Source organism: Petrotoga sp. DB-2, from assembly GCF_054051725.1.
The window spans coordinates 1-57,671 of the sequence record NZ_JBSVZD010000002.1 but is presented as its reverse complement, the minus strand read 5'-3'; the positions used below and the strand labels follow the sequence as shown (position 1 = coordinate 57,671).

The following is a 57,671-nucleotide window of genomic DNA, read 5'->3' as shown; positions in this document are numbered from 1 at the left end:
TTCAGGGGGAGTAGCCAGAAGATTAACCTCAAATGTTGGAGAAATCTCCGACCTTACTTTTTCTGAAGATGGAAAATGGATAGCCTTTACAGGAAGAGATGAAGGTGTACCAGATGTATATATAATTCCATCTACAGGTGGTGTACCAATTAGGTTAACTTACTTAGGTGCAAACAGCAAAGTACTTTGTTGGCATGACGGAAAGATAATTTTTTCATCAAATTATACCCAACCTTTTAAAAGAATTACATCCCTATGGGAAGTCGACGTTGAAGATAAAAGGAAGTTAAAGCAATTAGATTTTGGAATAGCCACTGAAATCTCATTTGGAAAAGAAAAAGGCATCGTTTTGGGAAGAAAAACTGGAGATCCAGCTCGATGGAAAAAGTACAGAGGTGGAACAGCTGGAGAATTACTGATGGATGTAGAAGGGAACTACAACTTCAGAAAATTGATCGACTTAAAATCCAACTTTGCCAATCCAATATGGATTCAAGACCGAATTTACTTCGTCTCAGACCATGAGGATGTCGCTAACATATATTCTTGTACAGTAGAAGGAAAAGATCTAAAAAAACATACGTATCATAACGATTTTTATGTCAGAAACCCAAAATCTCATGGAAACAATATTGTATACCATGCCGGTTCGGATATTTACATTTTGAATTTATCAACTAACGTATCAGAAAAGGTAGATATAAAATACTATAGTACCTTACCACAAAGAAACAGAAAATTTGTTGAATCCACACAGTATTTTGAAGATTTCTCTATTTCTAAAGATGCTGAGAATTTAATAAGCACTCACAGAGGCAAAAGCTTTTATTACAACAACTGGTACGGTCCCGTTAAACAACTTGGGAAAGAAAGCGGTGTCAGATATAGACTTACCACCTACCTAAATCTGGAAGATGAAGAAAAGGCTGTAACAATAAGCGATGAAAATAATAATGAACATATCGAGGTGTACGATTTAAAAAGTGGCAATTTAATCGATAAAGTCGAGGAATATGATTTAGGAAGGGTTATGAATATCGTTGCCTCTCCTAAAGATGAAGAAATCTTGTTAACTAATCAAAGAAACGAACTTATCTTGATCGATTTGAGAAACCATAAGAAGATTGATGTGGATAAAAGTACCATTGGTCCCATTAATGGATATTCGTTTTCTCCAGATGGTAGATGGATTGCTTATTCAAAATTTATAAACAGCAAACAAGCCGCTATTATGATATTTGATAAAGTAAAAGGAGAGATGCACCAAGTTACAGAACCAATTCTGCTTGATGTAGACCCTGTCTTTGATCCAGACGGAAAATACCTTTATTTTATATCTTATAGAATATTCAATCCAATTGAAGATAGGCTTCAAATGAATGCAGCCTTCGCAAAAGGTACTAAACCTTATCTTATAACACTCAAAAAAGATATCTTTTCACCTTTTCAGGAAATAATTAAAGAAGAAGAAAAAGGGAAAGACAAAGAAGAAGAAATAAAAGTTGATATTGATTTTGATAACATCGCTGATAGAATTATACCCTTCCCAGTTAGTGAAGAAAGATATGTAAACATACAAGCTGCAAAAGATAAAGTTTTTTATACTATTTCTACTGTAAGTGGTGTACTGGAAGATGAAGAAGATATGCTCAGCGAGAAACATGAAAAATTAACCCTCAAATACTATGATCTTATTGAAAAAGAAGAAAAAACTTATCTTGAGGGCATCTCAGAATTTCAAATTTCCGAGGACAAAGAGAAAATCGCAATTCTGATAGACGATGGATTAAGAATTCTTAAAATTTCTAATCCTCCCTCCCCAGAACAAGAAAAAGAATGCGAAAATAAGTATACGAGAAAGTGCGGCTGGATAGATTTTCACAGAGTCAATGTGGAAGTTCAACCACTGTTAGAATGGAGACAAATGCTTTGTGAAGCTTGGCGTCTACAAAAATTTTATTTTTGGAACAAAGACAAACTAGACGAAATCGAATGGGACAAAATATTAGAAAAGTATTATCCTTTAGTTGAAAGAATAGCAACAAGAACAGAATTTTCTGATTTAATATGGGAAATGCAAGGAGAGTTAAAATCATCACATGCCTACGAGATGGGGGGAGAATACAAACCTAAACCAGTTTACAAAATAGGGTATTTAGGGGCAGATTTGATACTGGATGAAGATAGAAATCTATACAAAATAAGTCACATTGTCAAGGGAGACATATGGGATGAAAAAAATAAACCACCATTACTTGGGCCAGGAGTCGAAGTAAAAGAAGGAGATTATCTATTATCGATAAACGGTATAGAAATAAAGGATAAAATACCTAATGAAATTTTGGTGAATTACAGTGGCAAAGATGTTGAAATAGTAGTATCAAACGGCGATAATATTGAACATAAAAGAAAGTATGTTGTCAAAACATTAAAAGATGAAACGTCTCTAAGATACAGAGAATGGGTAGAACAAAACAAGAAATATGTTCATGAAAAAACTGATTCACGGATTGGATACATTCACATCCCAGATATGGGATATACTGGATACGCAGAATTTCACAGAAACTTCTTAAGCGAAGTCAAATATGACGGACTCATAATCGATGTAAGGGTCAACAGTGGTGGCTTTGTATCTTCAATGATTTTGGATAAATTGAATAGAAAGTTTATCGGATATGATCTTTCACCATATAGAGAGGCCGAAGCCTATCAATATGATAGTGTTAGAGGTCCAATGGTTGCTATAACGAATGAGTTTGCTGGTTCAGATGGGGATATTTTTAGTCATTCCTTCAAACTGTTAAAACTAGGGAAACTTATAGGTAAGAGGACGTGGGGAGGAGTGATTGGAATTTGGCCTAGAAACCCGCTTGTCGATCACACTATAACAACCCAACCAGAAATGGCCTTTTGGTTTAAAGATGTTGGATGGGACGTTGAAAATTATGGAACCGATCCGGATATTGAAATAGATATTACCCCAAAAGACTATAAAGAAAAGAAAGATCCACAACTCGATATGGCTATAGAAATAGTACTAAAAGACCTGAACGAAAATCCACCAATAGGCCCAAAAGATATCAAAAAACCTTAAATCATTAAACAAATGCCGAGCGCACTGCTCGGCTTTTTGTTTGGGGTGTGCTCTGATCACTAACTTTATGCTTGAGATCTTATAACAGGTTTTTATTCTATAACTTATCTATCTTCAATTGGAAAAGATACGTATTTAGGAATACCATTTTCGTAAGATGGATAACTTTCTCCTTGAATTAAAGGTTTGGCATAATCAATAAAATCATCATTTACACCGTAACCGTCATGAGAAATATATTCTTCAGGTAAATATTTGGTGTTATTTGCCACCTCAAATAATGGGACCTTTCCAAATTCTATTTTGTAAGGGTCATTTGAGAGACGGTTAATTGTTACCATAAATCCTGAGATACCATCCCGAGCATATTCTAAGGCTTTTTCCCCTATCATAACCGCTTCAGCTTGATCAGTTTTACTAACGATGTGTCCTGCACTTCTCTGGAGGTAATCTGGAATGGACACATGTACCTTCAAGCCTAACCTTGTTAAAATAATGTTGGCTACAACCCTTCCAACATCTCCCAACTGTCTGTTTCCAAAACTATCGGTGTATCCCATATCAGAAACAAATGCGCCGCTTTTATACCTAATACCTTCCGAAACAGCTATCGTACAGTAACCATTCTTACTTACCTCTTTTTGAACCTTATCTATAAAATTATCTTCTTCAAAAATCCTTTCTGGTAACAAAATAACATGAGGTCCAAAATCCCCATTTAATTTAGCTAACGAAGTAGCTGCTGTAAGCCAACCCGCATGTCTGCCCATTGTCTCCATTATGAAAATTTTTGTAGAGTCTTTTGCCATACTACGCGTGTCTATACTTGCTTCCAACATTGAAATTGCCAAATACTTTGCTGCAGAACCATAACCTGGAGAGTGATCAGTGCCGTACAGATCATTATCTATTGTTTTTGGAATCCCTATGACTTTTAAATCATAACCTATCTTTTTTGAATACTCGTCGATTTTATGGGCCGTGTCCATAGAATCGTTACCACCGTTATAAAAGAAATAACTAATATTGTAATCTTCGAACGTTTTAAAAAGTTTTTGAAAACCTTCTTCATCACCTTCTTTTAATCTATGTCTGCAAGTACCAAAGGCACTTGCTGGTGTAGCTTTCAAATTATTTATTTTATCAACAGATTCTTTTGTTAAATCAAATAATTTACCTTCAAGAACCCCTGTAATACCATTTATTCCCACATATATCTTATCAATTTGTGGATCCTTTAAAGCCTTGCTTATCAGTCCATATGCAGAAGCATTTATGACACTAGTAACTCCTCCTGATTGTGCATATATGATATTTTTTTTATTCAATAATCACACCCCCGAACTTTTAATTTAAATTACAACGTACCTATATTTCAGCCTTCTTCTGCAAGTTCCAGAAAACTTTTTTCTCTTATAGAATCCTTTTCTACAGGAAGGATCATTCCAAAACCTTGTGCATTTTTAGCTCCCAATCCCGAATTAAACGCTAATTTCAACAATTGAGTATCACCCTTTAAAATGAAATATCCAGTCCATCCTTTTATAATAATATCTTTGTAAAAAAGTAATTTTTCATTTTTTTCCGTTATACCATAAGGCTCAATATAAAAATTGTTATTTTTTGTTTCAATTTCCAATGCCAAAGCTTTTCTCCTGAGGTTTTCTTCTATCAGTTTTTTAAAATCTGATGAGTAAGGAGAAAAGTAATGAGTATAACGATTCCCGTTTGGTAGAACGATAGTTGAATATGCTGTAATGGGAGACAAAGTTTTAACAAGCATTTCTTCATCAACTTCATTATGGATAACTTCATACTTCATCAAAGTAAAATAATTTTTTTCGATTCTCACAACCTTTTGTTCATTTAAAGAATTCAAAACTGCTTCTACTAATTTATCAATTGGTGAAGCGAAATAAATATTGAATAAACCTTTAAAAATCATTCTTCTTTTCTCAACTTTAAAAGAGTTATGGGGATAAATTCTTGAAAAAGTGAAAAGCTTCAACTTCTTATCTTCAGATCTTGTTCCTAAATCGTGGTACTTAGGCACAGCATTAGACATTAAATAGTAAAACAATCCTTGCAAAGGTCTGTTGTAATGAACAGGAAGATCAATTTTATCACCTTCTAAAGCTCCGAATACCAACTTAATGACCAATAGAATCCCCCCAGTTTATATTATTATTAAATTTTTAGATAAAACCCTTTGTGACAATCGCACAAAGGGTATGAATTCATAAAAATTAAAATATAGCTTGTTCTGTTTCCTTATCGAAAGCATGTATCATTTTTAAATCGATTGCAACTTCAAAATTCTGTCCAGATTCTGCTCGTGTTTGAGGGCTTACCTTTGCGGTCATAGATTGACCATTGATAGTTAAATGAAGTAAAGTCTCACTACCCAAAGGCTCAACAACATCAACCATAGTGTTTAAAATATTAGATTCATCAGCACCTTCAAAAAAGTTTTTATCATAAATATCTTCTGGTCTTACACCAAAGATAATATCTTTATCTATATAATTTTCAAGTAAAGATACTTTATCCTCGGGTACTTTTATAGAGATTCCCTCTGCTTTGAACCAAATACCATTATCTCTTGTTACTTTTACATTTAAGAAATTCATTGGAGGCGTCCCAATAAATCCGGCGACAAAAATGTTGGCCGGATTATTGTATACATCAAAAGCTCCTCCAACCTGTTGAATTACTCCTTCGTTCATAATAACAATTTTATCAGCCATAGTCATAGCCTCAACTTGGTCATGTGTAACATAAGCGACTGTAGCTTCCAACCTTTTTTGTAGTTTCTTAAGCTCAGCTCTCATCTGAACCCTTAATTTTGCATCTAAGTTTGAAAGAGGCTCATCAAATAAGAACACTTTAGGATCCCTTACGATAGCTCTACCCAGTGCAACTCTCTGTCTTTGCCCTCCTGATAATTGTTTCGGTTTTCTATCCAATAAATGGTCAATCCCAAGAATTTTTGCAGCGTTTCTTACTCTCTTTTCTATTTCGTCTTTAGGTGTTTTCCTCAATTTCAATCCAAAAGCCATGTTGTCGTAAACCGTCATATGTGGATAAAGGGCATAATTTTGGAAAACCATCGCTATATCTCTATCCTTCGGTTCCACATCATTTACAACTTTTTGGTCAATTTTTATTGTTCCTTCTGTAATGTCTTCTAACCCTGCAATCATCCTCAAAGTAGTAGTTTTTCCACATCCTGAAGGACCGAGTAGTACAAGAAACTCCTTATCTTCTATTACAAAATCTGCATCCTTTACTGCATGAAATCCATTTGGGTAAACTTTGTTAACCTTGTCTAATATAACTTGAGCCATTAAAAAGCACCTCCATCTTTTAATTTTTTCTGTCTTTAAAAAGTCTAAAACTTGTTTTAGCACCCCTTCGCTCCGCTACCCATCCATAAGGGAAAAAAGGTCTAAACCATTTACCCCATAGTCAACTCAAAAAGAATGATGAACTCAGTAATCAAAATCCTTAAAAAAATCCTTAATTCTCTGATATTCTTCAACGTTTTCTATCTCAAAAAGGGAAATATCTCTAACTTCATCAACAAAATCCATGAGTTTTACGAATTTATCATAGTCTAACAAAACAACCTTTGGCAGACCATTTTTGGTGATAACAACGTCTTTTTTTTCAACTTCATCAACAACTTGAGAGAATTTTGCTTTAGCTTCAGCTAAACTATAAAATGTAAAATCTTTTAAATACATATTTCACACCCCTTGACTATAATTATAGTCAATTTATTCTTATTTGTCAATCTAAAGAATTCAAAGATTTTCTAGCGTAATCAATTTTAATAGCCTCTAATGCCTAATAATCTCTTCTAATCGCTATATTTGACTTCAGTATATTTCTTAACTTCTTCAAGATCACTAATGGAAAGACCAAAATGCGACCAATAAGGAATAATAGTGTTGTTAAGAAGCAAAGGATCCGTGTTTGAAGATATAGCATTTTTTTTGACAAGTTCTTCGTATTCAACGGTACCAGGAATTGGGGTAAATTCGTTTAAATTCACCTTTATTCCGAGCGAATGGCAGAAATCTACAGCTTGTTTTACATCATCTTTATTTTGAGATGGTAGATTCACCAACACGTAGGCATAAATATCATTCGTATCAAAACCAGCATTTTTTAGAGATGTAACGGCTTTAACAAGATCACTATTAGTTACCTTAAACCCCGTTCCTTTTTGAATATTAAAATCATAGCTTTCGTACCCGAGTTTTATAGTTTTAAAATTTGCTTTTTTTAATAACAAAGCTATTTCATCATCAACACGTCGGGCATGTACACCATTGGGCAAATGATATTGAACGTCAAATTTAGATAAAGATTCCAACAATTCTTTAATATCTTTTCTTAATAAGAACGCATCGTCAAAAAAAACGAAATCTTTTACATAAGGTCTTTTTTTAAGAATATACTCTATATTATTGATTATTTTGTTTATACTCCTGTATTGGAATTTCCACATCTTTGGAGTTACACAATACGTACAATGAAAAGGACAACCTACGGAAGAAACCAAAACAACATAAGTGAGATAGGAATCATAAAAATCATAGGTCAGATCAATATCTTCAAACCAGTTGAAGTTATTTAATTCTGTAAGATTCTCGTTTAGTATTTCCAAAACTTTCTTTAAAGGAAATATGCCTGTTCCTTGGCAAATATCAACTTTAAATTTGGAAAAAACATCTTTTGCATGTTCAGTATACAAGGTGGAATAAATACCACCTAAAAAAATAGGAGTTTTTGGAAAGAAGCTTCTCAAAATTTCGATAGTTTTTTCCCCACCGTAGTACCAGTATGTTAAAGTGATTCCCACCAAGATTGCATCAACTTTGTTCTGTTTTTTTATTGCTTCTAATTTACTTTCAAACAATTTTAAAGGTAATCCATACCTTTTAAATTTTCTAGGTATATTCTTTAATATAGTTGGCTTTTCGACTCTTTCATTATAAAATTTACCAGTTCCGTACTTTTTATCTTTTGGAGGATATTTTACAATTAAATCGTTATCATGGCGATTTAGCAGATCTATAAACGTTACATTGTGACCTAAATAAGTTAGTACTTCACTTATGTATAACAACCCTAATGGCTTAAGCCAAAAATCATATGCGGCAAAATCGTAGATCCAAGGATTAACAACCAAGAAGTTCAAATCGTTGCCTCCTATCGCAATTTTTTAATTTCTCTAGAATAATATAATATCCCCTTTAGGGTTAAATATGGATCGTAATGTTTGAAAATAGATACTTTACTTGAGAGGAAACTCATGTCTCCTCCCGTTGCTACAACGACAAAATCTTTGTTCCTTTCTCGTTTTATTTCGTGAATAAGCCTTTCTATCCCATATAATGTTGTTTTTATTACCCCTATTTGAATATTGTCGACTGTATTTTTTCCCAAATGGTATTGAGGCACCTTTATCTCCACCTTAGGAAGCTGGGCAGTTCTAGAAAACAAAGCGCTTATAGCCGTCTTAAATCCTGGAATTATCGCCCCTCCTACAAAATTACCCCCTTCCAAAACATCAACGGTTATAGCTGTTCCAAAATCTAGAGCAATTACGTGATCGCCATACTCTTCTTTACATGCAATAACGTTGCATATTCTATCTGCACCTATTTCATTAGGATAGTCAACCAAATATGCTATATTATTAATTTTATTCTTAGTAGTAACAAAAATAGTTTCAACATTAAAATATTTCTTTAACATCTGTTCTAAAATAAAGTTAACATTGGGAACCACGGACGAGATACCTGCCAAAGTTATCCTTTTTAAATCAACATTTGCCCGATTTAATAAATTTGAAATGAAAACAAATAACCCATCCTCTGATTCAAAACTACTCGGCCCAATTCTCCAAGTCAAAAACTTACCGTCTTCGTGTATCCCTGCCATCGTATAAGAGTTACCAACATCAAATAAAAGTTCCAATTTTCCCCCTTCCTTTCTTTACCTTGAATCCCCTTTGGGGCCGTTTTCTTTGACCCCGTTCGGGGTGTATCTTTATACTATCTTGTATGATGCCTTTCTTAGACGGTTCATAACCGCTATACCTATACCTTTGTCTTCTATACCTTCAATAATCATAGCATCAATTTTTTCATCGTATTTTCTAAGCATTTCAAAAAGTTTCACTGCAAATTCATAATAATTTGCTTCACTACCTATAGTGTCAAAATTAATATTATGATCCTTATAATAGCCAACATGTTCTTTAAGACATAGAACTATTGGATTGTTGTAATTTTTTACTTCTTCTAAAACCTTTTTCACCATAGTATCCACATCATCATGTTCAACTAAAATAACGGGGGTGTTAGGAGCGTAATGTCGATACTTCATACCCGGAGATTTTATATAATCAGGTTCTATTTTCCCATATGCAAAATCAGGAATGATAATATCACCAAAAATCTCTTTTAATTTTTCAGGTGGAATAGGACCTGGACGTAATATTATTGGTATCTTTCCTTGAGTTAAATCAATTATCGTTGATTCTACTCCAAACTCTACCTTACCTCCAACAATTATATAATCAACTTTTCCAAACATATCTTTTAAAACATGTTCCGCCATTGTTGGACTAGGCTTACCCGAAACATTAGCACTCGGTGCGGCAATTGGCACTTCAGCGTATTCTATCAATTTTAAGGCAACAGGATGAGCCGGCATTCTTAAAGCTATAGTATCTTTTCCTGCTGTTACAATATTTGGAACAATCTCCCTTTTCTTTAATACAAAAGTAATTGGACCTGGCAATAATCTTTCTATTTTTTCCAAAAGAGTATAAGAAATATAAGTGTACTCCAAAAAAGATCTAACGTTAGCCACATGAAGAATTAAAGGGTTGTCATAAGGCCTGCCTTTTGCCTTAAAAATCTTTCTCACGGCATTTTCTGAAAGGCCATTGGCTCCCAAACCGTAAACCGTTTCAGTAGGAAAGACTACTGTTTTATCTTCTTTGATTGCCTGAGCTGCTTCTTTAATTTTCTCCTCTTCAATATTTAATGGATCCACTTCAATAACTTTGGTTTCCATAATGAATTCTCCTTTTCCATTTGGCAAATAAAAAAATCTCCAACTTATATTATACAAGAAAACATCAAAAAAGTGAAATAATCGATTATAATGAGCTCTAATCTCTGTTAAATGTCTCTAAATACAAATATTCGCCATTTTGCTATGTAAAGTGAGTAAATATGGTATAATTCAAAAAGGACACTCTGGGTGGGGATCGGGACAAAGGAGCAAAGCCCTGTTTGCCGCAGTGTGCAAACGATGTTTTTAAATGATTTTGACCTCGAATTTGGGGTTTTTAAGAGGGAACCCTTAACGTTCGGGCGAAGGGGTGCTAAAACAAGTTTTAGAGTATCTAAAGATAGTAAATTCAATAAAAGAAAGAGAAAAGGTGGGTTTTAAATGAATACTCCAAATATACCAATAGAAGAAATAATAAGTAAAATAAACAAAACGGAAGAAATTTTAGACGGCTCGCTAAAGAACGATGATTTTGAAACTTTTTCTAAAACGTTAGAAGAAAGATTTGAATTATTGAAACAATTAGAACCATTTAGAACTGAAATCACCGTAAAAAACATTATAGAAAACATCCTAAAAAAAGATTCTGAACGCTCAAAAAGCATAGAAGAGAAGATGAGAAAAATCAAAGACGACCAATTTAACGTACAAGTTAGTAAAAAAGCTATGAAAAAGGGATATCTTAAGATTGAAGAATCCATGAGCCGCCATAAAATTAACAAAAGTGGTTAAACTTTCACTAGAGATCTTTTCTATAATACTTTGATTTAAAATGTACTTTTTCTGCTTCATCATAAACAATATTTCGTACCTCTTCTAATGTATCTGCCTTATTTACTAGCGATAATACCCTACCACCATCGGTAAGTAAATTTTCACCATCTTTTTTAACGCCAGAATAAAAGATTTTCGAAGTTATTCCAGGTTTTATTGTGATCCTTTCACCTTTTGTATAGGAAAAAGGATAGCCTTTGCTACTAAGTACGAGGCAAAAAGAAAATCCGTGATAAAACTCGATATTGGCAGTGTTAACTCTCTCTTCTCTTATGTCGTTTATAATATCAACAAAATCAGATTTTAATAAATAAAGCATTGATTGGGCTTCAGGGTCTCCTAAACGAACGTTGTATTCCAATACATAGGGTTCATCATTTTCTATTATTAAGCCTATATACAAAAATCCTTTATATAATAAACCCTCTTCTTTTAAACCGTTGATAGTTGGATTAATGATTTTTTGAAATATTACCTTCATTAATTTTTCATCTACATCAGGATGAGGTGTAATTGCTCCCATACCTCCAGTGTTTGGGCCTTGATCATTTTCCAACAGTTTCTTATGATCCTTCGAAACGTTGAAAAATTTGTAATTTCGACCATCCAACAGCAAAAAAATAGAAGCTTCAAAACCTTTCAAAAATTCCTCAACAACAATTTTTTTACCAGATTCACCAAATTTTTCTTCTTTCATAAGTTCATTAAGAGCTTGGGTAGAATCTTCATAAGAATTACATATAAAAACACCTTTACCTGCTGCTAAACCATCGGCTTTTATCACCAATGGATAAGAAGCCTTCTTGGAATATTCAAGGGCATCTTTCAACTCAACAAAAGTGTTAAAAGAAGCTGTTTGAACGTTGTGCCTTTTCATGAAACTCTTTGCGAATATCTTACTACTTTCTAATTGGGCAGCTTTTTGATTGGGGCCAATTATTTTTAAACCTGATTCTTCAAACTTATCAACTATTCCTTTTGCTAAATACTCTTCTGAACCAACTATTGTCATATCTACATTATTATTCTTAACAAAATTTATAATATCTTCGATAGATTCTATTTTTAAACTTTCACATTTATTTTCAATTGATATACCATCATTCCCAGGGGTTACAAACACTTTTTCTATATCTTCACTTTGAGACAACTTCCAAGCTATTGTGTGTTCTCTACCACCTTTGCCTATTACTAGTACTCGCATTATTTTTATCCTCCTGTTAGAAAAAACTATTTTTTAAAAACTTTAAAATTTTGTATATAGCGCCCCTTAGCTCCGCTGCCCACCCTCGTCTTATTTCTAAAATGTCTAGCAAAAGAAAGATCCACTACACCATCAAATTGCCTTTACCTTTTTTTGATAAATACATTATCACGCAAAAAAATATTAGATATGTTTGAAATGTCTCATTCCCGTAAATACCATAGCTATTCCATATTTGTTACACGCCTGAATAGACTCATCATCCCTGATTGACCCTCCGGGTTGAATTATTGCTTTTATTCCGTATTCCGCTGCCTTTTTTACCACATCACTAAAAGGAAAAAATGCATCTGAAGCTAAAACGTCTCCTCCTTTCCCTTTACTTCTTTCTAAAGCTTGAGTAGCAGCCCAGATTCTGTTGGGTTGGCCAGGCCCTATGCCTGTGGTAGCCTTGTTTTTTGATACGACTATTGCATTTGATTTTACGTGTTTTACCGCTTTCCACGCGAACAAAAGTTCTTCTTTGATTTTTTCTGGAACTTTAGTATCTGTTACAACCTTAAATTCATTTATAACCCCTTTATCAACTTCTTGAACAAGGATTCCCCCATCAACAGACACATATTCATACATATCAATTGGTTTAGAGTTCATTTTCAATATTCTTAAATTCTTTTTCTTTTTTAAAATATCCAAAGCCTCTTCATCATACTCTGGAGCCATTATTATTTCAAGAAATATTTTTTTTAGCTCAAGTGCGGTTTCAACATCAATTTTCCTGTTAAAAGCAACTATCCCACCGAATATTGAAACAGGATCGCATGAATAAGCCTTTTTGTATGCTTCTAAAACACTATCTCCTAAAGCAATACCACAAGGAGAACTGTGTTTTAAACAGCAACATGCTATATCTTCAAACTCATTCACAGCTTTCCAGGCAGAATCTGCGTCTCTCAAATTGTTAAAGGACAACTCTTTCCCATTTAATTGATCAAATGAAGTCATAGCTCCTGCACTTAAAGTATTTTTGTAAAAAGTGGCACTTTGATGGGGATTTTCACCATATCTCATTTCATAGCTTTTTTCAAATGGAACGGTTAAAAATTCTTGAAAATCATCATTATCTTTCAATTGAGCATTTAGATAATTACTTATACAGCTATCGTAAAAGGCAGTCAAATTAAAGGCTTTTGAAGCTAAGTACAATCTATATTTCTCATCAAACTCTTCTCTATTTTTTAATTTAGCTGATATCTGTTCCAAATCAGATTCATCTACTACAACTATAACGTCTTTGTAATTTTTGGCTGCAGATCTTATCATGGTTGGTCCACCTATATCTATAAATTCAATCAACTCATTCAGATCAACATCAGGTTTGTTAGCTACTTCTACAAACGGATAAAGATTAACATAAACAAGATCTATCGGTTTTATCTTTAAATTTTGCAAAGTTTCCATATCTTGAATATTCTCTCTTCTTGCAAGAATACCTCCATGTATAAAAGGATTCAAAGTTTTAACCCTTCCATTTAATATTTCGGGAAAATTGGTGATTTCTTCAACGGGCGTAACTATGATACCATTCTCCTGAAGTTTCTTAGCGGTTCCACCCGTTGAAATAATTTCAATTCCAAGTTCTTGAAGAGTTTGCGCGAAATCAACTACTTTATCTTTTTTATAAGTACTTAACAATGCTCTTTTTATCACTCTAATGCCCCCTATGTCATTTTATTTTATTAAATTCTTTTTAAAAACTCTAAACTTACTTTAAAACTTACTTTAGCGCCCCTTCGCCCCGCAGCCCACCCATAAGGAAAAGTAGAAGACTTTGCTCTTTCACCTTGTCCCCCACCCATATAAGAAAAGGAATCAGTGCTTTTCCCCTCAGTCCGTCTATAAGGATAAAAAAAGGTTTTACCCTTTCATTTGACAGCCATCTATCATTCTCTAGCTATATTCATCAGAATTGCTCAAAAGATTCTCAATTACTTGAGGATAATATTGATGCTCTAACTTATGAATTTCTTCCTCCAACTTTTCAAGATCCCAATTTTTGTCTACTTTTAACTTTTTTTGTAATATGATTTTCCCAGTATCAACTTCCTCTTCTACGTAATGAATTGTTATTCCTATATATTCTTCTTTATTATTATACGCCCTTTCTATTGAACGTAAACCAGGGTATTTCGGCAAAAGAGAAGGATGAATGTTTATTATTTTATCGGCATAATATCTAACTATGTAGCCTGGTAATATTCTCATATATCCTGCTAGTACCATTAGATCAAAATCTAGATCTTTCAAACGATCAAAAAGATAATCGTTATACTCCTTTTTTGATTTGAAAGAGGAATAGTCTATTATTTCATAATCTATTCCCAATCCTTTTGCTCTTTCTATTACGTAAGCTTTCTTGTTATCCGTTATCAATTTAATTATACTAGTTTTGGAAGACTTCAAAAAATATTTACATATAGCTTCAAAATTTGTCCCGTTACCTGAGGCTAAAATTACTATCTTTTTCACAGTATATCGCTCCTAATAAATTTGTTCACTTAATGATTTTAACCTTTTGGTTTGAATCGTTTACCGATTTCACTTCTCCAATAATGAAAAAGTCTTCCCTCAAAACAGATTCGAATATTTTTGTAATTTCAGAAAGATTTCTTTCTGGAACAACATATATCATACCGATACCCATGTTGAAGGTTTTGAACATTTCTTCATCAGAGACACCTGATTGTTTGATACTTTCAAAGATAGAAGGAGTCTCCCAATTAACCTTTATCTCTGCGCAAAAACCAGCAGGGATTATTCTGGGCAAGTTATCGATTATTCCCCCACCCGTTATGTGGGCAGCACCTTTTATATAATTAAGCAATGTTAAAGTTTGTTTAACATATATTCTTGTAGGGTTTAAAAGTTCTTCTGTGAAGGGAATTTTTCTTTCATCCAGTAATTTTCTAACCAAAGAATAGCCATTTGAATGTATCCCGGATGAAGAAAGACCAATAAGCTTATCACCTGACACTATCTTTGAATAGTCGAATATGTGATCTTTTTCAACTATTCCAACAGCGAAACCAGCGATATCTTCACTCTCGTTTCTAAAAACACCTGGCAATTCGGCAGTTTCTCCGCCTAAAAGAACACACTCATATTCATCTAAAATATTTTTTAAATGTCGAATGAAAGTGACAAAATGATTCTTGTTTAAGTTTGATGTAGAGAAATAATCTAAGAAAAATAAAGGCTTTGCCCCCACGCAAACCAAATCGTTTAAATTCATGGCCACTAAATCTTGGGCGGCTATATCCCATCTTTCATACTTTCTTAACAATTGAAGCTTTGTACCTATTCCATCAGAAGTAGCTACTAAAAAAGGGTTTTTATAATTGGATATTTCATCTTTAAGAGGAAATACCCCCGCATATGCACCTATATTGGAACCTATAAACGATCGGATTTCTTTAATTGATTCGTTAGCTTTGTCTATATCTACACCAGAGTTTTTATAAAACATAAATTGCCTCCCAATTTTGGTTATAGTGTCTTCTATGAAATTTGCTCCCCTTCGCCCGGCTGCCCACCCTTTTTGGGAAAGGACCTGCGGTCCCTTAGACCCTGGTGGGTGGAGGGCTCCGCCCTGTGACCCTTTTAAAACTAAATATTTAGTGAATTAATTGTTTGCATGGTTTTCTTGTAAGCCTTGTCTAGTCTTAGTTAGCGCCCCTTCGCCCCGCAGCCCACCCAAAAAGATAAAAGGGGATTTTGCCCCTTGATCCCGCTCCCCACCCATTTTAAAAACTTTAATCTTTTATAAAACAGTGAAAACAATAATTCTTTCCCTTTTCACCTAAAGAAGCAAGCAAATTCTCCAAAGTAATAAAATTAAGAGAGTCTGCATTAAGAATTTCTCTAATTTCTTCAACCGTTTTAGTTGCGCAGATTAATTCTTCTTTCGTAGGAATATCAACCCCCCAATGACACGTATTAACTACCATCGGAGAGGCTATTCCTATATGAACTTGTTTGGCGCCATTCTCCCTTAGCATCTTCACTATATGTTTCATCGTTGTTCCTCTGACGATAGAATCATCAATTAAAATAACTCTTTTGTTATCTATTACTTCTTTAACCGGTAAGAGTTTACGTCTGACTCCCAACTTTCTTTCTTGCAAATCGGGGTCGATAAAAGTTCTTCCAACATACTTGTTTCTCATTAGGCCCATTTCTAACGGAATACCAGATGCTTTTGAATATCCTAGAGCAGCAGAAAAGCCACTATCCATTACTGGAATGACTATATCAGCATCGATAGGATTTTCTTTTGCACACAACTCTCCTAATTTTTCACGCATTAAGTGCACATTATCACCAAATATATTTGAATCGGGCCTTGCGAAGTAAACATGTTCAAAAAAGCAAAACTTATTAGGACTATTCGAAGATATTACATGACTTTTAATCTTTCCCTCCTTTATTTCAATTAATTCACCGGGCTTTATTTCTCTAATTTTAGCGTTTCTAAGTGGGAAAAATTTGAAAGCGCTGTCTTCTGAAGCTACATAAATTCCATTTTCTGTTTCACAAATACTTAAGGGCCTGTATCCAAAAGGATCTCTAAAAGCGATAATTTTATCTTTGAAAAGGAAAAGTAGAGAGTAAGAAGGAGATATATTTTCAGCAATTAACTTACCCATTTCTTCACTTTTCCAACTTGAAGGAGATCCTTTTAGTTTATTAACTAAAAGATGGGGGAAAAGTTCAGTATCTGAAGTTGTCATAAATATGGAGCCTTGCTCTTCGTATTTCTCTTTCAATTCAGGGCCATTTTCTATTTGACCGTTGTGTGCTATGGAAAAAAATTCATTTTTATATTTTATAGTAAGCGGTTGAGCATTTGTGAAATTAGAGAGACCTTTCGTTGAATATCTTACGTGCCCAATCCCAAAATAACCGTTAATTTTTTTTGATACACCGCCCCCGAAAACTCTATTGACTACGCCTTTACCCTTATAAGTTGTAATCTTAGTGCCATCTGATACAGAGATCCCTGCAGATTCTTGGCCTCTATGTTGAAGTGCCAAAAGACCTTCAACAATTCTGCCACTTACGTTGTACTTTTCACTCTTTGAATATGCGGCAAACAAACCACAATTTTCCATCAGCATTTAATTATTCCTCCACACTTTTTGAAATACTACCAAAATAAATGTTTTTCAGCTCTCTTAAATCAAAACAAACGCTGCCGATATCAATTCCTTCATCACTGGATTTTATCTCTCCCAATTTTTTAACGTTGATGTTAGATGATTTAGCAATATCTTCAAAAGTATAGGAATCTTTTCTACTAACAGATACAATGAATCTACCCTGATTCTCTCCGAAAAGTTCTTCTATGGAAGTATCTAAAATACCTTTAAAACCACGATTACTCAATATACAGGACACCGCCAAAGCAGTGAGCAAACCTCCTTTTGATACATCATGCACACTTTTTAAAATACCTTTTTCTATTAGATCCAATATAAAGTTTTGCAAATATCTTTCATACATTGGATTTACAAAGTCGATTTCTCCACCTACAAAAGCTTCAAGAACTTTTAAATAAAGACTTCCACCTATCTTATCAATATTGATATCTGTTTTTCCAATTAAATATACTAAATCACCACAATCCTTGAATTTTAAATTAACTATTTTTTTTATATCTTTAATTTCCCCAATCATACCGATCACAGGCGTAGGAAAAATTGATGTTTCATAATACGAATTGTAAAAACTAACGTTACCACTAACCACTGGGGTAGAAAGTTCTTTTGAAGCTTCAATTAAACCTTCAATACTTTTTTCAAATTGCCAGGATACTTCGGGATCATCAGGATCACCAAAATTAAGGTTGTCCGTGATAGCTAAAGGTTTTGCACCCACGGAGATCAGATTTCTAGCGGCTTCGTATACAACGTTCTTGGTACCCTCAAATGGATCTAAATAGGTGTAAAGTTCGTTGCTATCAATCGTTACAGCCATTGCCTTATGAGTGTTTTTTAACCATAGTACCGCACTATCGGCTTGTTCTGGTATCAATATTGTATTTGTCCCAACTTTAAAATCATACTGTTGATATATCCATTTTTTACTAGATATATTGTGGCTTGATAACAATATTTTTAATATTTTATCTATATCTTTTATCTTTGTTCTTGGGTATTTTTTTGCTTTGTTCAATATATAAGTTGAAGGAATGGTATTGTTTCTATAATATTCAGGGGCGTTAACTAAGATCTCTATTGGAAGATCAGCAAGAACCTTGCCTTCACTATTTTCTCTCACAACGTAATGAGGGGTAGAAATTGTCCTTCCGATAATTGCAAAATCGATTAAGTATTTATTACAGACGTCTTCTACTTTTTTCTCTGTACCAGGATTAACCAAAAAAAGCATCCTCTCTTGAGATTCAGAAAGCATTATTTCCCAAGGTTCTATATCCTCTTGCCTTTTCGGTATATTATCTAAATAAAGTTCACAACCAACTCCACCCTTATAAGCCATTTCAGAAGTAGAGCTAAGAACACCGGCAGCTCCCATATCTTGACAAGCCCTTACCCCTTTTATTTTCAGTATCTCAAGTGTCGCTTCGATTAGGTTCTTTTCTGTAAAGGGATCTCCAACTTGGACTGAAGGTCTGTCATCTTTTCCACTCAATTTTTTTGATGCAAAAGAGGCCCCATGGATTCCATCACGTCCAGTTTTAGATCCTACATATACAAGAAGTTTATCAGGTCCATCAGCGTGGGAAGATGCCAAATGATTTTTGTTAGCGACACCGATACACATCACGTTTACCAAAGGGTTTGTTGAATATATTTCATTGAATGAAGTCTCTCCACCTACCGTTGGGACACCAATAGAATTTCCATAGTCACTTATACCTGAAACAACACCTTCGAAAATGTTCTTCACCTTTGGATCAGAAATATTACCAAATTTCAGCGAATCTAAAAGTGCTATGGGCCTTGCTCCCATAGCCAATATGTCTCTAACTATCCCACCAATACCAGTGGCTGCCCCTTGATAAGGTTCTACAGCAGAGGGATGGTTGTGACTTTCGACCTTAAAAACAACAGATTTTCCTCCAATTTGAACGTATCCCGCATTTTCGCTTTCATAAGATTCATTAATTTTTTTTAGATAATGTTTAGAATGTTTGTAACCACAATGTTCAGACCATTGGGCAGAAAAAAGGTATGTTTCAAATTCGTTGGGTAATCTCCCCAACTTTTCTTCGATAAGATCAAATTCTTCACCTGAAATACCTAATTCCAACGCTATCTCTTTAATTGTTAATTGATTCTGCACTAGTCAAATACCTCCTGATAGATTGAAAAATGTAATTGCCATCCTCATTACCTAATACGCTATGACAAGCTCTTTCTGGGTGAGGCATTAAACCAAAGACATTGTATTCTTCATTTATTATGCCTGCTACATCATCAAATGAACCGTTGGGATTCTCTTTATACTTTAATACAATATTTTTAGGATTAAGTTTGTTATCTTTAATAATATAACGGCCTTCCTTGTGGGCTATAGGTAAAGTTAAAATCTTTTTTTGGACGTTATTAATAAACGGCGTATCATAATTTATGACCTCAACTTCAACATCCTTACATATGAATCTATGAGACGTGTTGACAGTTAATACCCCAGGTAATATCCCTGCTTCTGTTAATATCTGAAAACCATTACAAACTCCTAAAACCAATCCTCTTTTGTTTAATATATACTTCTCAACAGATTTCATTACTGGAGAAAATCTTGCTAATGCCCCCACTCTTAAATAATCTCCATAGGAAAATCCTCCTGGAATAAAAACTAAATCGAAATCCAATAATTGATTAAAATCATGCCATATATATTTCGTATCAAAACCGTTAATCGTCAAAGCAAAATTTGCATCTCTATCACAATTTGAACCAGGGAAAACTATAATTCCAGCCTTTAACGAATTCTCATTCCTCACACTGTTCACTTCCTATTCAAATCGATGATTTCAAAATCCTCTAAAACAGGATTGGTTAAAATTTTATACGCTATTTCTTTAGCTTTATCTTTGGCTGTTTCATAGCTATCTTCTTTTATGTCTAATTCTATACTTTTTCCAAATCTTACACTTTCAACGTTGTAATTCAACCTTCTTAAAACCTTGAAAGTAGCAGCTCCCTGAGGGTCTAAAATTCCTTCTCTTAACTTTACTTTTACTTCAAATCGGAAAGTTTTCTGCTCCTCCTTAATCATATATCCAACCTCCCAAGCAATACTTCGTAGGCGTTTAGTAGATCTCCCTTTTCTTCCCTATACACATCTTTGTCAAGGGATTCCATAGTATTTGCGTCCCAAAAACGGCATGTATCAGGTGAAATCTCATCTATCAACGTAACTTTATTATCGTTTTTACTGATTCCGAACTCTAATTTAAAATCCACCAAAATAATTCCTTTAGATTTTAAATAATCACTCAAAATATCGTTGACTTTTTTAGAAATGGAAATAATTTGATCTAAGACGTCTTCTGTGGTAATTTTCAAAAGAAGGACAGCATCTTTTGTGATCATGGGATCTCCTAACTCGTCATTTTTCAAAGAAAATTCAACTAAAGGATAATCAAGTATCAATCCTTTTTTCACACCATATCTTTTACAAAAACTGCCCGCGGTGTAATTTCTAATTATAACTTCAAGGGGAATTAAATCCGTCCATTTTGCAACGAAAGAGGTTTCATCATAATCGTTTATGTAATGGGTATTTATACCTTGATTATTCAGCATTTCAAAAAAGAACTTGGAAATCTTTTTGTTAATTTTACCTTTGTTAAGGATTTGATCTTTTTTTAATCCGTTGAACGCTGTGACATCGTCTTTGAATCTTATCAACAATTTCTTCTCATCGAACTTGTATACTTTTTTGGCTTTCCCTTCGTATAAAAGCTCAAAATTTTTCTTATCTTCCATCTTTTTCACCTTCTATCAACCTTTTTGCAAAGTATGCTGCATTTTTCATTCCACTACTTCCAATTCCCATGGTTGCAACAGGCACCCCACTAGGCATCTGTACCATAGAAAGTAATGCATCTATTCCATTTAAAGGACCTACATCTCTGGGAACACCAATAACGGGGAGGTTGGTTAATGAAGCGATTACACCAGGTAAGGCAGCAGAAAGACCGGCGACAGCTATTATGACACTATACTCGTTAGTGGGAAGTTCTTCAATAAATTTGGTTAACTCTTTTAAATTCCTGTGAGCACTAAACACTTTGTAATCGTAACTCATTTTCCATTCTTCAAAGAGGTCAATGGCAGTCTTTACAAAAATCTCATCTGATTGACTTCCAGATATCAAAAGGACTTTCTTACTCAAAGTTATCTCTCCTTTTTTTTAATATCAAAATAAAAAATCCTACCTCTTGTACAGCAGAGAGGTAGGATGTTGATATAAAAATCTCTAACCCCTCTTACTGTAGTCAAACAGTTTACGGCTGTTCGGTAGAAACTGCCGAACCATATTATCGGCATTATACAGAAAGAGGTTTCTTCTTTATTAATTTTTTTATGAATTCATTATAACAAACAAACTTTAGCTGAAGGTTAATTCTGTGAAAAATAAAGTAAATATAATAAAGTATTTACACTCGAAAATTATCTTTTATATTGGAGTATTTATCAGTATTTTCCACGAAATCGATTACCTTTTTTTCTATTTGATCTCTTACTTTTCGAAATACTTCTAATTGTTCTTCTTCAGAACCTTGGACAGCAGCTGGATCATCAAAAGGCCAATATAATCTTATACTAACGCCAGGGAAAAAAGGACATTCTTTTTCTGCTTTGGAGCAGACAGTTATTAAAAAACCAAATCTATCGTTCAAGTATATATCCAAACTTTTTGAGTATTGTTCAGACATAGATATCCCTTTTTCTTCCATGACTTTTATAGTCAAAGGATGAATTTCACTTGCTTCTAATCCAGCGCTAAAAGCCTCGAACTTATCATCTCCGTATTTCTTCAAAAATGCCTGTGCCATCTGACTTCTTGCAGAATTTCTCGAACACAAGAACAAAACTTTGATTTTATTCATAATTCTCCTCCCCTGGATGATGGTTTAATCTAGCAATTTCATCTAATTCTTTTATATCGGCTCTCTTTTCCTGAATTTTAAAATCGTCAAATCTTTTATCTTTAAGTTTTTGAAGAATATCTTTTTCGTTTTTGGCCTTTAAATAATTCTGCCTTGCAATTTCTTCTTCTTCTAACTTCTCTTGTAGTACAGAGTGTAGAAGTGATAATTGTTCATTTAAATAATTTTTATACTCTATCATATTTGAAAGTTTAGTAATTGAGATAGTATCTTTTACCTCTTTTATAAATTCTGTTGAAAAGGTATCGATCTTATTACTGATCTGATTAATTTCGTCTTCAACTAACTGCCTTTGTTTGCTTTTTTTACCCAATTCTATTCTTGCATTATCTTCTAAAATTTTTTTTAGATCTTTCAATCGCTCTAGCCGAAATTCAAATTTCAATATTCATCCCCCTGTTCACATTAAAACTTTACTTGATACCGTATCTATCCAGCTTATAATAAAGGTTCCTAACGGTTAAGCCTAATTTTCGGGCAACTTCTGTTTTATTACCGTGGCTTGCTTCCAGTACTTCCATAATTACCTTCTTCTCAAAATCTTCAGTCATCTCTTTAAGCGTTCCTGTAACTTCTTCTACCTTTTCTACCAAATCGGGAATGTGTGTGGAAGTAACTAAGGAATCACTGTTATCCATTGCCAACATGGCCCGGTCGATTACATTCTCCAATTCTCTTATGTTCCCTGGCCACGAATAATTCATCAATTTATTCAAGGCATCTTCAGTAAATCCATAAACTATTCTTCCATACTTTCTATTTAAACTATGTAGTAACTGCAGAGCCAGCTCAGGTATGTCTTCCTTTCTTTCTCTTAATGGTGGAACTTCGATATTTACTACTGAAATTTTGTATAAAAGCTCTTTAGAAAATTTCCCCAAACTAGAAAGAACCTTTAAATCTTCGGTTGTAGAAAAGATGAACCTAACATCGGGAATAAAATCGTAATAATTCGTATCGAAAACATTGTCTTTAAGAAAGGCTAAAAGTTTTCTCTGCATTTCAATATCCATCAGATCTATATTTTCTAAAAAAAGGGTCCCTTTATTCGCCTGTACCAGATAACTATTTTCCCCAAAAAGGTACTCTTCTTGTCTTTCTCTTGGGATCAAAGAAAAGTTTAATTTGAGATACGGTCCCTCTTTCCTCGCACTTGCGTTATGAATAGCTTGTGCTAGTACCTCTTTCCCTACTCCGAATTCACCTATTAATAAAAGGTTCACGTCTACTGACGCTATTTTACTTGCTTGAGCTACTACATCTTTCATAATTTCAGATTTAACCACCAAATCATCAAAGGTGTGTGTAGCACTCTCTTTTTTTAACATCCTTTTTGTCGCTTCAAGTTCGTTTATCAATCTTTGAATCTCGGAAATATCGTGAATAACGGCGACACTTCCCTTGAATTCATTCTTAACAAAAAGTGGGGTGACGCTTGCTACTACTTCTTTTTTGTTCGTAGCTAACCTTTTTTTTACATTGTATATAGGCTTTTTCTCTTTTGCACATTGAATATGTAAACTTTCACCTTCTGCCAAATCTATAGTAGCAGGTTTACCAATAACCTCTCTCGGTGTTAGTCCAGTGATTTTTGTATAAGCTCTGTTGACCATAGTCACACGACCTTCTTGATCAGCTACAGAAATGGCATCGGAAGTAGAATCAATTATGGAACTTAAGAGGGCTTCCATTTCTCTTAAATTAGTGATCTCTTCGGCTAACTTTTGTAATGTAGTAATATCTCTAAAAACAGCCGCAACTGCGATAGTTTCATTGTTATCATTTTTTATAGGGATACGGGAAGTTAAAATTACTTTATCTCCTAAACTTTGCAATTTGTCGTATTCTGGTTCCCCAGTTCTCAAAACAATATGCAATCTTGTATTTGGGACATTTTCAACTATATTTTGCTCAATTATTTTTTCTTTATCAACCCCTAAAATTCTACAGGCCGAGTCATTTATGTAAAGAATCCTTTCCCTTTCATCTATTATCATCACTCCGTCTTGTGACTGATCAAGAACGTACCTCATCAGTTCCATTTCTTTCATAAAATCACCCCTCTGCTAGGTGCAAATGTTTATTTCAAACTTGAGTAAACTTCATTATCTTCTTTTAACTTGTGAGTCTGAATCCAACCATTCTCAAACCCTAATTCATACAAATAGTCGACTACTTCCTGATATTCCGATTTGTATAAATATCTTGATAACTTTTCATAATTTTTAGCCTTATAAACTGGGACGTACTGGTCCATTAAACTGACATGTATCTTTTTGGAAATTTCATACTTTAAGAATTTTAAGGCTTCTTTCGCCTGGTTTATTAAATTTGGTAAAACGAGAATACGAATTATTATTCCTCTTTTCAAAATATTAGACTTTTCATCTAATAGAAAAGTTTCACCAACTTGACGATACATCTCTTTAATAGCTATTTGGGCATTACTCCAGTAATCCTTTACTCCCGAATACCGTTTACCAACGATATTACTAGTATACCTTATATCAGCCAAATATATATCAACGACATTTTCCATTAACTTTAAAGTTTCTATACTTTCATAAGAAGAAGTATTCCACACTATGGGTAATCGAAATCCTCGTTCTATTGCATATATTAAAGCATCAAAAATAAAAGGTAAGTATGGAGTTGCAGTTACCAAATCTAAATTAGCGGCCTTCATTTCATTCTGCAATTTTAAGAAAATTTCTCCTAACTCTTCAGTAGAAATCTTCTTTCCGAAACCCAATTGACTGAAATTGAAATTCTGACAGTACACACATCTCATCGTGCAATTGCTGAAGAAAACACCACCTGCACCATTTTCTCCTTTCAATACGGGCTCTTCTCCCGGATAAAGAACATATTCGGAAATTTTTATTTCATTCCCTACCCTACAAGATCCCATATTTTTTAGCCTATTTACTTTACACTTTCGAGGGCACAGATCACATTCTTCTAAGCGTTTGATCAAATAATCACGTCTTTTATGAAGTTCACCTGATTCATATAACTTCATGTACGAAGGTAGAATTTCCATTTTATAATATACCTCCACTCATCATACAGCCTTTTAGAAACTCTAAAACTTTATATAGCGCCCCTCCGACCCGCTCCCCACCTCACAGTTTGAAGAGAACGCACAACATTCGTAACTATAGCTAATCTGGAAATTTTCTCTTTCGGCTTTTTCTATAACTTTGCCGATAGGTTGAACAATTTTATTTACAATACCCAAAAGCTTGGTTTGTAGCTCTTCTCTATATTTCCCTTTAGGATGCATACAACCTAGAGTTAACTTTTTATAAGAAAAATCCTTTCTTACTTTTGAAAGAAAAGAAACAACGTCAGTGACTTTTGGAGGTTGATAAGAATAGAATTCAGTTCCAACGGTGGGTATAAAAACTAAAAATATTATTTCATCTATTTGATCTGCAAATTTCTTTAATTTTTCAATTGCTTTTTGTTCATGAGAGAATTCTCCTTTATTCAAGCCTATGGTAATATGTGGTTTAACGACAAAATCATTATTTACGAGTAATTCGAAAGAAGCCCACATCTTATCATAATCAAATTTCCCATAAACCTCTCTAACAGTTTGCTGATCTCCAACTAGGTCAAAAGATACGGTATCCGCGATCTCTTTTAAAACATGGATATCTTTTTCATCCACGTAGCCTGTATGTACGTTGTATTTCAAATTGTATTTGGTTTTTAGAGTATATAGTGTATCCGCAAAAATAGTAAGTGGAACCTTTCTATCAGCCAATAATCCACCACTAATTAAAAAAGAAGTGAACCCTTTTTTTACTAAATTTTCCATATCCTTTACTCGGGCCATATTATTTAGATAATGGCCACCACAATGTTTACAGTTCAGATAACAATAATTTCCCGTTAATGATACTGAAGAGGTGTTCTTTAATATAACAAATTCAATGTCTTTAATCAACTCTATCATTCCCGCCAGTAGAGTTCAAAAACTTCTCACAGGCGATTTTTGCTGCTAATTGTTCGGCAAATTTTTTTGAAAAGCCTTCACCTATTCCAAGTATCTCATCATCTAATTTAACTGCCACCTTGTATCTTTTCATATGTGATGGTCCAGAAGCACTTAATAACACATATTCAGGCAATTTTTTTGTTTTTTCTTGAGTTAGTTCTTGTAACTTCGTTTTATAATCGAGAAAAATATTCCCTTCAACAGCGTTCTCAATGTATTCTTTCATGTTTTTTATAATATACTTTTTCACCTTTTCATAACCACAGCTAATATATATACCGGCAAATAGTGCTTCCATAGCGTCAGATAAAATTGACTTTTTTCTTCGCCCACCTTGTTTGTCTTCACCTTTACTTAAAAAAATAAAATCATCTAATCCCAACTTCAAAGCAACTTCTGCTAAAATAACTTCGCTTCCTATAATAGCCCTCGCCTTTGACATTTCTCCTTCGGAAAGGTAATAATTATTGTAAAGAAACTCGGAGATAACTAACTCCAAAACAGCATCTCCGAGAAATTCTAATCTTTCATTAGAATCAAGTTTTCTTTGAATATTTTCGCTATCGAAAACGTATGATTTATGACACAACGCTTCAAACAATAAGCTTTCTTTCACACATGGTGGCAGTAGGAGCTCCTTTTTTGCTTTTTTTACTGTTTGTTCCTCTTGCAAAGTCAATTTTAAATTACCCTCATACTTCATTTGTTTTCAATTAATCCTTTCATCTTTTTTACCAATGAGTCTACGTCAAATCCAAGAACTTTTAGCAAATCTTTAATCGTTCCAGACGGAGCATATTCTTTTAATCCCATAGGTTCAAAATAAGAAGGTTTCAAAGAATTTCTGATCATAGCTTTTGACAGTTCATTTGACAAACCATTTTCTACGTTGTGATCTTCTAAAGTTAATACAATATTATTGTCTACGTATTCTTTAACATCAGTAAGATCGAAATCTAAAGGAGTTGGTACACCAATAACTGTAATATGAATATCTTCTTCTTTCAACTTATCAGCTGCTTCCACCGCCAAATGAGCAAAACTTCCGTACGTGAATACTGTTAGATCTTTACCTTTTCTAAAAACATCCAACTTCCCATACTCAAAGTTATAATCGTTATCGTAATAAACGTTACCCACTTCATCTAACAAGATTGGCAAGCTAGATCTTCCCATAGCAATTACAAAGTTACCAGGAACTTTTGCAGCATATCTAATCGTTTTATCAGTTTGATTGGCATCACAAGGTACGATCAGTTTAGTATGGTATAAACTTCTGACTATCCCAATATAATTGACTTCATGATGGGTCTTACCATCTTCTCCAACATCGATACCACAGTGGGTGACAACGGTTTTCAAATTAGTGTGATTAATATCGTTTAATCTTTGTTGATTAAATGTCTCGTCTAAACCAAAAACCCCAAAATCAGAAAAAAAAGTCAAGACTCCATTAACAGATAACGCACCCCCAATGGTAGCAGCGTTATGTTCCTCAATACCAATTTGAATGTAACCCTCAGGATTGACTTTTTCAAATTTTTCCAATTTAACGGATGGTTTCAAATCACAATCGATCGCAACTACTGGAAAGTTAGCCATATTCAGTTTTGCGAGATCAGCAATAGCATTCCCAAAGGCGTTACGATTAGCCACCTTTTCTCCCTTCTCATACACTATGGGTTGTCCGGTTTCAACCTTCAATTCAATATTTGGATAATTTATTTTTTCCCTAGATAAAGCCATATTTTTTCTTTTTTCAATGTACTTTTCCACATCGTTTTCTAAACCTAATTCTTCTAAAGCCTTATTTAACTGTTCTTTAGTGAGTGCTTTACCGTGATAGGTTGGGGTGTTTTCCATAAAAGAAACCCCTTTTCCTATAATCGTTTTTGCTACAATCACAGTTGGCCTTAGCGGCTCATTTTCAGCTACTTCTAATGCCTTATTGATCTGCTCGAAATTGTGACCATCAATTTCTATTACATTCCAACCAGCTGCTTCATATTCTCCAACTATATTTACGGATAATATATCTCTAGCTCTTCCAGATATTTGAATATCGTTGTAATCAAGTAATACAATTAGGTTATTTAGGCCTTCTTTTATCGCAGTTCTTCTAGCTTCAGCAATTTGACCTTTTGAACTTTCTCCATCACTACTAAAAACGTAAACTCTATAGTCTTTTTTCCTCTTCTTTGCTGCCAAAGCCATTCCTATCCCAGCTGATAAACCTTGACCTAAATTCCCTGTTGACCACTCGACACCTGGTATCCCACGGGTAACATGCCCTTCAAATATACTGCCGGCATATCTGAATCCTGAAATAACTTCTTCAATGTCAATAAAGCCCATCCTTGCTAAAGCCACATAAAAACCAGGGGAAGTGTGACCATGACTAACCACAATCCTATCTCTATCTGGATTGAAAGGATCTTCCGGAAATATATTTGCCCTATTCAATACCGATAAAAACATGTCAATTGAAGACATAGATCCTGCGGGATGACCAGAATTAGCCACAGTAGTCATCTTCAATATATCTCCTCTGGCGACTGATGACAAGCTTTTTAGCTCTTTTAAACTTTTTTTCAATGAATCCACCTCCAAAGAATTTAGAACTAGTATTAGAAAAATCTTCGAATGATAATTGATAACAATGTAACTAACCCACTTACAATAAGCATGGTTGTAATAGGAATATATAAAACAAAATTTTCTCTTTTTATTATTATATCTCCGGGGAGTCTTCCAAGTTTTATATTAAAAGCGAACATCAACCCTATTATTACAAACAAAATGCCTATTGTTATGAATATAGCCGCTAGTGTTCTCATATGATCACCCATTTTGAGAGTTACTATTGTTGAAATAGGAAAAAGGAACTTTGATTAAGATTGGTTGATTTTCTTCTATTACTTGTAGTGAAACTTCCTTTAAGAACACGTTGACCGTTACAACTCTGGCTGGCTTTCCATCGTATTCTATTGTAGTATTCTCATTGGGAACATTTTTAAGGACCTCTTTGTAAAAATCATTCTCATATTTCAAACAGCAAAGTAGTTTTCCGCATCTGCCTGAGATTTTTGCGGTGTTGATCATCATTTGTTGGGTTTTAGCTAGCTCCATCTTTATAGAAGAAAAATCTCTTAAAAATCTACTACAACAAGCTTCTTGCCCACATAAACCAATTGATCCTATCATCTTTACTTCATCTCTAGCTCCTACCTGTTTAAGTTCGATTCTTGTTTTGTACCTTTTAGCTAATATCTTTACCAATTCTCTAAAATCTATTCTGACATCGGAACCAAAGTAAATTACTAATTTTGATCTATCGAAAGTAAAATCTGCATCAAGAATTCTCATTTTTAACCCTAATTCCCTAACCATTTGTTTTGCATATTGTGCAACTTCTTCAGCTTTTTGAACGTTTTCTTCTACTTGTTTTTTGTCTTCGTCTGAAACCTTTCTAATTATTGAGTTAGGTTCATAACCAATTTCTTCAAACCTCATAGTAACAGGCCCGATTACAACTCTTCCAACTTCTATTCCGTTTTCTGTTTGAACCAATACATAATCAAATATATTAATTTTTTCAATTCCTAAATAATTATAATAATGAATGGGACCTAATTTTTCCAACTCTACCCCATAAACTTCAGCTTTTAGATCTATCAAAAGGTTTCACTCCCATTGTTGTTATTTAATTGTTTTAATAAAGCATCTATTAATTCTAAAAAAATGAGTAAATATTTCCATTTCAAAATTAAAGTTAGCTAATCTCATCGTAGACATCCTATTCAGATATGAGACAGTGTCTTTAAGTTGCTCTAGATTAAGGATATGTTCGTTTAATCCAAAGAAATAAACAAGCGAATTATTCCAAAAAAATTTCCACTTGGAAGAATTCAAAAAAACCATCGCATCTCTCAAAAGAATCGTACTTAAGGTGGATATATTACGTAAAAAAGTTAAATTTTCTACATCATTTTTTATTTGGGAAATATCTTTTATTAGATAAAAGAACTCTTTATCGTTTAAATTTATTAATATATTCCACAATTTATAATAAGAAAGAGCAAATTTGAGTTTGTTCTCTGGCAAATCAAGTGGCAATTTGAAATTATTTAATAATTCATCAACATCGTTGAATGAAAAATTGACTATCCGTCCTACCTCATCTTTAATCCGAGATATATCAGTATTTTCATCATTCAGAAACAATAGAACCCCTGAATCATAATGTCGAAAAAAATTGAAATAAATTGCAGTTTCCTTATATTTGGTATTGATATCCTTAATTAAAACTAAAGGAATAGAAAGATCAAACCTTATAAAACGACTTTTTATGGTAGGTAACAAATAATTCCATCTCGTAGTTGTTCCAAATACCAAAGCGTATTCAGGAGGTTCTTCAATTAATTTGAGCGCAGCATTTGCTGCTTCTATATTCAATCTATCAATATCCTCAAAAAAAACAACCTTCACCTTTGCATAGTTAGGTTTATACATTAAAAACTCTTCCACATCCCTAATTTGCTCTATCTTAATATTTCCACCACTAGGTTTTATAATTAAGGTATCCAACTTATTGAAATCCGAAACCGAATTTAATAGATCATCTCTAAAATTATTTAAAATGAAATTATCTTCACAAACAAAACACAAGGAACTGGCTTTTATATCATCTATTTTTGATTGAATTTTCTCTATTGTATCATAAAAGAATGAATTATGCAAAAGAAGCACCTTCTATACTACTTATTATTTGTACAAATCTAAAACCAATCCGTTTATTTCTTCAATTTTTGATGCGTATAATAATGTATTTTTCTCTCTTTTTAAAATCATATCAGTCAATTCCATTAGTTTGTCATCAACTACTTCTGCGACCATATGTAGTTGAGGTGTTGCGTTTTTAAAATCAAGATCGTTTTTTATCACATACCAATGTTTTTCTAATCTTTTAAGGAAATCTTTGATAGAATTTCTGTACTCTCTTAGATTAGATTGAGTTGGAGATTTCACAAAGTTGTTTCCTAATTTAAGAATATTATCAATCAAACTCCTTAGCTCACTCTCGCTGATTTTTATATTCGTATCAACTAGTATATCAAAAAAACCTTCTTTTTCTTTTACTTCAGAAGCAGTAACATCTTGATCTTTTGATTTTTTTATCTTCCTTTTTTTCAACTCTTTATCCGTTTTTTTTTGGGTGATAGGATCTATCTCCATAATTTTCCCTTCTTCAATTAAGAATTCTGAACCTCTTCTATAATTTCAAAAAGTTTCTCTTTTATCTCACTTCTCTTAAAGGTCCCGAAAAGTTCTCCTTTAAGGAAAATAGCCGCTGATGAATTTTTGGTCCCAACTATAGCAATATCAGAATGCTTAGCTTCGCCAGGGCCGTTAACCACACATCCCATAACCGCAACGGTAATATTTTTTTTAACCTCTTTGTCTTTTAACATTTTTTTTACCTCGTAAGCTAACCTTTCAACATCAATCTCTGCCCTTGCACAAGTTGGACAGGCTATAACTCTTACCCCAGTTCTTAAACCTAAGGCTATTAACAAATTTTTTGCCAATTCAACTTCTCTGACCGGATCCCCACTTATGGATATTCTAATGGTATCTCCTATGTCGTTTATAAGTAAAGAACCCAAACCTGCTGAAGACAATATAACAGCGTCTTCAAAAACACCCGCTTCAGTAACCCCTATATGAAAAGGATAAGGTATCAACCGAGAAAGATATTGATTGGCTACGAAGGTTTCTTTTGCATCAACTGATTTGACAGAAACCACGATATCGTAAAAACCTTCTTTTTCTAATAATCTAACTTCTTTTAAAGCACTTTCAGCCAATGCTTTATGTCTAGGTAAATTAGAAAATTCTTTAGCGATCGAGCCAGAATTCGAACCTACTCTTATTGGGACGTTATAATCCTTAGCAACTTTAACTATTTCTCGTATTTTAACATCTGAGCCAATATTGCCTGGGTTTATTCTAACTTTCGAGGCACCGGCTTTAATAGATTCTATCGCTATTCTGTAATCAAAATGAATATCTGCAACTAAAGGGACTTGAGCCTTTTTTACAATTTCACTAAAAGGTTGAATGTCATCCTTGCTTCTCACTGACACCCTTACAATCTGAGCACCAGAGTTTTTTAATCGTTCAATTTGCAACAGAGTTTCCTCAACATTTGTTGTATCTGTATTCGTCATACTTTGAATAACGATGGGGTGCTTCCCACCAATTTTAACTCCACCAACATTCACTACTTTTTGTGAGAACATTTAGAACACCTCATTAAAAAAACCTCATTATATCGTTATAAGTGACAAAGATCATCAAAAATATTAAGAATAAAAATCCTATTGTATTCACTATCGCCTCTACTTTTGGACTTACCCTTTTTCTAGTTATCATTTCGTAAATAGAAAAAACGATTCTGCCACCATCTAAACCGGGGATCGGAATCAAATTAAAAACTCCTAAACTGATAGTTATCAAAGCGGTTAAATTTAAAATAGCATCGAACCCTACCATCGCTGCCTGCCCTATTATGGCAGCTGCTCCAACCGGACCTGCTAGCTGATCAGCGCTCAGCTGGCCTGTGAATAATTGCCCAAAAGATCTGAAAGTTAAAGAAATCAAATTATTTGCCCATTGAATGGGGACTGTAAGTGCCTCAATACCTTTGGGGTGCCAATTTTCATATGGTGCCTCTAAAACTCCCGGTTGAACTATAAAATCTAAAAATTCTTCTTTGGATAAATTAATATTAATTGTTTGTCCGTTTCTTTCTACTAACAACTCAAGAGTATTATCTTTAAAAGGCTTATACTCATTAATAATTTCTTTACCAGAAACAGCGAACATTAATTCTCCTGCATTTAACTGAATTTGATAAATTACATTTTGCAAATCAGAACCGTTAGTAATCGGTACACCATTAATTTCAACTATTCTATCTCCCTCTTGAAAAACATTGTTACCATTTGCAACAACATTTGAGAAAGTAGCGTAAATGATACCTGTTTCATACATGGGTGGATAATAAGAATATTGAGATAACTTACCTTCAATAATAGTTCCATCTTCTAACTGTATCTCTATTGGATCGCCATTTTCCATTCGACTCATAACCGTATATAAATCTTCTTCTCCATTTAGTGAAACAATCTCTTTGTTTTTCAGATTAATCGATCCGGGATTTTCAATACCATATAAAGTAAAAATTGCTCTATCATTGGTAGGTTCTGGAATCAAGGTAACATTAACTTCCTCTCCGTTTCTTATAACAGTTAACTCTAATGGCTTCCCAGAGGCTATTCCCAATTCTAAAATCGAAGGATTAAATACATAATCACCATTTGCTTTTTTAATAATATCGCCAGGTTCAAGACCTGCTTGGGCGGCGACGCTGTCCTTTCCTACTCTCTCAACAATCACCTCTGGGAACCCGTAGACACCTGCTATTCCTACAAAAAGAAAATAACCTAAAAGAAAAGAGAACAAAGGACCTGCAAAAGCTATCAAAAATTTCTGAAAAGGTTTCTTATTGTAAAACAGTGCAGGATCAGTATCCTTATAACCTTCTTCTAATACCTCTTCACCAGCTAATCTTACATAGCCGCCCAAAGGAACAATATTGAATCGAAAGGTAGTTTCTTTACCTGGGATCTTGAATAATGCTGGGCCAAAACCTATAGAAAACTCATCCACTCTCGTCTTGAAAATTTTAGCAAAAATAAAATGCCCAAATTCATGCACAACCACAATAACGGATATGATAATCAAAAACCAAATAATTGATAATAGAACGGTCATTCGGTAACCTCCATAATATATTTTTTCGCTATATCTCTACTGATTTTATCCACTTTAAGTATATCATCAAAATTATTAAAACTCAAGCTATTGGAAAATGAAAACTGAATTTGCATCTCATTTACCGTCTTGTATATAACACGATAAATATCTCCAAATTTAATTAAACCATTTAAAAAACTGTCCACTGCTATCTCATCGGCAGCATTAAATGCATTCTGTAAAGGGGCATTCCCCAGAATGCTATAAGCTAATTTCAAAGAGGGATACTTATCAAAATCTACTCTTTCGAAGCGTATCTTCTCTGAAAATAAATCAGGTTTTTCAAAAACGAAATTCCGTTCCGGATAAGAAATCGAAAAAGCTATTGGAATTTTCATATCGGCTACTCCATAATGCATCTTAATTACCCCGTCAGAAAATTGAACCATAGAATGAATTCTACTGTTTCTATTGATAGCTACCTCGATATTGTTGATTTTAAATAAATAATAAGCTTCAAATAATTCGAGAGACTTATTAACCATCGATGCAGAATCAACGGTTATTCTTTTTCCCATGGACCAAACAGGATGGTCCAACACTTCCTTCACTGAAACATTTTCAAGGGCTTCAACAGGGTAATCTCTTAAAGCACCACCGCTAGCCGTTAATATAATCTTTTCTGGAGTCGAACTTTCTCCCATTAAAAGTTGAAATATTGCACTATGTTCACTATCAACTGGAATTATCTCCTTTTTGAAATTACTAGCATAATCCAAAATATAATTGCCAGCACATACAATCGATTCTTTATTTGCCAAACATATCCGCTGAGAGACATCGATAGCCTTTAAAGTGTTTTTAACACCAGAAAAACCAGAAGTTGCAATCAGAGTATAATCAGGATTACAAAACTCCATGCTCCTTTCAACAGCATCTACACCAGTAAAAATTCTACATCCATTATAATCTTTAGGAATTTTTTCATTATTTTCAACTATTCCAGCACTAATTAAACTATATTTGTTGATTGCTTCTTTCAATTTATCCCAATTTTTATAAACGGAACCCCCCACTATCTTGAAATTACCTTTAAACCATTCACTATTTAACACTTCTAAAGCTTGTTGACCAATTGATCCAGAAATGCCAGCTATGAAAATACTTTTCACATACAAACCCCTTTCTCTTTTTTCTGTTAAAAATACACATAAATTATACCATCAATTCAAATAATCATGAATTAAAAAATGTGTTAAAATAATTAAGAAATACAAAATCTGAACATTATGAATGAAAATTCTTTTATCTTTTTGCCGTAGTATGCAAACCATGTTTTTAAATAATTTTGAACTTGAATTTGGGGTTTTTAAGGGGTTTACCCCTTAACGCACGGGCGAAGGGACGCTAAAGTAGATTTTAGAGTTTCTAAAAAACAATAAAATATTGAACCAATTAAGAAGGTGATTTAATGAACATTGGCAATTTTCTTTTAGAAAGTTCTAATTTGTTTACAGTCTACAGATGGAACAACAATCCTGCAATTGTAAGATTTAGCGAATCTGATAACATATACAACAATCTCCTTTTAAGTTTATTTGTATTTTCTGACGAATCAGAAGAAAAATTAGTAAAAATATTGCACAATAAAATATATGAAGCGATTCCTAAAATAGTATTATCAGACATATCATTGGCTACCAAAAGCAAAATTGAAGAAAAAGGCAAAAAACTTTGGGATGAAGTAATTAACAAAACCTATAAAGAAGTAGAATCAAATTTTGATAGCAATATTAGCTCAAAACTATTAATTCATTATACTTTTGATGAAGAAACTGAAAAGAAAGTAAGGATGATAAACCTCCTTGTCGCCCAAAAAGAAGCCAGTATTAACGAAAGAGTCTTTCCCGAATATTACACTGAACCTAAAATAAAAAACCAAACAAAAATAAAAAAAATGGATATACAAGATAAAAAAGAGATAGAAGAATTAGCGAATGAGTTATTAGAAATATCAACAAGATTGGTGACTATGATAAGATGGAACAAAAATCATAGAAATATCAAAAGTTCTGTAGCTTCACATACCTTTTTCGTTTTTTTAATCTCTTACCTTTTAGCTCTAAAAGCTAATTTACAAATGAAAGAAATTTACGATATTATGATTGCTTCAATACTACATGATTTGCCTGAAGCATTTACAGGTGATGTGATAAGCCCCACTAAAAGAAAAGTAAGTGGATTAGAAGAAATAATTGGTGAGATAGAAAAAGACTTCATTAAAGATTGGTACATTCATAAAAGAGTATTGAAAGAAAAGGTTAAAAAACTTGAAAAATATATATATACTCCTTTTGAAAATGATTATGGAGCATATGTGAAAACATCGGATTTAATAGCTGCACTAATAGAATGTTCCCTAGAAATAAGTACTGGAAACCAAAATAAATATTTTATCAATACATTTAAATCAATAAAAAAAGATATATTACATTTCTCTCCAATTGATATTAGTGAAATTATAAAAGAGATAGAGTTATCTATTCACCCCTAACGTATTTCTTTTCGCCGTTAGGTAGCTTGAATTTAACAACAACACCTTTTTGAGGTTTTTCGTAACCTAAATATATTTTATGCACATTAGATTGATTAACTCCTGATTCAACACCTTCAGATGAAATGTGGGCTTCAAATGGATCCTCGTTATAGACGAAAACGGTAACTTCTATTTCTTTCATAAAATCCCTCCGATCAAATGATATTTTATTTATTCAAAATAGTTTCTGTGAATCTAAAAGTAAAGTCACTGGACCATCGTTGATAATATTTACTTTCATATGAGCTTGAAACTCACCTTGTTGAACGTTTATAGGATATTTTTCTTTAAGGTATGAAAGAAACTCATCGTAAAGAACTTTAGCCTTCTCGGGAGTTGCCGAATCAGTGAAGGATGGCCTCCTCCCTTTTCTACAGTCACCAAATAAAGTAAATTGAGAAACAACAAGCACATCACCCATAACATCTAATAAAGATTTATTCATTTTATTTTGTTCGTCTTCGAAAATTCTCAGATTTACAATCTTATCAGCCATCCAGCTAATATCTGATTCTTGATCGCTCTTTGAAATACCCAAGAAAACCAGAAGTCCTTTTTCTATTTGCGCAACAATATTATCAGAAATAGTTACGGATGCTTGTGCAACTCTTTGAACTACAGCCCTCAAATTATACCCTCCTAACAGAATAAACACCCTTAGAATTTTTCAATTTATTACTTAAAAGGCTCAGATGTTTTAAATTCTGGACGGCTAGATATATCCTAATGTTAAGGTAATTAGAATTATTTGTCATTTCAAACTTTTCTATATGTCCACCTTCATTATTTATAACATTTCTAACGTTATTTAAAACATTTTTGCTCTCTACATCAATCATTAATACGGTAGAAAATTTGTTTTGATTGTATTCGTTCCACTCAGCAGTTACCTTTTTACTTTCATCAATATCTTGAATATTTTTACAATCTTTTCTATGTATACCAATTCCTCTTCGAGTTATCACACCTATAATTTCATCTCCCGGAACAGGCATACAACATTTTGCGAAATAGCTCTCAACACCTTCTTCACCATCAACAAGAACGGAAATTCCTTTTCTATTTGAAATAGATTTTTCGACGGTAGGGATTGTTTCTTCTTCTTTTTCGTTTAGGGTAAAAATATTTCTAATAGTATTAATACTAATATCTTCTAACGATAGTTTAATAAAAAATTCATCATCACTTTTTATGTTATATTTAATGTAAAATCCTATTTCTTTTAATTTCTCAAGGATTTCATCCATAGAAAAATTAAGTTTTTTCGACAGCTCTCTAAACTTGTCCTTACCTTTTTCAATTAACTCGACTTCATTTTTTTGTCGGTAATATTTTTTTATCTTCGATATAGTCTTAGGAGAATGAGCATATTTTAACCAATCAATGCTAGGTCCTTGAAAATTCCTATTGATCAGTATCTCTACTATATCACCCGTCTGCAATTTGTATGAAATGGGAACTAATTTACCATTGACTTTTGCTCCTGAAAAATGATTACCAACCTCAGTATGAATAGCAAAAGCAAAATCAATAGGTGTTGCTCCTCTGGGTAAATGAATTATTTCTCCTTTGGGTGTAAATACAAAAATTTCTTTTGAAAGAAGGTTTGTTTCGATGTCTTTTAATTCAAAAGCATTTTGGGCTATATATTTATGTAACTCCATCAAATCATTAAGAAATTTTAATTTTTCCGGACTAACACCCTCTTTATAAACCCAATGAGCAGCTAAACCGTATTCGGCTTCTTCATGCATTTTCCAATCTCGAATTTGTATTTCTAATGGATCTCCTTTATGTGTTATCACAGTTGTATGCAGTGATTTATAACCATTGAATTTAGGTGTTGCAATATAATCTTTTATTCTTCCTGGAATAGGGGACCAAATAGAATGAATTATTCCCAAAGCAGCGTAACATTTATTCTGATCCTCAGTAATTATTCTAAGAGCAATATAGTCATATATTTCATCTAAAGTTTTTCCTTTTCGAATCATCTTATCCCAAATACTATATAAATGTTTAGAGCGTCCTTCAACGGTTGCTTTTATTTTCTGATTATCTAGCTCTTGTTTAATAATCTGCGCGTATTCGTTCAATCGATTTTGTCCAAGCCTTATTTTTTCTTCAATTTTTGCCTTTAAATCAAAATATGTCTCTGGATACAAATACCGAAAAGATAAATCTTCTAACTCTTCCTTCATCTTATAAATACCCAATCTATGGGCAATAGGGGCATATATTTTTAAAGTTTCATCAGATTTAGCTATCTGTTTTTTTCTGTCGACGAATTGTAAAGTTCTCATATTATGTAATCTATCAGCTAATTTAACGATTATGACTCTTATATCTTCAGACATAGCAAAAAGCATCTTTCTTATAGTTTCAACTTTTTCTAAAGATTTCATGTCATTTTCGTTCAGTCGTTCGTTGAGCTTTAAATTACTGATCTTCGTGACACCTGAAACTATATTAGCAACATCGACCCCAAAAAGATCTTTTATTTTATCTATTGACACTCCACAATCTTCAACTACATCGTGCAAAAGACCTGCTATGATAGTATCTACATCCATTTTTAAACTAGCAAGTATCAGTCCAACGCTTTTTGGATGCTCAAAAAATTCCTCACCAGAATCTCTAAATTGACCGCTATGAGCAGTTTCCGCCAAATCATAAGCTGCTCTTATTAATTCTTTTTCTCTCTTGGTAAGCCTAAGATTTAATAGTTTTTCAACCTCTTTCTCATAACTTTTCGATTCAATCAACATAATCAGACACCTCTTAACGCTTCTTAATAAAATCACTTGTTTCTTATAAAGACGGTACAATTAAATTATAGCACAAATTTTTGAAATTTTGAAAAGATTAAAGTCTAAAAAATTTATGAAAATGTAATAACAATTTTATTTTTTAGATCCATCAAGTATGATTAAATATGAATAAGAGTACCTCCTTAATATTTCTTAACATCACTTGATTTTATCCAAAAAAAAGATTGTTATAATTACATCGAAAATTTAAATTAAGGAGGGAAATATTGTGAAGAAAGTATTATTAACGTTAGTTTTAGTAGGTATAGCTCTTTTCAGTTTTGCAGAAACACTCGTTCTAAAAGGTTCAAACACGATCTTTCCAGTAGCTCAACTTTGGATTGAAGAGTTAAAAGATATGTATCCCGATCTAACAATTACTTTGGAAGGTGCGGGTTCTTCAACTGGTATCGCAGCTTTATTCAACGGAACAACAGACATAGCAAACTCAAGCAGATGGCTTAAAGAATCGGAATTAGAGCAGATGCATGAAGAAGGTAAGTATTTCATTCCCGTTGTTTTAGGATACGATGGAATAGCCGTTATAGTTAATCCTAATCTTGGAATAGACAATATCACCATAGAAGAATTGGCAAGTATTTACTCTGGCGATATCACTAGATGGAACCAATTGGACCCAAATTTACCAAACCAAAGAATTGTTGTATATTCAAGAAATACAGCCTCAGGGACTTACGAAACATTCGTAGAAAAAGTTTTAGAGGGTAAAAGAATGGCACCAACAGTTCAGATGTTAGAATCAACCCACGCAGAAGTACAAGCGGTTGCTCAGAACTTATATGCCATAGCTTATACAGGCGTAGGTTATGTGACTGAAGACGTAAAGGTTTTATCAGTCGAAGGTGTACAACCAACAAAACTGAATATTTTAAATTCTGTTTATCCAATTTCAAGACCATTGTATATGTTTATCGATGCAACAAATGGTTATCCTCAAACTGGACCAGTTAAACAATATTTGACATTTGGGTTATCAAAACGAGGTCAAGAATTAGTTGAACAAGCAGGATATGTAGCAGCATACGGATTTTAAAAGATTATCTTTTAAAAGGAGTGTTTTATTTGTGAATAGACGAGATTTAAAAAATATCGTAAATCAAAGTATAATCACAGTTGTCGCAATGGTGGGAATCTTAGCATTAATTGGTCTATTCATTTTTATCATCAGAGATGCTATTCCAGCCCTGACAGAAGTTGGGGCTGAAATTTTTACAAGTAAGTATTGGTATCCAACATATGATCCACCAGAATATGGCATGTTAGCAATGATTGCTGGTTCTTTTATCTTAACTGGTTTCGCTTCTATTATAGTTATACCCATAGGGTATATAATTGCATTTTTCTTGTATGATTATGCCACAAGCACTGAACAAAGAATTATAAAATCAGCAATAGATTTGCTATCTGGAATCCCAACTGTTATTATAGGGTCTTTCTTATTCATTTATATTTCACCTATCTTAATGAATTTTGGGGCTTGGTCCACAGGTAATCTGCTATTAGCAGCAATTGGGCTATCTATTTTATCACTACCATACGCCGCATCTCTCATGCAGGAAGCATTATCATCAGTTGATATCAGTCTAAAGGAAAGTGCTTTAGCATTGGGAGCAAGCAGGTTCATCGCCGGATTTAGAATAGTAAGCAAAGCGGCACTATCAGGAATTTTAAATTCAATAATTCTAACAATAAATAGAATTATAGGGGAAACTATTGTTGTATTAATGGTTGCTGGCGGAGCTGCCATAATTCCCAAATCAATATGGGATCCAGTTAGGCCTTTAACCGCTGCTATAGCAAGCGAGATGGGAGAAGTGCCTATTGGAAGTATTCATTACTCTGCTTTATTCGTTGCGGGTTTAATTTTGTTAACGATATCTTTTATTCTAACAATGATATCTAGAAGAGTAACGAGGAGTTGAAAAAGATGAAAAAACAAACAGGGATAGATTCTATTATATCATTAATCTTTAGAATCATCAGTTATATTGCCTTTGGTATAATATTGTCAATAATTGTAATAGTTATAGTAGATGGTGCTAGATATTTTACTCCTTCTTTTTTTGTAGAATATCCCAGTCAAGGAATGACAGCCGGTGGGATAGGACCAGCCATATTGGGAAGTCTGTTGATGATATTTTTCATCTTATTATTTTCTATTCCAATAGGAGTTCTCACTGGTACCTTCCTTTCAGAATATGGATCAAAATCAAGATTAGGAAGAATAATTGACATATCCGTTACCTCTTTATCTGGTGTTCCTTCGGTTGTCTACGGACTATTTGGATTAGCTCTTTTCTCAATAACTCTTGGATTTGGAACATCGCTTCTAAGTGGAAGTTTAACTTTAGCTATAATGACTTTACCTGTAATATCCTCATCAGTAAAAGAAGCCCTTGCATCTCTACCAAGAGAATTAAGGGAATCAGCCTATGCTTTAGGAGCAAAAAAAACGGAAACTATTTACAAAATACTATTTCCAGCAGCAAAAACCAGAATAATAACCGCAATATTAATTGGCGCTGGAAGGGTTATTGGAGAAACCGCCCCTGTCTTATTGACTGGTGCAGTCTTTTATTCAACTCAGTTACCAAACTCTCTACTCGATCCTGTTATGACTCTTCCAACTCACATATATTTTATAACCATGGCATATGGAGAAAATGCACAATGGATGGCGAAAGCAACATCCGCATTCTTAATAATACTTATTTTAGTCATATATTCGATAGCATTTAAAATAAGAGGAGGAAAACAAAAAAGTTGAGTGTAGAAAAAGAAATCACAATAGAAATAAAAAATTTTAACGGTTGGTACGATCAAAAACAAGCTTTAAAAGACATAAATATGGAAATTAAAAAGAAAAAAGTCAGTGCCATAATAGGACCTTCGGGTTGTGGAAAATCCACGTTGTTGAGAAGTATAAATAGAATCAACGATGAAATTCCTGGTTATAGAACAAGTGGAGAAATAATATTTGAGGGGAAAAATATATACGAAAATAATATTGATTTATCATTGTTGCGAAAAAAAATAGGAATGGTTTTTCAAAAACCTGTACCTTTTCCCATGTCTATTTATGAAAACATTGCCTTCGGTATAAAATTACATACAGCAAGAAACGGCAGAAAAATGGATGAAATCATTGAAACGGCATTAAAAAGAGCAGCCTTATGGGACGAAGTAAAAGACGATCTCGACAAACCAGCAAGCTCACTTTCTGGTGGACAACAACAACGTTTGTGTATTGCTAGGGCTATCGCCATTGATCCCGAAATAATTCTATTAGATGAACCTACATCCGCTCTAGATCCTATAGCAACACAAAAAATTGAGAATTTAATTGAACACCTATCAGAAAATTATACTATAATTATTGTAACTCATAACCTAGCCCAAGCTATAAGAATTTCAGATTATATGTACTTTATGTTTCAAGGAGAACTAATCGAATCCGGAAAAACAGAAGACATTATAAAAAGTCCCAAAGAACAATTGACAGAAGATTATTTAAATGGTAGAATTAGCTAAAAATTGAATAGTTAAAAAAACAATAGAAATTATACAAGAAAATGGGGAGTGGAATAGATGGATTACACACATTTTGAAACTGAAATGACACGATTAACAAGTGAAATATCTAAGCTTTTAACTGTCGTTTTAAGATCCTTTGAAAATTCTATTAAAGCTTTAGAAGATAAAAACCTTGAATTAGCTGAAAAAGTCTTAAAAGCAGATGATCAAATTGATGATTTAAACCGCCAAATTGAAGAGTCAGTCTATCAAATCGTAGCAAGATTTCGTCCTTTAGCCAAAGAACTACGATACGCAGTAACAATGATAAAATTCGCAAACAATCTTGAAAGAATAGGTGATCTTTCCTGCAATATTGCCGAAAAAACTAAAATCTATGCGCATATTGATCTGAAGGATATAGTAAATACTAAAGAAATTAAAAAAATGTTCGGTATATCCCTAGAGATGATAAAAGACTCCTATAAAGCATTCGGAGAGAGAAGTATCGAAGAAGCTGTAAAAATATGGAAAAGAGACGATGAAGTAGACGAGCTAGAAAACCAACTTAGACAAATTGCTGTGAAAAAATTACAAGATGAAACTTTTAACAAAGAACTTGTTATTCCCTATGTGTTATTGGCAAGAGATATTGAAAGAATCGCTGATCATGCCACAAATCTTTGTGAAGAAATAGTTTATATAGAAACGGGCAAAGAAATCGAAGACTATCTGTAAATGGAGGTTTTCTCATGCCAAAAGTTTTAATTGTTGAAGACGATGAAGATATACGAGATATATTAAAAACTTATCTTCGATTAGAAGACTTAGAAATCTTAGAAGCTGGTACTTTATCACAAATGAGAAATGTTTTGAACAAAGAATCAAACATTGATATAATCTTACTAGATTTGATGTTGCCTGATGGCAACGCCGTTGATGAGTTACCAAAAATTCGAGCTTTGAACAAAGAAATAGGTATAATAATAATTTCTGCAAAAAATACAGATGGAGAAAAAATCTTAGGAATTGAATCAGGGGCAGACGATTATATTACAAAGCCTTTCAATCCTAGAGAAGTTACAGCAAGGGTTAGAGCTTTATTAAAAAGACTCAAAAAATCTGAAAGTAAAATGGTTTTTGGACCCATGGAAATATACTCAAGCAATTATTTAGTAACTTATAAAGGTAAAAATATTGAATTGACTTCAAAAGAGTTCGAAATACTCGATCTATTAGCTAGAAATTCAGAAAAAGTCTACACAAGAGAAGAGATTATAGATAAAATTTGGTTTGGAGACGAATTTATTACAGATAGGGTGATAGATGTACATATAAGCATGATCAGATCAAAAATAGGAAAAAATTGGATTAAAACTATTAGAAACGTAGGATACAAATTTAACAAAAACGCTTATACGGTAGATAACAACGGTGAGAAATAAAGATGAAAAATACTAATTCATTTGACTTTAACATATTTGATTCTTTAGAAGATGCTGTATTGCAATTAGAAAATAAAACAAATATTCTTAATGTAAATGCAACTGCCAAAGCTTGGGGTTTTGTGAAAAATAAAGAATTATTGAACACCATAAGTTTCAATGAAATCGATCAACTTGCAAAGCATATCTTGAATAACGAAGACTTCGAAATAGAAACAAATATATACTTCTTTGCAGGATACAGTAAGTTTTGCAAGCTCACCTTTAAAAAAGAATATCAACTCTTGATATTGCAAGATAAAACTGAATTTGAATTATTAAAAAAAGTAAAAGAAGATTTCATAACCTCAGTATCCCACGAACTCAGAACACCTCTCACCATAGCTAAAGGAAATACTCAAATACTCAAAGACTTTATGAAAGACAATCAATTTACCAAACAACTTACTAAAATCGAAGAATCTCTCGACAGAATAGAAAATATTATTTCTCAATTAACCCTTCTTTCAAAAGCAGAATTCGGAGAATATGAATTAAAAAAAGAATTGATAAATACAACTACCCTATACAACGAAATAGTAAAAGATCTTTATGAAAAAATACAAGAAAAATCCGTAAAGCTACACTTCAATTGTCAAATTCAATCCATTAAAAGTGACAAGTTTGTATTGTACACTATCTTTAGAAATTTGCTCTCCAATGCAATTAAATATTCTTACGAAAATTCTGACATATACATCGATTTCCTAAGCGACCAACTCATAATAAAAGATGAAGGTATAGGTATAAGAGAAGAAGAACAAAAAAGAATTTTTGAAAGATTCTATCGTGGTGCTGAAGCAAATAATTACGCCAAAGGATCAGGCTTAGGCCTAGCGGTAGTTAAATATTTATGCGAACTAGCAAATTACAAAATAGAATTTGAATCAAAATGGATGGTTGGTACTACCTTTAAAGTCTTTTTCTACAAGTAACTTTCCCTCCTAATTTCCACACAAATATCTTCAAAGAATTTGTTAATTCACATTTTTTAAAGTTTAAACCTTATATTATTGTTATCTGAATAGTATTTCTTGATGTTTTTATATGAAAAACAACAACTTCGTTCAAGTATTATACTATAAATATATAGATAAAATTTTTTTAAATAAAAAAAGTATGATTTCTTTAGATATTCTCAAATAATCGCTTTTAAATGCTGATAATTAACTATAATCAGCCATAATTAGACTTGACATTTTTAATAAAAAGTATTTAAATTGAAAGTAGAGTAGAAATAAAATACAAAGGGGTTTACTGATGGCAAATAAAACATACAATATTGAATTAGTTAAAGAACGTAATAGGACAGTAGTTTTAGAATTATTGAATTCTAAAGGAACAAGCACAAGATCAGAAATATCAGAAATAACGGGTCTAACTAACGCTACTATAACAAATATTGTAAACGAATTAATGTCCAAGGATTTAGTAGAAGAAGTTGGTACCGTTGATGGTAAATTAGGAAGAAAGCGAAAACTAATAAAAATCAAAGAAAACGCTTTTTATGTTATAGGCATTGAATTTGGGGTAAATATAGTACGTACAGGAATATTTAATTTTAAGGGCAAAAAAATTAAGAGTATTGAAAAAGAAATAAATTCATATGGAAGACCGACTGATGTTTTAAAAAACCTAATTTTAATAATTGATGAATTGATCAATAACTCCAGAGTAGATTTCAACAAAATTAAGGGTATTGGTATTGCTATGCCTGGGCTGATAGATAGTCAAAAAAGAATTTTACGATCAGTTCATCCTTTTCCATTACTCAAAGATTACCCCCTCGTTGAACAGTTAGAAGAACACTATGAAAAAACAATATGGCTAGAAAATGATGCAAACGGTGCTGTTTTAGGTGAAAAGTGGTTTGGACATGGAAAAAAATTTAACAATTATGTATTTGTTGTTGGAGATTCGGGAATTGGCGCAGGAATTATTATAAACGGAAAATTATATCCAGGAACTTTTAATTCCGCCGGTGAAATAGGTCACACAGTCATAACTGGAGATTTAATTCCTTTGGAAAGTTTTGGAGGTTTATCAAGGTTGGCCGATGAATTTAACTTACCATTGGAGATAATTTTAAATGAAGCAAAAAAGTCTGACGAAACTAAAAAGGCTTTGGAAGAAATCAGCAAATTTTTAGCCTTAGGAATAGTGAACCTTGTAAATACGATTGACCCAGAAGCGGTAATTGTAGGTGGAAGAATTTTAAAAGCAGGAAACTCTGTAATTAAAGAAATAAAAAAAATAGTCGATCAATATACCTTTTCCGATGAAATCCCACAAATTTTAGTTGCTTCAAAGAAAGAAGATGCTATTTTGTCAGGAGCAGCCTCAATTGCAATCGAACACATAGTATCTTCTCCCTATCAGTTTTTGCTAAACAAAGAGAAAAGCATCTCTTATAACAACCAAAAATGAAAAAGAAAGTTTTGGAGTTTCCAAAGATATTGTGAATTCTCAAAAAGGAGGTAGCGTAGTATGAGAAAGTTAGTAGGTATAGTACTTCTAAGTGTATTAAGTTTCACCATGATTTTCGCCCAAAGTGGGCAAGTAGAAATATTCAGTTGGTGGACAGGTGGAGGAGAAGAAGAAGCTTTGCTAGCAACTCTTGAAGATTTCAACGAGTTATATCCAGATATTGAAGTAATCAACGCAACGGTTGCCGGAGGTGCTGGGACAAACGCCAAAGCAGTATTAAAAACAAGAATGCTTGGTGGAAACCCACCCGATACATTCCAAGTACACGCTGGTTGGGAATTAACAGATACATACGTAATACCAGGACTCATGGAACCTTTAACAGACTATCTAAAAGCGTGGGGAGTATACGACAAATTTCCAGAAGGTCTAATAGATATAGTAAGTTATCAAGGTGAAGTTTATTCCATTCCTCTGACGGTCCATAGAAGCAACGTTGTGTTCTACAACAAGAAGTTATTTAACGAAATAGGTTTGACTAAAGAACCCGAGACATGGAATGAATTCATAAACGCATTAGAAAAAGTAAAAGCCGCTGGTTACACTCCACTTGCTTTAGGAGATAAAAACAAATGGCCTGCAGGCCAACTTGTTGAGAATCTTATGGTAGCTGAATTTGGAGCTAAAAATTACAACGCCTTATTTAACGGCGAACTATCGTTCAACGATGAAAGGCTTGACAGTTCTTTAGAAAAAATGGTACAACTTATGGATTACGTTAACGTAGATCATGCAGCTTTAGCATGGCAAGATGCTGCAAGATTGTTATATGAAGACAAAGCCGTTTTCAATTTAATGGGTGACTGGGCAGAAGGATACTTCAAAACCTTAGGTTGGACGCCAGGAGAAGACTTTGGATGGTTCGAGTTACCTGGCACACAAGCTGTGTTCGTATTAGTATCCGATACCTTCGGGTTACCAAAGAATGCCCCACATAGAGAAAATGCACTCATCTTTTTGGAATACTTGGCTTCTACAAGGGCTCAATCAGTGTTTAATCCAATTAAAGGTTCTATCCCAGCAAGAATTGACGCAGATCCAGGAAACGATCCATACTTGATAGAAACAGCAGAGGATTTCAGAACCCTCATCATTTCACCATCTATCGTTCACGGTTCTGCAGCACCTGAAGCGTTCGTCACGTCATTCAACGATGCCGTTAACAACTTAGTAACTACTAAAAACGTTAACCAAGCAAAACAAATGATATTATGGGCTGCTGAAGATGTAAATCTACTCACAGATTAACACCTAAAATAACTTAATCTCGGCCCAGTAAGGGCCGAGATTTTCGATATACCCTATCCAATCGATAAGGAGAGATATGTATGTCGGTTCAAAAGAAAAAGGCAAGAGCAGGATTTTTTATAATCCTACCATCTTTAGCTTTCATAGGGATATTTGTTTACTATTTCATTTTTCTAACGATAAGAACATCGACCTCCAACTGGAATAGTTTCTCCTCATTATTGAGTGGAGAATACAAATTTGTAGGATTTAGAAATTATCAAAGGTTGTTCATGGACCCCAGATTTCAAACAGATTTATGGAATACATTATTTTTTACCCTATTTTTTCTTGCAGGATGCATAATACTCGGTATATTTTTAGCCAATATTATAGACAAGCAATTGAAGGGATCGAGTTTTTTTCAAAATTTGTTTTTATTCCCAATGGCGATTTCTTTTGTTGTAACAGGTACGGTTTGGGGTTGGATATTCGCACCTGGAAACATACCAACCTCACCACAAGGAATCAATTTATTACTTGAAAACCTTGGATGGACGAACTTACAATGGATGTGGTACACGAGTACTCAATCGATAGGAAAATTCAATCTAGCGTTGATACCTGTGGTAATAGCAGCTACTTGGCAGATGTCAGGATACGTAATGGCGATGTATTTAGCTGGGCTTAGAGCGATACCTGAAGAAATGATAGAAGCAGCACAAGTAGACGGAGCAACAGGTATTCAATTGTTCTGGAGAATAAAGATGCCTATGCTAAGACCAATAACGCTTAGTGCAATGATAGTAATAGGACACATGTCTCTGAAGATATTCGATTTAATATACGCTATGACTGGAAGTGGACCTAACAACGTTACTGATATGCCTGCTGTCTATATGTTTGAACAGATGTTCAGATCAAACAGATACGCTATCGCATCAGCCATTGCAATCATAATGCTAATAATGGTAGCAGCGGTTATTGTTCCTTATCTTTACAGCTCATTTAGGGGGGAAAAATAATGGCAGAAAAATCAAATAAAACTTCCCTTACAATTTATTATATTATACTGGCTTTATTCACAATATTTTATGTTCTGCCTTTTTATGTTACTCTAAGCACGTCATTTAAACCTTTTGAAGAAGTTTCTATATCAAACATGTGGAAACTTCCAAGTAAAATATCTTTTGAGGGATTCAAAGAGGCATTTGCGAGATTAGGACCAAATCTAAAAAACAGTTTTTACCTTACGATACCGGCTACTCTAATATCTGCAATAATTGGTTCAATAAATGGTTTTGCTCTTTCAAAATTAAGGTTCAAATATTCAAATACTGTTTTTGCCCTCATACTATTTGGGATGTTCATACCTTATCAGAGCGTGTTATTTCCACTTATACAGTTCTTTCAAGCAATAGGTTTATATGGGACGATACCGGCTTTGATAATAACACATGTTATATATGGAATACCGATTACCACCTTAATGTTTAAAAATTACTATGAGGAAATACCAAACGAATTAGTGGAAGCATCAGCTGTGGATGGTGCAAACATATGGCAAACCTATACAAAGATTCTTTTACCTATATCCATCCCCGGCTTTGTAGTCGTTATAATATGGCAGTTCACTAACATATGGAACGAGTTTTTGTTTGCAGTAACGATAACCAGTGATCCAACGAAACAACCAATAACGGTAGCTTTAGTTAATTTAGCTGGCAGTCAAGTCGTTCAATGGAACGTTCAAATGGCAGGAGCTTTAATAGCTGCCCTTCCCACACTCATTGTCTACATCATATTGGGAAGGTATTTTGTTAGAGGTTTACTTGCCGGTTCTGTTAAAGGATAATATAAACCCGCCTAATTATCGATGGCGGGTTTTTTTACTTTCCTAAATTTGTTTTTTAGTATGAAAAACAAAGGGTCGTTCAAGTATTAAAGATTATTTTTTTTAAATAATATCTTTCAAATCTTTAAACAATTTTATAACTGCATTTATAATGACGAAAAATTCCAAACGTCCTAAGTACATTCCTAATGTTTGCGTCCAAATCACTCCTACGGGAGCTTGACTCGAAGTAATACCTGTAGAAAGTCCAACAGCAGATAAAGTTGAAGCATACTCAAATAAAGCATTATGAAGTGGATACCCATAAGCCAACAATATAAAAACACCAATAAAATAGGTAATAAAATACATTGTAAAAACCACTAAAACATTTTTTATTGAGTTTAGATCAATTTTCTTTCTTGATACCCCTTTATATACTTCTATGTAAAAAGTGGTTCCAGAGGGTTTAAAAAATTCTTTGATCTGGTTAATTATCAATTTGAAAGCGATATAAACCCGGAATAGTTTTAAACCGCCTGATGTGGAATCCATCATTCCACCTAAGATCATCAATATTGTCACAATTAACAATCCGAAATAATTCCAGTGTGAAAAAGCTACTGTTGAAAAGCCAGTGCCTGTTAAAGCAGAGATACTCTGAAACGCGGAATGAACTAAACCATCTCCAACTCCGTACATTTCAACCGTTGTAAAGGCAAAAAGCAGCAAAAAGGAAATAACTAAAATTATGAACATGGTCTTAATTTCAGGGTTTTTTAAAAAAGGCTCAGATTTGATTTTTTCTCTTAATTCAAGTAATGAAATTTTTTTTGACCGATAGTCTCTGCGATTTCTAATAAAATTTCTAATCATTAATATACCAGCATAATGGACTCCAAACCCGGTTCCGCCCATAATCATTAGCAACATGATAATTATTTCTACCTTCAAGCTACCAAAAGAACCAATGCTAAAATTTTTTGTGGAAAATCCTCCTGTAGCTAATCCTGTTAATGTGTGGTTGAAGGCGTCAAAAAAAGAAAGTTTTCCTACAAAAATCAAAAGCAAAACCCCTATAACCGCCCAACTTAAATATATTCTAAGAATTATCCTAGCCGATTCTCTCAAATTTGGAACTAAATTGTCACTTCTTCCTTCTGCTTGATATATACCAACCCCCATGGTACCAGCAATGATTACAGTAATTATAGCAAAACCAGCCCCACCAATAAATTGCATCACCGATCTCCATATTAAGATAGAACGGGGTAGTACTTCCACATCAAAAAACATCGTAAGCCCTGTCGTTGTCCATCCACTTGTCGATTCAAATACCGCCTGTGAAAAATTTAATTCTCCGGAAAAAACAAAAGGAAAAGAAGATAGAAAAATTGCTACCGTCCAAACAAAAAAAACCGTGACGACAGCGTCCTGTGTATTTAATTCTTTTCTTTTTTCTCCTCTTCCAATATACCTAAATATTTCCCCGGTAAGAAAGGATAATATCCCTGTAATCAAAAATGGTAGAAAATTTTTGAAAGAATCATAAATAAGAGCAGTAGAACCCACTATAAATATTAAGACAGAAAGACCTATTATAATATTTCCGGTATTTCGAAAAATTGTTTTATACCTTAATTTTAAAAAATATTTGTAAGAAGGCACTAGATCACCTCGATTTTAACGTTTCTTTCACTTCGTCCACTTGTTCTTTTAGCGCCAAAACGATCAACCTATCCCCCTTATAAATGATTGTTTCACCTTGAGGAACCATTATATCTCCGTCTTCTCTTATCAATACTCCGATTATTGAATTCTCAGGTATTTTTAATTCCTTCAGTTTTTTATTTACAGCTTTATCATCTTCAAGTATAGTAAGTTCCAAAATAGATAACTTGTCCACATAGGGGTTAAAGAAATCAGTAATATCTTCATGAATCAAAGAAGATTCTATTATTTTTTGCATCCAAGAAATTGGAACAAGTGTTTCGACATTTATTCCCTTAAAAATAGTTTCGTTTTCTGTTGCATTGACTAAAGAGATTATCTTTATATCTTCATAATATTCTCTCAACAACCAAGATACAACAAAATTCAATGCATCATCCTCAGAGATTATTATTAAGGCTTCTACTTTTTTGTTTAGATCTAAATTTTCTATCCATTTGATATCGGTAGGATCTTGCTTAACAAGTTCAAGAGCAGGAAAATTTACCTTCAATCCATCTAAAATCTCCAGATTTTCGTTATTTTTGCTGACATAGTAAACTTGATTACCCAATAAGAGTAATTTTTTGGCTAAAGAATAGGCTAATATCTTTCCCTCTATGATATAAAAAATTCTATTCATATTTAACTACTTCCTTTTCCAATTCCTCAACCAAATCCATCACGGAATCTTCAATAGGGCAAAATAAATTCAATCCCGCCTTTATAAAAATTGATTTTTTTAAAGGATCATTCACCCTTGCGGCTATTCTCACTCCCGAATTCAACTTTTTAATCCCATAGGCCAGCATAAAATTTAAATTGTCATCGGGGGTTACAATATAAACCATGTGAGCTTTTTCGATATTCACATCTTTTAATGCAGCCATATCGCTTGTATCAATAACTCTTGTGAAACCTGTAAAATTCCTTTTAGATAATCTTTCAAAAGACGATTCTTCTTTATCAAGAACTACTACATTGTAAGATTTACTTAATTTCAAAGCTAACTCGGAACCCAACCTTCCACAACCTATTATGATTATAAGTTTGGAACCATTTAATCGCATATGTCCTCACTTCCGAAAAATATTATTGAAATATACAATTTATTAGCTCAATACTGTCCATCAAAGAATATATTCTCTGAGATCTTCATCACCATATACCTTACCCAACCGTAGGTCTACATAATTGCTATCTATTTTCAATTCCCACTCTCCTGATGCAGGTGCTTCAAAAGAAACCTCTTCAAGAACTTTTTCAACTACGGTATAAAGTCTTCTTGCTCCAATATTTTCAACTTTTTCATTAAGCTCAAAGGCAATATCTGCCATTCTTTCAACGCCATCTTCAGTGAACTCAATTTTCACCCCATCGGTTTGAAGTAAGTACTGATACTGTTTCAGTATTGCATTTTTTGGCTGGGTAAGTATTCTAATAAAGTCTTCCTTTGTCAAATCTGATAATTCTGCTCTAATTGGGAATCTACCTTGAAGCTCAGGAATTAGATCCGAAGGTTTAGCCTCACTAAACGCACCAGCAGCTATAAACAATATATAATCAGTACTAATGGAACCATACTTTGTTACAACAGTTGTCCCTTCGACTATCGGTAACAAATCTCTCTGAACACCTTCTCTAGATACATCTGGCCCCGACGCGGACCCTCCCATGGATGTAACCTTATCGATTTCATCAATAAAAATTATGCCACTATTTTCGGCTCTATTTATTCCTTCCTGTATCAATTTATCTTGATCGATTAACTTTTCAGATTCAATAGGTTCCAAAACCTTTCTCGCTTCAGAAATCTTCATTCGTCTTCTTTTTTTCTTTTTGGGCATAAGATTTTGAAACATCTCCCCAAACTGTATACCCATATCTTCTAGTTCAGGTCCTAATCCAGCAAACATTGGGGTGGATTGTTCTTCGACTTCTATTTCTATCTCAACATCTTCTAATTCACCATTTCTTAACTTTTCTAACAATTCCTCTCTTCTTCTTCGAATATTTTCGTCTTCCTTTTCATCATATCCCTTATTTTGAGAATATTCAGCACTTTGATTGAAAAGTTGCATCATGTCCATAAATGAAGGTTGAGCCTTTGTTTTTTTCTTTGAAGGCACAAGTGCTTCTACTATTCTTTCTTCTACAAGCCTTTGAGCTTTATCTCTAACTTCTTCCATCATTTCCTTCTTTACCATGTTAACTGACGAATCAACCAATTCTCTAACCATACTTTCCACATTCTTCCCAACATATCCAACTTCGGTAAACCTTGTAGCTTCCACCTTCACAAATGGCGCATTAGCAACTTCTGCTAACCTTCTAGCAATCTCAGTCTTTCCAACACCGGTAGATCCTATCATCAGAATATTTTTTGGTATTACATCTTTTCTGACATCTTCTTGTAGCGCCAATCGTCTAATCCTGTTTCTCAAAGCAATAGCAACCTGTTTCTTTGCTTCCTTCTGACCGATTATATAATTATCCAATTTTTCTACAACTTTTTTAGGAGTTAATTCATCTGCTCTATTCATAAAAATCACCTCAAAAATAAATTTTTACCAATACATCAATTATATCATACCTCATGAACCTTTAAAAGATTAGTTTTACTAGAGAAACCATAGGGAATTCCAGCCGTTACTATGATATTTTCTCCTGATACAGCAAAATCTAGAGATTTTACGATGTTGCTAACGCTCTCCAACATATTATCCGTGTCAGTAAACTTTTGCATAATAACAGGAGTGACTCCCCATACCAACGCCAATCGATGATAAGTAGTTATCCTTGGGGATGCAGCAACTATTTTCATATTTCTTCTGAATCTGGAAAGAGCTCTTGCCGTATAACCGCTATAAGTTGTTGCAACGATAACTTCGATACCCAGTTGCTCAGCAATTTTTATTGCGGACATTGTTATCGAATTGGTAGCAGGATCTCCTCCTCCATATGTTGAATAATCGAATTTGTAATAGTACTCTTCTAACATTTTTTCAGTTTCCTTTGCCACATTGGACATAACTTTGACGGCTTGCTCAGGGTATTTCCCAATCGATGTTTCTTCAGACAACATAACTGCATCCGTTCCATCTAATATAGCATTAGCAATATCAGTCGCCTCTGCTCTTGTAGGGAACGGATTATTAACCATACTTTCAAGCATTTGAGTTGCAGTTATAGCGGGCTTGGCCATTGTGTTTGCAATCTCTATAATTCTCTTTTGAAGCAAAGGTATTTGCTCGACAGGTGCTTCAACACCCAAATCTCCTCTTGCAACCATCACTCCATCAGCTTCTTCTATGATCGATTCAAGGTTGTCTAGAGCTTGTAATGTCTCAATTTTAGCAATTATAGGGAGATCGGGCATGCCCAATTCGGTTAAAATTCTCCTCGTTCGAGCGATATCTTCAGCTTTCCTAACAAAAGATTGAGCAATATAATCTACGTTCCACTGTACAGCCTTGTTCAGATACTCCATATCTTTTTCTGTTAAAGGTGGTAGGCTGATATCTATTCCAGGAACGTTTATCCCTCTTCTGTGGGTGATAGCGCCACCGGTTACAACCTTTGTTACAATCTCTTTTTCATTGCTGCTAATGACTACAAGTCGAATCTTTCCATCATCAAGAAGAATAAAATCTCCTTTTTTAACTTCTTTAGGTAATTCTTTATAATTTATACTCACCTTTTCTTTATTGCCAACGATCTCCTCGGTTGTCAAAATAAATTTTTGATCTTCTTCCAAGACTACTTCATCTGTCTCAAATCTACCCGTTCGAATCTTAGGACCTTCTAAATCAAGTAAAATAGCAAAAGGTATATTCATCTCTTTTCGTATCTTCTTTATTAGATTTACCCTTTTCCCATGATCAACAATGGTATCGTGAGAAGTATTCAATCTGGCTACATTCATTCCAGCGTTTATTAATTTTTTAATCATTGTTTCATCTTCTGTAGCTGGACCAATTGTACAAACGATTCTCGTCTTTTTATTTTCTATTTTTTCGTTCATAACCATCCTCCTAAAAAATGCGGAACTTTGGGTGTTTCTTCCCAAATTACATCTTTTTTAGATTCCATGCCTTAGGAATTTTCAAGGGGTTTACCCCTTGAATACCCTATGATAAAACCCCCGCCAACTTCACAATCTCCATATCCAAAGTATTATTTTCTGAAAGTACTTTTTCAAGAGGTGTTCTAATTAAAGCATTTTTACTCAAGCCCACCATCACGTCAAAATCTCCGTCTTTAATTGCTTTTACTACTTCGTTTCCCATTCTTGAAGCCAAAATTCTATCGAATGCCGTGGGGGAACCCCCTCTTTGAATATGACCTAAAATTGTTATACGCGTTTCGAAACCAATTCTATTTTCTAAATGTCTGGCAACTGTATAAGCGCTGGCAGATCCTTCCGCAACAACGACTATTGAATTAATCTTACCCCTTTTTCTTTCATCCCACATTTTTTCTGCTAAAGCATCGTAATCCGTGGGAACTTCTGGTATTATTATGGCTTCCGCACCTATAGCAAGACCTGACATCAACGCTATGTATCCAGATGTTCTCCCCATAACTTCAACAATAAATGCTCTTTCGTGGGAAGATGCGGTATCTTTTAGCTTTTGCATGGCATCAACCACTGTGTTAAGACAGGTGTCAACACCAATACTCATATCTGTATAAGCGATATCGTTATCTATAGAAGCTGGTACACCTATGACAGATATCCCTTGTTCTTCTGATAGCAACTTTCCCCCGGTAAGACTCCCATTTCCTCCAATTATAACCAACACATCTATACCTAAGTCTTTCAATATGTCCGCAGCTTTTTTTCTAACCTCGGGAACTTTAAATTCTGGTACCCTTGCGGTCCTTAAGACGGTTCCCCCTCTTTCCATTATTCCACCAACATCTGCATATGTAAATTTTTTATAATCTTTATCCAATATTCCAGCGAATCCTCTCAAAAACCCATACACTTCAATATTTTCCACAACTGCGCTTCTGGTAACAGCCCTAATAACAGCGTTCATTCCGGGGGCATCTCCACCACTGGTAATTAAACCAATTCTTTTTACCTCACTCACTATATCCCTCCTAAAAAAAACTTTTATTATTTATACTTCCTTTAGAAATTCTAAAACTTGCTTTAGTGCCCCTTCGCCCCTCTCCGCACCCCTTAGGATATGAGGTCATTACCCTTCGCTCCCAACCCTTTAAACTACCTTTTTATTATATCACTTGTTTTTTGACACTATTGTTAATTTCACTATAATTCATATATTTCTTTAAAATCTTGTGTTATAATTAAAAAATAGAATCTTTAAACTAAGGTGGTAGAGTTGGAAATTAAGTATGATAAAAACAGAATAATTAAAATATTAAAAGATAAAAAAATCAAAGTTACTCCAAATAGATTTAAAGTGGCCTTTGAGCTTTTTAACTCTGACGAACATCCATCAGTTGATGAATTGCATCAAAAGTTAGTAAAAAGTAATGAAACTCAGATTTCTTTTACTTCAGTGTATAACATTGTAAAATTATTTGAAAGCGCTGGACTAGTAAAAGAAATTTTAATTGAAAATAAAATCCATTACGATTCTAACATCACCCCTCATGCTCATTTTATTTGCAAAAATTGTGGAAAAGTGCAGGATATTGAGTTAGATAAACTAAATTTCTTAGATGAAAAGGAAGGTTCTATCACGAAAATAGTGGGTAATTAAGCTGGAGTTAAATTAAGTTTACCAAGGGCAATAAAGATAGTGATTTT

General features: G+C 33.6%; 55 protein-coding genes and 1 riboswitch (1 of these 56 running past the window's edge). Of the genes, 15 read left to right on the top strand and 40 right to left on the bottom strand.

Annotated features, from left to right (window positions below):
* On the top strand, positions 1-3,097 hold the 3' portion of the coding sequence (locus ACW9JY_RS01305; protein WP_457283079.1) for a S41 family peptidase. It extends 95 nt beyond the left edge of the window; 3,097 of the gene's 3,192 nt are visible here — the last part of the coding sequence; its start codon lies beyond the left edge, outside the window; it ends in the stop codon at positions 3,095-3,097.
* Between the two features lie 104 nt (positions 3,098-3,201).
* Here ACW9JY_RS01305 and ACW9JY_RS01300 read toward each other — a convergent pair whose 3' ends face one another.
* The 7 genes from ACW9JY_RS01300 to ACW9JY_RS01270 form a co-directional block, all read right to left on the bottom strand.
* On the bottom strand, positions 3,202-4,425 hold the full coding sequence (locus ACW9JY_RS01300; RefSeq protein WP_103078422.1) for a 6-phosphofructokinase: 1,224 nt from the start codon (positions 4,423-4,425) through the stop codon (positions 3,202-3,204).
* Between the two features lie 47 nt (positions 4,426-4,472).
* Complete coding sequence (gene cas6, locus ACW9JY_RS01295) at positions 4,473-5,258, bottom strand: CRISPR-associated endoribonuclease Cas6 (RefSeq protein ID WP_457283078.1); 786 nt, start codon at positions 5,256-5,258, stop codon at positions 4,473-4,475.
* A gap of 85 nt (positions 5,259-5,343) precedes the next feature.
* Complete coding sequence (locus ACW9JY_RS01290) at positions 5,344-6,444, bottom strand: ABC transporter ATP-binding protein (RefSeq protein ID WP_457283077.1); 1,101 nt, start codon at positions 6,442-6,444, stop codon at positions 5,344-5,346.
* Positions 6,445-6,588: 144 nt separating this feature from the next.
* Positions 6,589-6,843, bottom strand: a complete 255-nt coding sequence (locus ACW9JY_RS01285) for a type II toxin-antitoxin system Phd/YefM family antitoxin (RefSeq protein ID WP_103077935.1) — start codon at positions 6,841-6,843, stop codon at positions 6,589-6,591.
* A 116-nt stretch (positions 6,844-6,959) separates the two neighbouring features.
* Positions 6,960-8,306, bottom strand: a complete 1,347-nt coding sequence (locus ACW9JY_RS01280; RefSeq protein ID WP_457283076.1) for a B12-binding domain-containing radical SAM protein — start codon at positions 8,304-8,306, stop codon at positions 6,960-6,962.
* Positions 8,307-8,317: 11 nt separating this feature from the next.
* Positions 8,318-9,088, bottom strand: coding sequence for a type III pantothenate kinase (locus ACW9JY_RS01275; protein ID WP_457283075.1), 771 nt, complete (start codon positions 9,086-9,088; stop codon positions 8,318-8,320).
* A 72-nt stretch (positions 9,089-9,160) separates the two neighbouring features.
* On the bottom strand, positions 9,161-10,195 hold the full coding sequence (locus ACW9JY_RS01270; RefSeq protein WP_103077945.1) for an L-threonylcarbamoyladenylate synthase: 1,035 nt from the start codon (positions 10,193-10,195) through the stop codon (positions 9,161-9,163).
* Between the two features lie 381 nt (positions 10,196-10,576).
* Here ACW9JY_RS01270 and ACW9JY_RS01265 point away from each other — a divergent pair, with 381 nt between their 5' ends.
* Positions 10,577-10,927, top strand: coding sequence for a hypothetical protein (locus ACW9JY_RS01265; protein WP_457283074.1), 351 nt, complete (start codon positions 10,577-10,579; stop codon positions 10,925-10,927).
* A 7-nt stretch (positions 10,928-10,934) separates the two neighbouring features.
* Here the strand turns inward: ACW9JY_RS01265 and purD are convergent, their stop codons facing one another.
* The 24 genes from purD to dxr form a co-directional block, all read right to left on the bottom strand.
* Positions 10,935-12,173, bottom strand: a complete 1,239-nt coding sequence (purD, locus tag ACW9JY_RS01260; protein ID WP_457283073.1) for a phosphoribosylamine--glycine ligase — start codon at positions 12,171-12,173, stop codon at positions 10,935-10,937.
* Positions 12,174-12,356: 183 nt separating this feature from the next.
* On the bottom strand, positions 12,357-13,883 hold the full coding sequence (gene purH / locus ACW9JY_RS01255; protein WP_457283072.1) for a bifunctional phosphoribosylaminoimidazolecarboxamide formyltransferase/IMP cyclohydrolase: 1,527 nt from the start codon (positions 13,881-13,883) through the stop codon (positions 12,357-12,359).
* Positions 13,884-14,123: 240 nt separating this feature from the next.
* The gene (purN, locus tag ACW9JY_RS01250; protein ID WP_457283071.1) at positions 14,124-14,702 is read right to left on the bottom strand and encodes a phosphoribosylglycinamide formyltransferase; all 579 of its coding nucleotides are present in this window, start codon (positions 14,700-14,702) and stop codon (positions 14,124-14,126) included.
* Positions 14,703-14,727: 25 nt separating this feature from the next.
* Entirely contained in the window at positions 14,728-15,699 is a 972-nt protein-coding gene (gene purM / locus ACW9JY_RS01245; RefSeq protein WP_457283070.1) for a phosphoribosylformylglycinamidine cyclo-ligase, read from the bottom strand.
* Positions 15,700-15,985: 286 nt separating this feature from the next.
* On the bottom strand, positions 15,986-17,350 hold the full coding sequence (purF, locus tag ACW9JY_RS01240; protein ID WP_457283069.1) for an amidophosphoribosyltransferase: 1,365 nt from the start codon (positions 17,348-17,350) through the stop codon (positions 15,986-15,988).
* Positions 17,351-17,354: 4 nt separating this feature from the next.
* A complete protein-coding gene (purL, locus tag ACW9JY_RS01235) occupies positions 17,355-19,538 on the bottom strand; it encodes a phosphoribosylformylglycinamidine synthase subunit PurL (RefSeq protein WP_457283068.1) in 2,184 nt (727 codons plus the stop codon).
* Positions 19,516-20,202, bottom strand: coding sequence for a phosphoribosylformylglycinamidine synthase subunit PurQ (purQ, locus tag ACW9JY_RS01230; RefSeq protein ID WP_457283067.1), 687 nt, complete (start codon positions 20,200-20,202; stop codon positions 19,516-19,518). The genes purL and purQ overlap by 23 nt, the downstream gene beginning before the upstream one ends.
* A gap of 5 nt (positions 20,203-20,207) precedes the next feature.
* The gene (gene purS / locus ACW9JY_RS01225; protein ID WP_103076917.1) at positions 20,208-20,477 is read right to left on the bottom strand and encodes a phosphoribosylformylglycinamidine synthase subunit PurS; all 270 of its coding nucleotides are present in this window, start codon (positions 20,475-20,477) and stop codon (positions 20,208-20,210) included.
* On the bottom strand, positions 20,474-21,190 hold the full coding sequence (purC, locus tag ACW9JY_RS01220) for a phosphoribosylaminoimidazolesuccinocarboxamide synthase (RefSeq protein WP_457283066.1): 717 nt from the start codon (positions 21,188-21,190) through the stop codon (positions 20,474-20,476). Before purC ends, purS begins: the two co-directional genes overlap by 4 nt.
* Positions 21,180-21,599, bottom strand: coding sequence for a 5-(carboxyamino)imidazole ribonucleotide mutase (locus ACW9JY_RS01215; protein ID WP_103076924.1), 420 nt, complete (start codon positions 21,597-21,599; stop codon positions 21,180-21,182). Before ACW9JY_RS01215 ends, purC begins: the two co-directional genes overlap by 11 nt.
* Positions 21,600-21,679: 80 nt before the next feature.
* Positions 21,680-21,781, bottom strand: a riboswitch (purine riboswitch).
* Between the two features lie 83 nt (positions 21,782-21,864).
* Entirely contained in the window at positions 21,865-22,317 is a 453-nt protein-coding gene (locus tag ACW9JY_RS01210; protein ID WP_457283065.1) for an arsenate reductase ArsC, read from the bottom strand.
* Positions 22,310-22,762, bottom strand: a complete 453-nt coding sequence (fliJ, locus tag ACW9JY_RS01205; protein ID WP_457283064.1) for a flagellar export protein FliJ — start codon at positions 22,760-22,762, stop codon at positions 22,310-22,312. Before fliJ ends, ACW9JY_RS01210 begins: the two co-directional genes overlap by 8 nt.
* 28 nt (positions 22,763-22,790) lie before the next feature.
* Positions 22,791-24,428: a PAS domain S-box protein gene (locus ACW9JY_RS01200; RefSeq protein ID WP_457283063.1), complete on the bottom strand. Its 1,638-nt coding sequence runs from the start codon at positions 24,426-24,428 to the stop codon at positions 22,791-22,793.
* Between the two features lie 29 nt (positions 24,429-24,457).
* A complete protein-coding gene (locus tag ACW9JY_RS01195; protein WP_457283062.1) occupies positions 24,458-25,420 on the bottom strand; it encodes a radical SAM protein in 963 nt (320 codons plus the stop codon).
* Between the two features lie 42 nt (positions 25,421-25,462).
* Entirely contained in the window at positions 25,463-26,341 is an 879-nt protein-coding gene (locus tag ACW9JY_RS01190; protein WP_457283061.1) for a radical SAM protein, read from the bottom strand.
* On the bottom strand, positions 26,325-27,086 hold the full coding sequence (gene rnc, locus ACW9JY_RS01185; RefSeq protein ID WP_457283060.1) for a ribonuclease III: 762 nt from the start codon (positions 27,084-27,086) through the stop codon (positions 26,325-26,327). The genes ACW9JY_RS01190 and rnc overlap by 17 nt, the downstream gene beginning before the upstream one ends.
* The gene (locus ACW9JY_RS01180) at positions 27,083-28,978 is read right to left on the bottom strand and encodes a transketolase (protein WP_457283059.1); all 1,896 of its coding nucleotides are present in this window, start codon (positions 28,976-28,978) and stop codon (positions 27,083-27,085) included. Before ACW9JY_RS01180 ends, rnc begins: the two co-directional genes overlap by 4 nt.
* 32 nt (positions 28,979-29,010) lie before the next feature.
* Complete coding sequence (locus ACW9JY_RS01175; RefSeq protein WP_457283058.1) at positions 29,011-29,220, bottom strand: DUF2905 domain-containing protein; 210 nt, start codon at positions 29,218-29,220, stop codon at positions 29,011-29,013.
* 4 nt (positions 29,221-29,224) lie between these two features.
* On the bottom strand, positions 29,225-30,061 hold the full coding sequence (locus tag ACW9JY_RS01170) for a PSP1 domain-containing protein (protein ID WP_457283057.1): 837 nt from the start codon (positions 30,059-30,061) through the stop codon (positions 29,225-29,227).
* 21 nt (positions 30,062-30,082) lie between these two features.
* Entirely contained in the window at positions 30,083-31,123 is a 1,041-nt protein-coding gene (locus ACW9JY_RS01165; RefSeq protein ID WP_457283056.1) for a hypothetical protein, read from the bottom strand.
* 24 nt (positions 31,124-31,147) lie between these two features.
* Complete coding sequence (locus ACW9JY_RS01160; RefSeq protein WP_103076905.1) at positions 31,148-31,618, bottom strand: YaaR family protein; 471 nt, start codon at positions 31,616-31,618, stop codon at positions 31,148-31,150.
* A gap of 17 nt (positions 31,619-31,635) precedes the next feature.
* The gene (gene ispG, locus ACW9JY_RS01155; RefSeq protein WP_103076904.1) at positions 31,636-32,685 is read right to left on the bottom strand and encodes a flavodoxin-dependent (E)-4-hydroxy-3-methylbut-2-enyl-diphosphate synthase; all 1,050 of its coding nucleotides are present in this window, start codon (positions 32,683-32,685) and stop codon (positions 31,636-31,638) included.
* A gap of 13 nt (positions 32,686-32,698) precedes the next feature.
* Positions 32,699-34,222, bottom strand: a complete 1,524-nt coding sequence (locus ACW9JY_RS01150) for a site-2 protease family protein (RefSeq protein WP_457283055.1) — start codon at positions 34,220-34,222, stop codon at positions 32,699-32,701.
* On the bottom strand, positions 34,219-35,376 hold the full coding sequence (gene dxr / locus ACW9JY_RS01145; RefSeq protein ID WP_457283054.1) for a 1-deoxy-D-xylulose-5-phosphate reductoisomerase: 1,158 nt from the start codon (positions 35,374-35,376) through the stop codon (positions 34,219-34,221). The genes ACW9JY_RS01150 and dxr overlap by 4 nt, the downstream gene beginning before the upstream one ends.
* Positions 35,377-35,675: 299 nt before the next feature.
* On the opposite strand from dxr, the gene ACW9JY_RS01140 reads away from it, so the two are divergent.
* Entirely contained in the window at positions 35,676-36,758 is a 1,083-nt protein-coding gene (locus ACW9JY_RS01140) for an HD domain-containing protein (RefSeq protein WP_457283053.1), read from the top strand.
* On the opposite strand, the gene ACW9JY_RS01135 is transcribed toward ACW9JY_RS01140, so the two are convergent.
* Genes ACW9JY_RS01135 through ACW9JY_RS01125 form a run of 3 tightly spaced genes read right to left on the bottom strand, consistent with a single transcriptional unit; the run spans position 36,745 to position 39,568 of the window.
* Positions 36,745-36,942 (bottom strand): hypothetical protein, encoded by a 198-nt coding sequence (locus ACW9JY_RS01135; protein WP_103076900.1) that lies wholly within the window; start codon positions 36,940-36,942, stop codon positions 36,745-36,747. The genes ACW9JY_RS01140 and ACW9JY_RS01135 overlap by 14 nt on opposite strands.
* Positions 36,943-36,975: 33 nt before the next feature.
* Complete coding sequence (dtd, locus tag ACW9JY_RS01130; RefSeq protein ID WP_103076899.1) at positions 36,976-37,428, bottom strand: D-aminoacyl-tRNA deacylase; 453 nt, start codon at positions 37,426-37,428, stop codon at positions 36,976-36,978.
* A gap of 1 nt (position 37,429) precedes the next feature.
* Complete coding sequence (locus ACW9JY_RS01125; protein WP_457283052.1) at positions 37,430-39,568, bottom strand: RelA/SpoT family protein; 2,139 nt, start codon at positions 39,566-39,568, stop codon at positions 37,430-37,432.
* A gap of 271 nt (positions 39,569-39,839) precedes the next feature.
* On the opposite strand from ACW9JY_RS01125, the gene ACW9JY_RS01120 reads away from it, so the two are divergent.
* The 11 genes from ACW9JY_RS01120 (at position 39,840) to ACW9JY_RS01070 (ending at position 50,197) form a co-directional block, all read left to right on the top strand.
* Entirely contained in the window at positions 39,840-40,664 is an 825-nt protein-coding gene (locus ACW9JY_RS01120; protein WP_103076897.1) for a phosphate ABC transporter substrate-binding protein PstS family protein, read from the top strand.
* A 70-nt stretch (positions 40,665-40,734) separates the two neighbouring features.
* Positions 40,735-41,553: a PstC family ABC transporter permease gene (locus ACW9JY_RS01115; RefSeq protein WP_457283147.1), complete on the top strand. Its 819-nt coding sequence runs from the start codon at positions 40,735-40,737 to the stop codon at positions 41,551-41,553.
* 5 nt (positions 41,554-41,558) lie between these two features.
* The gene (pstA, locus tag ACW9JY_RS01110; protein ID WP_169925132.1) at positions 41,559-42,398 is read left to right on the top strand and encodes a phosphate ABC transporter permease PstA; all 840 of its coding nucleotides are present in this window, start codon (positions 41,559-41,561) and stop codon (positions 42,396-42,398) included.
* The gene (gene pstB / locus ACW9JY_RS01105; protein ID WP_103076894.1) at positions 42,395-43,162 is read left to right on the top strand and encodes a phosphate ABC transporter ATP-binding protein PstB; all 768 of its coding nucleotides are present in this window, start codon (positions 42,395-42,397) and stop codon (positions 43,160-43,162) included. Before pstA ends, pstB begins: the two co-directional genes overlap by 4 nt.
* Before the next feature lie 57 nt (positions 43,163-43,219).
* On the top strand, positions 43,220-43,882 hold the full coding sequence (phoU, locus tag ACW9JY_RS01100) for a phosphate signaling complex protein PhoU (RefSeq protein WP_103076893.1): 663 nt from the start codon (positions 43,220-43,222) through the stop codon (positions 43,880-43,882).
* Positions 43,883-43,896: 14 nt separating this feature from the next.
* Positions 43,897-44,589 carry a response regulator transcription factor gene (locus tag ACW9JY_RS01095; protein ID WP_103076892.1) on the top strand — a complete coding sequence of 231 codons (693 nt, stop codon included), beginning with the start codon at positions 43,897-43,899 and terminating at the stop codon, positions 44,587-44,589.
* A 2-nt stretch (positions 44,590-44,591) separates the two neighbouring features.
* Positions 44,592-45,563, top strand: a complete 972-nt coding sequence (locus ACW9JY_RS01090; protein ID WP_103076891.1) for a sensor histidine kinase — start codon at positions 44,592-44,594, stop codon at positions 45,561-45,563.
* 325 nt (positions 45,564-45,888) lie between these two features.
* Positions 45,889-47,055 (top strand): ROK family transcriptional regulator, encoded by a 1,167-nt coding sequence (locus tag ACW9JY_RS01085; RefSeq protein ID WP_103076890.1) that lies wholly within the window; start codon positions 45,889-45,891, stop codon positions 47,053-47,055.
* Positions 47,056-47,115: 60 nt separating this feature from the next.
* Positions 47,116-48,363 (top strand): extracellular solute-binding protein, encoded by a 1,248-nt coding sequence (locus tag ACW9JY_RS01080; RefSeq protein ID WP_103076889.1) that lies wholly within the window; start codon positions 47,116-47,118, stop codon positions 48,361-48,363.
* Between the two features lie 80 nt (positions 48,364-48,443).
* Complete coding sequence (locus ACW9JY_RS01075; RefSeq protein WP_103076888.1) at positions 48,444-49,367, top strand: carbohydrate ABC transporter permease; 924 nt, start codon at positions 48,444-48,446, stop codon at positions 49,365-49,367.
* Positions 49,367-50,197: a carbohydrate ABC transporter permease gene (locus ACW9JY_RS01070; RefSeq protein WP_103076887.1), complete on the top strand. Its 831-nt coding sequence runs from the start codon at positions 49,367-49,369 to the stop codon at positions 50,195-50,197. The genes ACW9JY_RS01075 and ACW9JY_RS01070 overlap by 1 nt, the downstream gene beginning before the upstream one ends.
* A gap of 102 nt (positions 50,198-50,299) precedes the next feature.
* On the opposite strand, the gene ACW9JY_RS01065 is transcribed toward ACW9JY_RS01070, so the two are convergent.
* The 6 genes from ACW9JY_RS01065 to pfkA all read right to left on the bottom strand — a co-directional run bounded on the left by ACW9JY_RS01065 (position 50,300) and on the right by pfkA (position 56,985).
* Complete coding sequence (locus ACW9JY_RS01065) at positions 50,300-51,844, bottom strand: TrkH family potassium uptake protein (protein WP_457283051.1); 1,545 nt, start codon at positions 51,842-51,844, stop codon at positions 50,300-50,302.
* 4 nt (positions 51,845-51,848) lie between these two features.
* Positions 51,849-52,529: a potassium channel family protein gene (locus ACW9JY_RS01060; RefSeq protein WP_457283050.1), complete on the bottom strand. Its 681-nt coding sequence runs from the start codon at positions 52,527-52,529 to the stop codon at positions 51,849-51,851.
* Positions 52,522-52,956, bottom strand: a complete 435-nt coding sequence (locus ACW9JY_RS01055) for an NAD(P)-binding protein (protein ID WP_103076884.1) — start codon at positions 52,954-52,956, stop codon at positions 52,522-52,524. Before ACW9JY_RS01055 ends, ACW9JY_RS01060 begins: the two co-directional genes overlap by 8 nt.
* A gap of 60 nt (positions 52,957-53,016) precedes the next feature.
* Positions 53,017-54,429 carry an ATP-dependent protease ATPase subunit HslU gene (gene hslU / locus ACW9JY_RS01050; RefSeq protein ID WP_457283049.1) on the bottom strand — a complete coding sequence of 471 codons (1,413 nt, stop codon included), beginning with the start codon at positions 54,427-54,429 and terminating at the stop codon, positions 53,017-53,019.
* A gap of 44 nt (positions 54,430-54,473) precedes the next feature.
* Positions 54,474-55,910, bottom strand: a complete 1,437-nt coding sequence (gene pyk / locus ACW9JY_RS01045) for a pyruvate kinase (RefSeq protein ID WP_457283048.1) — start codon at positions 55,908-55,910, stop codon at positions 54,474-54,476.
* Between the two features lie 106 nt (positions 55,911-56,016).
* Positions 56,017-56,985, bottom strand: a complete 969-nt coding sequence (gene pfkA / locus ACW9JY_RS01040; protein WP_103076882.1) for a 6-phosphofructokinase — start codon at positions 56,983-56,985, stop codon at positions 56,017-56,019.
* Between the two features lie 255 nt (positions 56,986-57,240).
* On the opposite strand from pfkA, the gene ACW9JY_RS01035 reads away from it, so the two are divergent.
* Entirely contained in the window at positions 57,241-57,624 is a 384-nt protein-coding gene (locus tag ACW9JY_RS01035) for a Fur family transcriptional regulator (RefSeq protein WP_457283047.1), read from the top strand.
* Positions 57,625-57,671 lie beyond the last annotated feature (47 nt).

Excerpts from the sequence above, each read along its gene's own strand:
- ACW9JY_RS01075 (WP_103076888.1), top strand. The coding sequence starts at position 48,444 with ATGTCGGTTCAAAAGAAAAAGGCAAGAGCAGGATTTTTTATAATCCTA.
- ACW9JY_RS01055 (WP_103076884.1), bottom strand. The coding sequence starts at position 52,956 with ATGCGATTAAATGGTTCCAAACTTATAATCATAATAGGTTGTGGAAGG.
- ACW9JY_RS01095 (WP_103076892.1), top strand. The coding sequence starts at position 43,897 with ATGCCAAAAGTTTTAATTGTTGAAGACGATGAAGATATACGAGATATA.
- phoU (WP_103076893.1), top strand. The coding sequence starts at position 43,220 with ATGGATTACACACATTTTGAAACTGAAATGACACGATTAACAAGTGAA.
- ACW9JY_RS01160 (WP_103076905.1), bottom strand. The coding sequence starts at position 31,618 with ATGGAGATAGATCCTATCACCCAAAAAAAAACGGATAAAGAGTTGAAA.
- purM (WP_457283070.1), bottom strand. The coding sequence starts at position 15,699 with ATGTTTTATAAAAACTCTGGTGTAGATATAGACAAAGCTAACGAATCA.
- ACW9JY_RS01070 (WP_103076887.1), top strand. The coding sequence starts at position 49,367 with ATGGCAGAAAAATCAAATAAAACTTCCCTTACAATTTATTATATTATA.
- rnc (WP_457283060.1), bottom strand. The coding sequence starts at position 27,086 with ATGAAGTATGAGGGTAATTTAAAATTGACTTTGCAAGAGGAACAAACA.
- ACW9JY_RS01175 (WP_457283058.1), bottom strand. The coding sequence starts at position 29,220 with ATGAGAACACTAGCGGCTATATTCATAACAATAGGCATTTTGTTTGTA.
- ispG (WP_103076904.1), bottom strand. The coding sequence starts at position 32,685 with ATGTTCTCACAAAAAGTAGTGAATGTTGGTGGAGTTAAAATTGGTGGG.
- purD (WP_457283073.1), bottom strand. The coding sequence starts at position 12,173 with ATGCGAGTACTAGTAATAGGCAAAGGTGGTAGAGAACACACAATAGCT.
- purC (WP_457283066.1), bottom strand. The coding sequence starts at position 21,190 with ATGGAAGATAAGAAAAATTTTGAGCTTTTATACGAAGGGAAAGCCAAA.
- ACW9JY_RS01290 (WP_457283077.1), bottom strand. The coding sequence starts at position 6,444 with ATGGCTCAAGTTATATTAGACAAGGTTAACAAAGTTTACCCAAATGGA.
- ACW9JY_RS01125 (WP_457283052.1), bottom strand. The coding sequence starts at position 39,568 with ATGTTGATTGAATCGAAAAGTTATGAGAAAGAGGTTGAAAAACTATTA.
- ACW9JY_RS01195 (WP_457283062.1), bottom strand. The coding sequence starts at position 25,420 with ATGGAAATTCTACCTTCGTACATGAAGTTATATGAATCAGGTGAACTT.
- purF (WP_457283069.1), bottom strand. The coding sequence starts at position 17,350 with ATGCTGATGGAAAATTGTGGTTTGTTTGCCGCATATTCAAAGAGTGAA.
- ACW9JY_RS01085 (WP_103076890.1), top strand. The coding sequence starts at position 45,889 with ATGGCAAATAAAACATACAATATTGAATTAGTTAAAGAACGTAATAGG.
- ACW9JY_RS01270 (WP_103077945.1), bottom strand. The coding sequence starts at position 10,195 with ATGGAAACCAAAGTTATTGAAGTGGATCCATTAAATATTGAAGAGGAG.
- ACW9JY_RS01090 (WP_103076891.1), top strand. The coding sequence starts at position 44,592 with ATGAAAAATACTAATTCATTTGACTTTAACATATTTGATTCTTTAGAA.
- ACW9JY_RS01285 (WP_103077935.1), bottom strand. The coding sequence starts at position 6,843 with ATGTATTTAAAAGATTTTACATTTTATAGTTTAGCTGAAGCTAAAGCA.
- ACW9JY_RS01060 (WP_457283050.1), bottom strand. The coding sequence starts at position 52,529 with ATGAATAGAATTTTTTATATCATAGAGGGAAAGATATTAGCCTATTCT.
- ACW9JY_RS01265 (WP_457283074.1), top strand. The coding sequence starts at position 10,577 with ATGAATACTCCAAATATACCAATAGAAGAAATAATAAGTAAAATAAAC.
- pstA (WP_169925132.1), top strand. The coding sequence starts at position 41,559 with ATGAAAAAACAAACAGGGATAGATTCTATTATATCATTAATCTTTAGA.
- ACW9JY_RS01080 (WP_103076889.1), top strand. The coding sequence starts at position 47,116 with ATGAGAAAGTTAGTAGGTATAGTACTTCTAAGTGTATTAAGTTTCACC.
- ACW9JY_RS01190 (WP_457283061.1), bottom strand. The coding sequence starts at position 26,341 with ATGATAGAGTTGATTAAAGACATTGAATTTGTTATATTAAAGAACACC.
- ACW9JY_RS01200 (WP_457283063.1), bottom strand. The coding sequence starts at position 24,428 with ATGAAAGAAATGGAACTGATGAGGTACGTTCTTGATCAGTCACAAGAC.
- hslU (WP_457283049.1), bottom strand. The coding sequence starts at position 54,429 with ATGAATAGAGCAGATGAATTAACTCCTAAAAAAGTTGTAGAAAAATTG.
- ACW9JY_RS01210 (WP_457283065.1), bottom strand. The coding sequence starts at position 22,317 with ATGAATAAAATCAAAGTTTTGTTCTTGTGTTCGAGAAATTCTGCAAGA.
- purS (WP_103076917.1), bottom strand. The coding sequence starts at position 20,477 with ATGATTAAGGAGGAGCAGAAAACTTTCCGATTTGAAGTAAAAGTAAAG.
- ACW9JY_RS01140 (WP_457283053.1), top strand. The coding sequence starts at position 35,676 with ATGAACATTGGCAATTTTCTTTTAGAAAGTTCTAATTTGTTTACAGTC.
- ACW9JY_RS01135 (WP_103076900.1), bottom strand. The coding sequence starts at position 36,942 with ATGAAAGAAATAGAAGTTACCGTTTTCGTCTATAACGAGGATCCATTT.
- pyk (WP_457283048.1), bottom strand. The coding sequence starts at position 55,910 with ATGAACGAAAAAATAGAAAATAAAAAGACGAGAATCGTTTGTACAATT.
- ACW9JY_RS01150 (WP_457283055.1), bottom strand. The coding sequence starts at position 34,222 with ATGACCGTTCTATTATCAATTATTTGGTTTTTGATTATCATATCCGTT.